Source organism: Streptomyces sp. NPDC098789, from assembly GCF_044759975.1.
Taxonomy (GTDB): domain Bacteria; phylum Actinomycetota; class Actinomycetes; order Streptomycetales; family Streptomycetaceae; genus Streptomyces.
This window is the reverse complement of the sequence record NZ_JBIWAJ010000023.1, coordinates 113284-157855: the sequence shown is the minus strand read 5'-3', so window position 1 is coordinate 157855 and position 44572 is coordinate 113284. Positions and strand designations below refer to the sequence as shown.

General features: G+C 73.4%; 40 protein-coding genes, 1 rRNA gene and 1 pseudogene (1 of these 42 cut by a window edge). 32 read left to right on the top strand and 10 right to left on the bottom strand.

Features of this window, described 5'->3' with window-relative positions; all coding sequences use genetic code 11:
* From rrf to ACIQWR_RS34875, 3 genes and pseudogenes are all read left to right on the top strand, one after another.
* Positions 1–92 (top strand): 5S ribosomal RNA (gene rrf, locus ACIQWR_RS34885); the annotation flags it as partial.
* 66 nt (positions 93–158) lie between these two features.
* Positions 159–1082, top strand: a pseudogene (locus ACIQWR_RS34880) (hypothetical protein); the annotation flags it as partial.
* Positions 1083–1943: 861 nt separating this feature from the next.
* Positions 1944–2819, top strand: coding sequence for a tetratricopeptide repeat protein (locus ACIQWR_RS34875; RefSeq protein ID WP_404018118.1), 876 nt, complete (start codon positions 1944–1946; stop codon positions 2817–2819).
* A gap of 67 nt (positions 2820–2886) precedes the next feature.
* Here ACIQWR_RS34875 and ACIQWR_RS34870 read toward each other — a convergent pair whose 3' ends face one another.
* The gene (locus ACIQWR_RS34870) at positions 2887–4185 is read right to left on the bottom strand and encodes a DUF1015 family protein (RefSeq protein WP_404018083.1); all 1299 of its coding nucleotides are present in this window, start codon (positions 4183–4185) and stop codon (positions 2887–2889) included.
* Positions 4186–4269: 84 nt separating this feature from the next.
* Here ACIQWR_RS34870 and ACIQWR_RS34865 point away from each other — a divergent pair, with 84 nt between their 5' ends.
* The 4 genes from ACIQWR_RS34865 (at position 4270) to ACIQWR_RS34850 (ending at position 8531) form a co-directional block, all read left to right on the top strand.
* Positions 4270–5334, top strand: a complete 1065-nt coding sequence (locus ACIQWR_RS34865; protein WP_404018115.1) for an HAD hydrolase-like protein — start codon at positions 4270–4272, stop codon at positions 5332–5334.
* A gap of 136 nt (positions 5335–5470) precedes the next feature.
* A complete protein-coding gene (locus ACIQWR_RS34860) occupies positions 5471–6517 on the top strand; it encodes a FecCD family ABC transporter permease (protein ID WP_404018080.1) in 1047 nt (348 codons plus the stop codon).
* Between the two features lie 20 nt (positions 6518–6537).
* Complete coding sequence (locus ACIQWR_RS34855) at positions 6538–7626, top strand: FecCD family ABC transporter permease (protein ID WP_404018113.1); 1089 nt, start codon at positions 6538–6540, stop codon at positions 7624–7626.
* Positions 7627–7706: 80 nt separating this feature from the next.
* Positions 7707–8531: an ABC transporter ATP-binding protein gene (locus ACIQWR_RS34850; RefSeq protein WP_404018077.1), complete on the top strand. Its 825-nt coding sequence runs from the start codon at positions 7707–7709 to the stop codon at positions 8529–8531.
* Here ACIQWR_RS34850 and ACIQWR_RS34845 read toward each other — a convergent pair.
* Complete coding sequence (locus tag ACIQWR_RS34845; protein ID WP_404018110.1) at positions 8528–8881, bottom strand: SCP2 sterol-binding domain-containing protein; 354 nt, start codon at positions 8879–8881, stop codon at positions 8528–8530. The two genes, ACIQWR_RS34850 and ACIQWR_RS34845, sit on opposite strands and share 4 nt — an antisense overlap.
* A 64-nt stretch (positions 8882–8945) precedes the next feature.
* On the opposite strand from ACIQWR_RS34845, the gene ACIQWR_RS34840 reads away from it, so the two are divergent.
* From ACIQWR_RS34840 to ACIQWR_RS34815, 6 genes are all read left to right on the top strand, one after another.
* The gene (locus ACIQWR_RS34840) at positions 8946–9215 is read left to right on the top strand and encodes a hypothetical protein (RefSeq protein WP_404018074.1); all 270 of its coding nucleotides are present in this window, start codon (positions 8946–8948) and stop codon (positions 9213–9215) included.
* A 7-nt stretch (positions 9216–9222) separates the two neighbouring features.
* A complete protein-coding gene (locus ACIQWR_RS34835; protein WP_404018072.1) occupies positions 9223–10038 on the top strand; it encodes a TlyA family RNA methyltransferase in 816 nt (271 codons plus the stop codon).
* Entirely contained in the window at positions 10035–10955 is a 921-nt protein-coding gene (locus tag ACIQWR_RS34830; protein WP_385779331.1) for an NAD kinase, read from the top strand. The genes ACIQWR_RS34835 and ACIQWR_RS34830 overlap by 4 nt, the downstream gene beginning before the upstream one ends.
* A gap of 89 nt (positions 10956–11044) precedes the next feature.
* Positions 11045–12811: a DNA repair protein RecN gene (recN, locus tag ACIQWR_RS34825; RefSeq protein WP_404018107.1), complete on the top strand. Its 1767-nt coding sequence runs from the start codon at positions 11045–11047 to the stop codon at positions 12809–12811.
* A gap of 90 nt (positions 12812–12901) precedes the next feature.
* Entirely contained in the window at positions 12902–13633 is a 732-nt protein-coding gene (locus ACIQWR_RS34820; RefSeq protein ID WP_404018069.1) for a hypothetical protein, read from the top strand.
* A 565-nt stretch (positions 13634–14198) separates the two neighbouring features.
* Positions 14199–15302, top strand: a complete 1104-nt coding sequence (locus ACIQWR_RS34815; protein ID WP_404018066.1) for a glycosyltransferase family 4 protein — start codon at positions 14199–14201, stop codon at positions 15300–15302.
* A 246-nt stretch (positions 15303–15548) separates the two neighbouring features.
* On the opposite strand, the gene ACIQWR_RS34810 is transcribed toward ACIQWR_RS34815, so the two are convergent.
* From ACIQWR_RS34810 to ACIQWR_RS34800, 3 genes are all read right to left on the bottom strand, one after another.
* Entirely contained in the window at positions 15549–17168 is a 1620-nt protein-coding gene (locus tag ACIQWR_RS34810) for a PucR family transcriptional regulator (protein ID WP_404018064.1), read from the bottom strand.
* Between the two features lie 71 nt (positions 17169–17239).
* A complete protein-coding gene (locus ACIQWR_RS34805; RefSeq protein ID WP_404018061.1) occupies positions 17240–18622 on the bottom strand; it encodes an FAD-binding oxidoreductase in 1383 nt (460 codons plus the stop codon).
* Between the two features lie 266 nt (positions 18623–18888).
* Positions 18889–20694, bottom strand: a complete 1806-nt coding sequence (locus ACIQWR_RS34800) for a glycoside hydrolase family 15 protein (RefSeq protein WP_404018059.1) — start codon at positions 20692–20694, stop codon at positions 18889–18891.
* Positions 20695–21130: 436 nt separating this feature from the next.
* Between ACIQWR_RS34800 and ACIQWR_RS34795 the strand changes: the two genes are divergently transcribed.
* From ACIQWR_RS34795 to ACIQWR_RS34730, 14 genes are all read left to right on the top strand, one after another.
* Positions 21131–22765 (top strand): CTP synthase, encoded by a 1635-nt coding sequence (locus tag ACIQWR_RS34795; RefSeq protein WP_385779321.1) that lies wholly within the window; start codon positions 21131–21133, stop codon positions 22763–22765.
* A gap of 79 nt (positions 22766–22844) precedes the next feature.
* Complete coding sequence (locus tag ACIQWR_RS34790) at positions 22845–23471, top strand: NUDIX domain-containing protein (RefSeq protein WP_404018056.1); 627 nt, start codon at positions 22845–22847, stop codon at positions 23469–23471.
* 308 nt (positions 23472–23779) lie between these two features.
* Complete coding sequence (locus ACIQWR_RS34785) at positions 23780–25744, top strand: tetratricopeptide repeat protein (RefSeq protein WP_404018053.1); 1965 nt, start codon at positions 23780–23782, stop codon at positions 25742–25744.
* Between the two features lie 152 nt (positions 25745–25896).
* Positions 25897–27012, top strand: coding sequence for an alanine dehydrogenase (gene ald / locus ACIQWR_RS34780; protein ID WP_404018050.1), 1116 nt, complete (start codon positions 25897–25899; stop codon positions 27010–27012).
* A 401-nt stretch (positions 27013–27413) separates the two neighbouring features.
* Positions 27414–28532, top strand: coding sequence for a ParA family protein (locus ACIQWR_RS34775; RefSeq protein WP_330329685.1), 1119 nt, complete (start codon positions 27414–27416; stop codon positions 28530–28532).
* Positions 28517–29038 (top strand): hypothetical protein, encoded by a 522-nt coding sequence (locus ACIQWR_RS34770; RefSeq protein ID WP_404018047.1) that lies wholly within the window; start codon positions 28517–28519, stop codon positions 29036–29038. Before ACIQWR_RS34775 ends, ACIQWR_RS34770 begins: the two co-directional genes overlap by 16 nt.
* A gap of 96 nt (positions 29039–29134) precedes the next feature.
* Positions 29135–30265 carry a segregation and condensation protein A gene (locus tag ACIQWR_RS34765; RefSeq protein WP_404018044.1) on the top strand — a complete coding sequence of 377 codons (1131 nt, stop codon included), beginning with the start codon at positions 29135–29137 and terminating at the stop codon, positions 30263–30265.
* Positions 30258–30887, top strand: coding sequence for an SMC-Scp complex subunit ScpB (gene scpB / locus ACIQWR_RS34760; RefSeq protein WP_404018040.1), 630 nt, complete (start codon positions 30258–30260; stop codon positions 30885–30887). Before ACIQWR_RS34765 ends, scpB begins: the two co-directional genes overlap by 8 nt.
* The gene (locus ACIQWR_RS34755) at positions 30887–32533 is read left to right on the top strand and encodes a pseudouridine synthase (protein WP_404018037.1); all 1647 of its coding nucleotides are present in this window, start codon (positions 30887–30889) and stop codon (positions 32531–32533) included. Before scpB ends, ACIQWR_RS34755 begins: the two co-directional genes overlap by 1 nt.
* A gap of 141 nt (positions 32534–32674) precedes the next feature.
* Positions 32675–33277: a nicotinamide riboside transporter PnuC gene (pnuC, locus tag ACIQWR_RS34750; protein ID WP_404018034.1), complete on the top strand. Its 603-nt coding sequence runs from the start codon at positions 32675–32677 to the stop codon at positions 33275–33277.
* On the top strand, positions 33274–34386 hold the full coding sequence (locus ACIQWR_RS34745; protein ID WP_404018031.1) for an AAA family ATPase: 1113 nt from the start codon (positions 33274–33276) through the stop codon (positions 34384–34386). Before pnuC ends, ACIQWR_RS34745 begins: the two co-directional genes overlap by 4 nt.
* Positions 34383–35150: an NUDIX hydrolase gene (locus tag ACIQWR_RS34740; RefSeq protein ID WP_404018028.1), complete on the top strand. Its 768-nt coding sequence runs from the start codon at positions 34383–34385 to the stop codon at positions 35148–35150. Before ACIQWR_RS34745 ends, ACIQWR_RS34740 begins: the two co-directional genes overlap by 4 nt.
* Positions 35147–36166 carry an ADP-ribosylglycohydrolase family protein gene (locus tag ACIQWR_RS34735; RefSeq protein ID WP_404018025.1) on the top strand — a complete coding sequence of 340 codons (1020 nt, stop codon included), beginning with the start codon at positions 35147–35149 and terminating at the stop codon, positions 36164–36166. The genes ACIQWR_RS34740 and ACIQWR_RS34735 overlap by 4 nt, the downstream gene beginning before the upstream one ends.
* 3 nt (positions 36167–36169) lie before the next feature.
* Positions 36170–36940 (top strand): DNA polymerase beta superfamily protein, encoded by a 771-nt coding sequence (locus ACIQWR_RS34730; RefSeq protein ID WP_404018022.1) that lies wholly within the window; start codon positions 36170–36172, stop codon positions 36938–36940.
* Here the strand turns inward: ACIQWR_RS34730 and ACIQWR_RS34725 are convergent.
* The 3 genes from ACIQWR_RS34725 to ACIQWR_RS34715 form a co-directional block, all read right to left on the bottom strand.
* On the bottom strand, positions 36929–37624 hold the full coding sequence (locus ACIQWR_RS34725; RefSeq protein ID WP_404018019.1) for a DNA polymerase beta superfamily protein: 696 nt from the start codon (positions 37622–37624) through the stop codon (positions 36929–36931). The genes ACIQWR_RS34730 and ACIQWR_RS34725 overlap by 12 nt on opposite strands.
* Positions 37625–37673: 49 nt before the next feature.
* Complete coding sequence (locus tag ACIQWR_RS34720; RefSeq protein ID WP_404018016.1) at positions 37674–38180, bottom strand: Rieske (2Fe-2S) protein; 507 nt, start codon at positions 38178–38180, stop codon at positions 37674–37676.
* A gap of 108 nt (positions 38181–38288) precedes the next feature.
* A complete protein-coding gene (locus ACIQWR_RS34715) occupies positions 38289–38630 on the bottom strand; it encodes a DUF952 domain-containing protein (RefSeq protein WP_399266711.1) in 342 nt (113 codons plus the stop codon).
* Positions 38631–38773: 143 nt separating this feature from the next.
* Between ACIQWR_RS34715 and ACIQWR_RS34710 the strand changes: the two genes are divergently transcribed.
* From ACIQWR_RS34710 to der, 5 genes are all read left to right on the top strand, one after another.
* Positions 38774–39220, top strand: a complete 447-nt coding sequence (locus ACIQWR_RS34710) for a YidB family protein (RefSeq protein ID WP_404018014.1) — start codon at positions 38774–38776, stop codon at positions 39218–39220.
* A gap of 161 nt (positions 39221–39381) precedes the next feature.
* Positions 39382–40467, top strand: coding sequence for a prephenate dehydrogenase (locus ACIQWR_RS34705; RefSeq protein ID WP_404018012.1), 1086 nt, complete (start codon positions 39382–39384; stop codon positions 40465–40467).
* 150 nt (positions 40468–40617) lie between these two features.
* Complete coding sequence (gene cmk / locus ACIQWR_RS34700; protein WP_404018009.1) at positions 40618–41325, top strand: (d)CMP kinase; 708 nt, start codon at positions 40618–40620, stop codon at positions 41323–41325.
* A gap of 56 nt (positions 41326–41381) precedes the next feature.
* Positions 41382–41969, top strand: a complete 588-nt coding sequence (locus tag ACIQWR_RS34695; protein ID WP_404018105.1) for a lysophospholipid acyltransferase family protein — start codon at positions 41382–41384, stop codon at positions 41967–41969.
* 76 nt (positions 41970–42045) lie between these two features.
* A complete protein-coding gene (der, locus tag ACIQWR_RS34690) occupies positions 42046–43515 on the top strand; it encodes a ribosome biogenesis GTPase Der (RefSeq protein WP_404018006.1) in 1470 nt (489 codons plus the stop codon).
* A gap of 24 nt (positions 43516–43539) precedes the next feature.
* Here the strand turns inward: der and ACIQWR_RS34685 are convergent, their stop codons facing one another.
* Both ACIQWR_RS34685 and ACIQWR_RS34680 read right to left on the bottom strand, forming a co-directional pair.
* Entirely contained in the window at positions 43540–43992 is a 453-nt protein-coding gene (locus ACIQWR_RS34685; RefSeq protein ID WP_404018003.1) for a hypothetical protein, read from the bottom strand.
* A 232-nt stretch (positions 43993–44224) separates the two neighbouring features.
* Positions 44225–44572, bottom strand: partial view of a hypothetical protein gene (locus ACIQWR_RS34680; protein WP_404018102.1) — the 3' end only. 459 nt of this gene lie beyond the right edge of the window; 348 of the gene's 807 nt are visible here — the last part of the coding sequence; its start codon lies off the right edge, out of view; the stop codon is at positions 44225–44227.

Here is a 44572-nt window from a genome sequence, read left to right as displayed (position 1 = left end):
CGCCCGGTTACATTTCGAACCCGGAAGCTAAGCCTTTCAGCGCCGATGGTACTGCAGGGGGGACCCTGTGGGAGAGTAGGACGCCGCCGAACAATCTTTCAAAGGACCCTTGGTCCAGCGTTCAACGCTGGACCAAGGGTCCTTTTTGTTTTTATTCGATTTGCGCCGAAGCGCGGCCATGGGTTGGTTGCGCGAGAATGACTAGCGGTACCCCGAAGACAGGAGTCACACCCATGTCCAACTCTCCCGACGATCGTCCGGAGCGCGAGCCTCGTCGTAACGACGGCGGTGACAGGGGCGGCTACCGCGGGGGCCGTGACGACCGCGGTGGTGACCGCGGTGGTTTCCGTCGTGATGACCGTGGTGGCGACCGTCCCCAGGGTGGTGGCGACCGTCCCAGCTTCCCGCGCCGTGATGACCGTGGTGGCGACCGCCCGCAGGGCGGCGGCTTCCGCGGTGGCGACCGCCCGAGCTTCCCGCGTCGTGATGACCGTGGTGGCGACCGTCCGCAGGGCGGCGGCGGCGGTTTCCGTCGTGACGACCGTGGTGGCGACCGCCCGAGCTTCCCGCGTCGCGATGACCGCGGTGACCGCCCCCAGGGTGGTGGCGGTGGTTTCCGTCGTGACGACCGTGGTGGCGACCGTCCCAGCTTCCCGCGCCGTGATGACCGTGGTGACCGTCCGCAGGGCGGCGGCTTCCGCGGTGGCGACCGCCCGAGCTTCCCGCGTCGTGATGACCGTGGTGACCGTCCGCAGGGCGGCGGCGGCGGTTTCCGTCGTGACGACCGTGGTGGCGACCGCCCGAGCTTCCCGCGCCGTGATGACCGCGGTGACCGCCCCCAGGGCGGTGGCGGCGGTGGTTTCCGTCGCGATGACCGTGGTGGCGACCGCCCGAGCTTCCCGCGCCGTGATGACCGTGGTGGCGACCGCCCGAGCTTCCCGCGTCGTGATGACCGTGGTGACCGTCCGCAGGGTGGTGGCGGTGGTTTCCGTCGCGATGACCGTGGTGGCGACCGCCCGAGCTCCCCGCGTCGCGATGACCGTGGTGGCGACCGCCCGAGCTTCCCGCGTCGTGATGACCGTGGTGACCGTCCGCAGGGTGGTGGCGGCGGTGGTTTCCGTCGCGATGACCGTGGTGGCGACCGTCCGAGCTTCCCGCGTCGTGATGACGACCGCGGTGGGCGTCCCCAGGGTGGTGGCGGTGGTTTCCGTCGTGACGACCGCGGCGGCGACCGTCCGAGCTTCCCCCGCCGTGATGACCGTGGTGACCGTCCGCAGGGTGGTGGCGGCGGTGGTTTCCGTCGCGACGACCGTGGTGGCGACCGTCCCAGCTTCCCGCGTCGTGATGACCGTGGTGGCGACCGTCCGCAGGGCGGCGGCTTCCGCGGCCGTGACGACCGTGGCGGCGACCGTCCCAGCTACCCCCGTCGCGATGACGACCGCGGGAGCCGTCCGAGCTTCCCCCGTCGTGATGACGACCGTGGTGGGTTCCGTGGCGGTCGTGACGACCGTGGTGGCGACCGTCCGAGCTACCCGCGCCGTGACGACCGTGGTGGCGACCGTCCGAGCTACCCGCGTCGTGATGACGACCGTGGTGGGTTCCGTGGCGGTCGTGACGACCGCGGCGGTGACCGTCCCAGCTACCCGCGCCGTGACGACCGTGGTGGCGACCGTCCGCAGGGCGGCGGCTTCCGCGGCCGTGACGACCGTGGCGGCGACCGTCCCAGCTACCCCCGTCGCGACGACCGGGGTGACCGTGGCGGCGACCGCGGTGGGTTCCGTGGCGGTCGTGACGACCGCGACAGCGACTACCGCGACCGCGAGCCGATCAAGCGCCTTCCGATCGACGACGACGTCACGGGTCACGAGATCGACGCGGACGTTCGCCAGGAGCTGCTGAGCCTGCCGAAGGGTCTCGCCGAGGAGGTCTCGCGCAACCTGGTCATGGTGGCCCGGCTGATCGACGAGGACCCGGAGCAGTCCTACGCCTACGCCCGCATCGCACTGCGGCTCGCCTCGCGCGTCGCCGCCGTCCGTGAGGCCGCCGGCTTCGCGGCGTACGCCACGCAGAAGTACAGCGAGGCGCTCGCCGAGTTCCGTGCCGCGAAGCGGATGACCGGTTCGGTCGAGCTGTGGCCCGTCATGGCCGACTGCGAGCGCGGCCTCGGCCGTCCGGAGCGGGCGCTGGCGATGGCCGGCGAGCCCGAGGTGCAGAAGCTGGACAAGGCCGGCCAGGTCGAGATGCGTCTCGTCGCGGCCGGTGCCCGGCGGGACATGGGGCAGCTCGACGCCGCCATCGTGACCCTGCAGAGCCCCGAGCTGGCCTCCGCCACCGTGCACCCGTGGACCGCCCGTCTGCGGTACGCCTACGCCGACGCCCTGCTGGCCAACGGCCGCGAGGACGAGGCGCGCGAGTGGTTCGCCAAGACGATCGAGTCCGACAAGGACGGCTCGACCGACGCGTCCGACCGGCTCGCCGAGCTGGACGGCGTCGAGTTCGTCGACGCGATGGACGACGACGATGACGACGACGACCGCGCCGCGCTCAGCGACGAGGACCGTCGGGTCCAGGACTCGGACGACAAGGGCGTCGTCGAGTACTACGACGAGGACGACGACGAGTACGAGCCGTCCGACGCCCGTCAGGACGACGAGGACGACGCGTACGAGTCGGCCGAGGCCCGCGAGGTCGACGACGATGACGACGAGGACGAGCTGATCGCCCGCGCCGAAGCGGACGCCGACGTCGCCGACGAGATCCTCGTCGAGGACGAAGAGCTCGACCGCGCCGCCGAGGACAAGGGCCGCGACAACGCCTGACGCACGGCGTGAAGCATGAAGAAGGGCGGTACCCCATCGGGGGTACCGCCCTTTTTCATGTCCGGGGTCAGTTCAGGCTGCGCAGGACCAGCCCGGTCGCCGGCTTCGGGCCGAAGGAGGTGGACTTGCGGGGCATCGTGACGCCCTGGCGCGCCAGCTCCCGGACCACGTCCTCGCGTACCGGGTGGAGCAGGACCGCCGTGCCGCCGTTGCGCTCGGCCATGTCGACCGTCGCCTCGGTGTCGTGGATGTACATGATGTGATCGGCGGAGTCGGGGACCTGCCACAGGGCGTCCAGCAGGGTCGCGTGCAGGACGGTCGCGTCGAGCCGGCGCCAGGCCTCGGGGCGGTCGTGCCGGACCGTGCGGTCGATCAGCTCCGGGTCGGGGTCGCTGACCAGGTGGAAGGCGCCGTCGCCGGTGAGCAGGAAGGCGTTGCCGGCCTCGGAGGCCGCGCCGAGGGCGGTCAGCGCTTCGTCCAGCGTGCCCTCGATCCGGCGGACGCGGAACGAGCCCTCCAGTGCGGCCAGCGCGTCGGCGACCGGCAGCTGGCGCAGCAACCGGTGGATCGCGCGGACCTGGAGCGGGTAGCGGGCCGTGTCCACGAGCAGGACCAGGCCGAAGTCCCACGGGGTGGGGCTGAGGTGCTCCTCCTGGAGGCGCAGGTACGTCGCCCAGCGGTGGTGACCGTCTGCGATGAGGGCCTGGCGGTGCCCGAGGTCGGCGGTGACGGCGGCCAGTTCGGCGGGGTCGGTTATGGCCCACAGCCGATGGCAGAAGCCGTCCTCGGTGGTGGTGGACAGCAGCGGGGGACGCCCGGCGGTGGCCTCGACCACGTCGGCCGCCCCGACCGTTCCGGTGGCGCCGCCGCCGTCGTCGCTGCGGTAGGTCAGCAGCAGCGGTTCCAGGTTGGCGGAGGTGGCGCGCATCAGACCGGCGCGGTCGGTGACCACGTGCGGCATGACGTCCTCGTGCGGCAGCACGATCCCGGCGTCGGCCGTGGACAGGGCGAGCGCGCCGATGACCCCGCGCTGGAGCATGTCGCCCCTGCGCTGCTCGTACACGTACAGAGCCGGCTCCGGATCGGCGCTGAGGATGCCCTCGGCGAGCCAGTCGTGCAGGGTCCGGGCGGCCTGTTCGTTGCGCGCGGAGGGGGTGTCGGCCTGCGGCAGGATGAGACGGACGATGTTGTGGGGATCCGCTGACTCGAGGTGATGGAGTCCGTCAGGTCGGACGACCACGTCGTAGGGGGGTGAGGTGACGGCGGCGAGGCTGCCAACGCGCTCCGGGACGTAACGCAGCCCGTGGAATGGCATCAGGCGCAGCCCGTCGTGCATTCCGTGTTCCTCGGTACCAAGTGTGGTCATTGGTGCATGGTAAGTCCCGTCTCAAGGTGCGGGATGATCAGAACGAGCACGGAACTGGCCAGATGGGACGAAGGGACGGTCACGATGACCCGGCAGAGCAGGACCAGGCCCGCGGGCAGCGAGCGCGGTCTGCACCAGGCGTACGACACGGCCCTGCTGGACCTCGACGGGGTGGTGTACGCGGGGGGCGAGGCGATCGCGCACGCCGTGGAATCGCTGCTGGCGGCCCGGTCCGAGGGGATGCACCTCGCCTACGTCACCAACAACGCCCTGCGGACCCCCGACACGGTCGCCGCGCACCTGACCGAGCTGGGCATCCCCTCCGCGGCGGCCGAGGTGATCACCTCGGCGCAGGCGGTGGCCCGACTGATCGCGGATCAGGTGCCCGCCGGATCGAAGGTCCTGGTCATCGGTGGTGAGGGGCTGCGGGTCGCGCTGCGCGAGCGCGGGCTCGTGCCGGTGGAATCGGCGGACGAGGAGGATCTGGCGGCGGTGGTCCAGGGCTTCGGCGGGCCGGACATGCCGTGGGGGCGCTTCGCGGAGGCCTCGTACGCGATCGCGCGCGGGGTGCCGTGGTTCGCGTCCAACACCGACCTGACGATCCCGAGCGCGCGGGGCATCGCGCCGGGTAACGGCGCCGCGGTGGAGGTCGTACGGATCGCCACGGGTGCGGAGCCGCAGGTGGCGGGGAAGCCGCTGCCCCCGATGCACCGCGAAACGATCCTGCGGACCGGCGCCGAGCGGCCGCTGGTGGTCGGGGACCGGCTGGACACCGACATCGAGGGCGCCTTCCACGGGGAGGTGGACTCGCTGCTCGTGTTGACCGGGGTGACGGACGGGGCGCAGCTGCTGCGGGCGGAGCCGAAGTACCGGCCGACGTACGTGGACCGGGACCTGCGGGGGCTGCTGACCGGGCAGCCCGAGGTGGTCGCGGCCGGGGACGGCTTCCGCTGCGGGGCGTGGACCGCGGTCGCACGGGACGGCGTACTGGAGCTGCGCGCGGCCGACGACGAGGGGGCGGAAGCGGGGGGCGGTCCGCTCGATCCGCTGGACGGGCTGCGGGCGCTGTGCGCGGCGGCCTGGACGCACGCGGGGGAGGGCTCCTGCACGCTGGACGCCGGCAAGGTGCTGGCCCGGCTGGGCCTGTAGGCCCGCCGCTCGCGGACGCGGGTCCGCTCCTCGTGGACGCGCCGGGCCCCGGCCCGGCGCGTCCGGGACCACTGACCTGCGCAAGGGGCCGTTCGGGCGACTTGGGCGAGGCGGAGGGTAGGCTAACCTAACCTCCGTGTTGGTCGAATGTCCCCCCGAACAGAGCGCGGCCGTGCCGGCCGCCCCCCGCCCGCGCCAGGCGGCGCGCGCCGCCGGTCTGCTGGCCGCCCTCGCGGCGCTGGTGCTGATCGCGCTGGCGAGCATCGCCGTGGGCGCCAAGCAGATGCCGCTCGACCAGGTCTGGCACGGCCTGTTCCACTACACGGGCACGCCCGCGGACGTGGTGGTCAAGGATCTCCGGGTGCCCCGGACCCTCCTCGGCCTGATGGTCGGCCTCGGCCTCGGTCTCTCCGGCGCGGTGATGCAGGCGCTGACCCGCAACCCGCTCGCCGAACCGGGCATCCTCGGCGTCAACGCGGGCGCCGCGGCGGCCGTGGTCTCCGCCATCAGCTTCTTCGGGGCGTCCAGCCTGAGCGAGTTCGTCTGGTGGGCCTTCCTCGGCGCCGCCGTCGTCTCCGTGGTCGTCTACGTGCTGGGCGGCAGCCGCGGCGCCACGCCGGTCCGGCTCGCCCTCGCCGGTACGGCGGCCAGCGCCGCGCTCGTCGGCTACATCAACGCCGTGCAGCTCATGGACAGCAAGGCGCTGGAGAAGCTGCGCTTCTGGACCGTCGGCTCGCTGGCCTCGGCCAACATGGAGACCGTGCGCCAGGTGGCGCCGTTCCTCCTGGTGGGCGCGGCCCTCGCGCTCTGCCTGGGGCGGCCGCTCAACGCCATGGCGATGGGTGACGACACCGCGCGGGCACTCGGCGCGAACCTGACCCTGACCCGGATCACCGCCATGGTGGCGATCACCCTGCTCTGCGGTGCGGCGACCGCCGCCTGCGGGCCCATCGTCTTCATCGGGCTGATGATCCCGCACCTGGTGCGCTTCTTCACCGGACCGGACATGCGCTGGGTGCTCGTCTACTCCGCGGTGCTCTCGCCGGCCCTGCTGCTCGGCGCGGACGTCGTCGGCCGGGTCGTCACCCGTCCGGCGGAGCTGCAGGTCGGCATCGTCACCGCGCTCATCGGCGGGCCGGTCTTCATCTACCTCGTCCGGCGCAAGAGGATGGCCCAGCTGTGAACGCGAAGACCGGTCCCGCCGTGAAGGGCGCGAAGGCGCTCAAGGGGTCGACGGGGTCGAAGGGGTCGAAGGGGCCGAAGTCCCGGGGGGTGCGCACGCCCGGCGGGATCTCCCTGCGCGTGGAGCCGCGCGCCGTGGCCGTCGGCCTGCTGTTGCTGGTCGCCGCGCTGGTGCTGGCCGTGCTGCTCATCGGGACCGGCGACTTCGAGATCGCCCCGCTGGACGTCGTCAGGACGCTGGCCGGCAACGGCACCCCCGCCCACGACTTCGTCATCAACGACCTGCGGCTGCCGCGGGTGATCGTCGCCCTGCTCGTCGGCGCCGCCCTCGGAATGGCCGGCGGCATCTTCCAGTCGGTGTCCCGCAACCCGCTGGGCTCCCCGGACCTGCTCGGCTTCGGCTACGGATCCGCGGTCGGCGCGCTCGTCGTGATCATCCTGTTCAAGGGCGACGCGAGCGCGGTGGCCACCGGCGCGATCGTCGGCGGCGTGCTGACCGGCGCGGTCGTCTACCTGCTGGCCTACAAGCAGGGCATCCAGGGCTACCGTCTCGTCCTCGTCGGCATCGGCGCCTCCGCGATGCTCGTCGCCGTCATCCAGTACCTGCTGACGAAGGCCCAACTGGTCGAGGCCTCCCGGGCGATGGTGTGGCTGACCGGATCACTGGCCGGGCGGGACTGGGCCCAGGTGTGGCCGCTGCTCGTGACCTGCCTGGTGGTCTTCCCACTGGTGCTGGGCCAGGGCCGGGCGCTGCGCATGATGGAGATGGGCGACGACGCCGCGTACGCGCTGGGCGTGCGGGTGGAGCGCACCCGGATCCTGCTGATGCTCGCGGCGATCGTCCTGACCACGGCCGCGAGCGCCGCCGCCGGCCCGATCAGCTTCGTCGCGCTCGCCGCGCCCCAACTGGCGCGCCGGCTGACCCGTTCGCCCGGCTCGAACCTGCTCTCCGGCGCGCTCATGGGCGCCGTACTGCTGCTGCTGTCCGACTGGGCCTCGCAGCGCGCCTTCGGCTCCGATCAGCTCCCGGTCGGCGTGGTGACGGGCCTCGTCGGCGGCGTCTACCTGCTGTGGCTGCTCGTCACGGAACGCAAGGCGGGCCGGATATGAGCGGCCGGCTCGTGAACCAGCCCGTGAACCAGCCCGTGACTGGGCCCGCGACCCGGGCCGGAAACCAAGGAGTACCCCAAGTGCAGCGGCTGACCGCGCAGAACGTCACCCTCGGATACGACCAGCGGGTCATCGCCGAGAACCTGTCGGTGGAGATCCCCGACAACTCCTTCACGGTGATCGTCGGTCCCAACGCCTGCGGCAAGTCCACCCTGCTGCGCGCCCTGTCGCGGATGCTGAAGCCCGCGGCCGGGCAGGTGCTGCTGGACGGGCACGCGATCGGCTCGATGCCCGCGAAGAAGGTGGCCAGGACGCTCGGCCTGCTCCCGCAGTCCTCGATCGCCCCGGACGGCATCACGGTCGCCGACCTGGTCTCGCGCGGCCGCTACCCGCACCAGGGCCTGCTGCGCCAGTGGTCGCCGCAGGACGAGCGGATCGTCGAGGAGTCGATGGCCTCGACCGGGGTCGCCGAACTGGCCGACCGGGCCGTGGACGAACTCTCCGGCGGGCAGCGCCAGCGGGTGTGGATCGCGATGGCCCTGGCCCAGCAGACCCCGCTGTTGCTGCTGGACGAGCCGACGACGTACCTGGACATCCAGCACCAGATCGACGTGCTCGACCTGTGCGCGGAGCTCCACGAGGAGCAGGGGCGGACGCTGGTCGCCGTGCTGCACGACCTCAACCACGCCGCCCGCTACGCCACGCACCTGATCGCGATGCGCGACGGCGAGGTCGTCGCCGAGGGGCCGCCCGCCGAGGTGGTCACCGCCGAGCTGGTGGAGCGGGTCTTCGGGCTGCGCTGCCAGATCATCGACGACCCGGAGACGGGGACGCCGCTGGTGATCCCGGCCGCGCGCAGGGTTCGTACGAAGACCCCCGCGGCAGCGGCCGCCGCGACCGCCTAGAGCAGGCTGCGCAGCCGCAGCAGGTCGCGGAAGCCGGCCTCCAGCCCGATCCGGCCGGAGGCCCAGGCCTTCGCGAACCTCAGCTCGCCCGCCACCATCGCCAGGAGGTCGTCGCCGCTCATCGAGAGACGGATCTCCGCTTTGGCGCGGGGCGGTCCGGGGTGCGGCGAGGCCGCGTCCACCCGGATCCGGCCGCCGTCGAGGCGGCCCGTGAACGTCTGGTCCAGATCGGTGATGTGGCAGCTCAGGGAGCGGTCGAGCGCGACCGCACCCCGCACGTCCCCGTCGGATCCGGCCAGGTTGTCGGAGAGTTTGTCGAGTGCTCCGCGGCACTCTTCGATCGTCGCCATGGTGATCCCGACCGTACCGCAGAGCCGTGCGTGGCCGCGGCCCGCTTCGAGGTAGCGTCGGAGCATGACCGACGAAGCGCCCGAGGCCGTGCCCCAGGCCGTGCCCGAGGCCGTGCCCGAGCCGGGCGGCCCCGCGCCGCTGGGCCTCGTACGCACCCCCACCGGCCACGACCCGGTGGACGCGGGACTCGAACGGTTGGCCGACGCCGACCACCTCCCGGCGGACGGGCACGTCGCCGTGTACGAGGATGTACACCGGGCACTGCGCGACGAGCTGACCGCGCTCGACGCGCCGCCGCCCGCACCGACAACGCCGTACGACCTCAGGAGCTGAACCGAACGTGGCAGGAGTGGCACGCCGCCGCCTGGACGCCGAACTGGTGCGCCGCAACATGGCCCGCTCGCGCGAGCACGCCGCGCAGCTGATCGCCGCGGGCCGGGTCACCGTGGGCGGGGCGACCGCGACCAAGGCCGCCACCCAGGTCGAGACCGCCGCGGCGCTCGTGGTCCGCAAGGACGACGACGACCCCGACTACGTCTCGCGCGGCGGCCACAAGCTGGCCGGCGCGCTGGACGCCTTCCGACCCCACGGGCTGGTCGTCGAGGGCCGCCGGGCGCTGGACGCCGGCGCCTCCACCGGCGGGTTCACCGACGTGCTGCTGCGCTCCGGCATCGCGCACGTCGTCGCCGTCGACGTCGGCTACGGGCAGCTCGCCTGGTCGCTGCAGAGCGACGACCGGGTCACGGTGAAGGACCGGACGAACGTCCGCGAGCTGACGCTGGAGCAGATCGACGGGATCCCCGCCGACCTGGTCGTGAGCGACCTCTCCTTCATCTCCATCGGCCTGGTGCTGCCCGCGCTGGTGCGCTGCACGGCGCCGGACGCCGACCTCGTGCTCATGGTCAAGCCGCAGTTCGAGGTCGGCAAGGACCGGCTCGGCAGCGGCGGCGTCGTCCGCAGCGGCGAACTGCGGGCGGAGGCCGTGCGCGAGGTCGCCCGGCAGGCGGGGAAGCTGGGACTGGGTGTGTTGGGAGTCACCGCGAGTCCCCTTCCGGGTCCGTCCGGCAACGTCGAGTATTTTCTGTGGCTGCGGGCGGGGGCACCGGCACTCGACCCGGCGGATGTTGACCGTGCAGTGGCGGAGGGGCCGCAGTGACAGATTCAGCAACGGGTGGGGCAGCAACACGCACCGTCTTCCTGCTCGCGCACACCGGGCGGCCCGCGGCCATCCGCAGCGCCGAGCTGGTCGTCCAGGGACTGCTGCGCTGCGGACTGGGCGTGCGGGTGCTGCGGCACGAGGCGGCGGACCTGCCGCTGCCGCCCGAGGTGGAACTCGTCACCGAGTCCACCCCCGGCGTCCTCGACGGCTGCGAGCTGCTCATCGTGCTGGGCGGTGACGGCACGCTGCTGCGCGGCGCGGAGTTCGCGCGCGGCTCCGGGGTGCCCATGCTGGGCGTCAACCTGGGCCGGGTGGGCTTCCTCGCCGAGGCCGAGCGGGACGACCTGGACAAGGTCGTGGACCGGGTGGTCACCAAGGCGTACGAGGTCGAGGAGCGGATGACCCTCGACGTGGCCGTCCACAACAACGGCGACGTCGTGCACCGGGACTGGGCGCTCAACGAGGCGGCCGTCCAGAAGGTGTCCCCGGAGCGGATGCTCGAAGTGGTCCTGGAGATCGACGGGCGGCCGGTGACCGGCTTCGGCTGCGACGGGATCGTGTGCGCCACCCCGACCGGTTCCACGGCCTACGCCTTCTCCGCGGGCGGACCGGTGGTCTGGCCGGAGGTCGAGGCCCTGCTGATGGTCCCGATCAGCGCGCACGCGCTCTTCGCTAAGCCGCTGGTCACCTCGCCGGACTCGGTGCTCGCGGTGGAGGTCCAGCCCGGCACCCCGCACGGGGTCCTGTGGTGCGACGGCCGCCGCACGCTGGAGCTGCCCGCCGGGGCCCGTGTGGAGGTCCGCCGGGGCGCCGTCCCGGTCCGGCTCGCCCGGCTGCACCACGCGTCCTTCACGGACCGCCTCGTCGCGAAGTTCGCCCTCCCGGTGTCGGGCTGGCGCGGGGCTCCCCACTAGCTCGCCCTCGTTCGCCCTCGTTCGCCCTCGCTCGCCCGATCGAGGGCGGTCGCCGCGGGGACGGCGCATGGCGCGCGGGAAACCTCGGTATCGTCTGGGGCGTGCTTGAGGAGATGCGGATACGGTCGCTCGGAGTCATCGACGACGCGGTGGTCGAGCTGTCGCCCGGTTTCACCGCGGTGACGGGCGAGACCGGTGCGGGCAAGACGATGGTCGTCACGAGCCTCGGGCTGTTGCTCGGCGGACGGGCCGACCCGGCACTCGTACGGATCGGGGCCAAGGCCGCGATCGTCGAGGGCCGGATCGTGCTGCGCCCGGGCGCGCCCGCCGCGCTGCGGGCCGAGGAGGCCGGGGCCGAGCTGGACGACGGCGCCCTGCTGATCAGCCGCACGGTGTCCGCGGAGGGACGTTCCCGCGCCCACGTGGGCGGCCGCTCGGTGCCCGTCGGCCTGCTCGGCGAACTGGCGGACGACCTGGTCGCCGTCCACGGGCAGACCGACCAGCAGGGCCTGATGCGCCCCGCGCGCCAGCGCCAGGCCCTCGACCGGTACGCCGGTGACGCGGTCGCGGTCCCGCTGGAGAAGTACGCCGCCGCCCACCGGCGGCTGCGGGCGGTGGCCGGCGAACTGGACGCGATCACCACCCGGGCCCGGGAACGGGCCCAGGAGGCGGACCTGCTGCGCTTCGGCCTGGAGGAGATCGCGGCGGTGGAGCCGCTGTCCGGCGAGGACGTCGAGCTGGCCGCCGAGGCGGAGCGGCTCGGCCACGCCGAATCCCTGGCCTCCGCGGCGGCCGTCGCGCACGCCGCGCTCGCCGGCAATCCGGAGGACCCCGAGGGCGTCGACGCGAACACCATGGTCGCGGGCGCGCACCGCGCACTGGAGTCCGTGCGCGCCCACGACCCGGCGCTCGGCGTGCTCGCCGAACGGATCGGGGAGCTGGGGATCCTGCTCGCCGACGTGGCGGGCGAGCTGGCCGGTTACGCCGACGGGCTCGACGCGGATCCGCTGCGGCTGGCGGCGGTCGAGGAGCGGCGCGCCGCGCTCACCCAGCTGACCCGCAAGTACGGGCACGGCGGTGCCGGCGGCGCCTCCGTGCACTCCGTCCTGGAGTGGGCCGAGCAGGGCTCCGTACGCCTGCTGGAACTCGACGGGGACGACGACCGGATCGAGGAGCTGACCGCCGAGCGCGATGCGCTCCGCTCCGAACTGTCCGGCCTGGCGCAGGCGTTGACCGACGCACGGACGGAGGCGGCCACGCGCTTCGGCTCCGCCGTCACGGCCGAACTGGCCTCGCTGGCCATGCCGCACGCCCGCGTGAGCATCGACATCCGGCAGACCGAGGACCCCTCGGGCGAGGGCGTCGAGGTCGGCGGTCGCGTGGTGACCTACGGGCCCTCGGGCGTCGACGAGGTGGAGCTGCTGCTGGCCCCGCACCCGGGCGCGCAGCCGCGGCCGATCGCCAAGGGCGCCTCCGGCGGTGAGCTCTCCCGGGTGATGCTGGCGGTCGAGGTGGTCTTCGCGGGCTCGGACCCGGTGCCGACGTACCTCTTCGACGAGGTCGACGCGGGCGTCGGCGGCAAGGCGGCGGTCGAGGTCGGCCGGCGCCTCGCGAAGCTGGCGAAGACCGCGCAGGTCGTCGTCGTCACGCACCTCCCGCAGGTGGCGGCCTTCGCGGACCGGCAGCTGCTGGTGGAGAAGACCGTCGACGGGTCCGTCACCCGCAGCGGCGTCACCGTCCTGGAGGGCGAGGAACGGATCCGCGAGCTGTCGCGGATGCTGGCCGGCCAGGAGGACTCGGAGACGGCCCGGGCGCACGCGGAGGAACTGCTGGAGACCGCGCGCGCCGACGGGTAGCGCGGTGACCGGAAAGGCTCGACCGGGTGGCCCGGTCAGGCCGGAATTTAATCGGATGTGCTTGCGGCGCAAGGTTGTTAGGTTCGCCGTGTGCCGAAGCTGAATCAGATCATCGCAGTCGAAAAGGGCGTCAAGTCCAAGGCCCTCCAGGAGCTCACCCAGGCTCACCAGGACGTGCAGAAGCCCGCCCTGCTCGCCGGCATCTCCCGGACCTACCAGCCCAAGGACGAGGAGGGCGAGCAGCTGCCGCCCGAGTCCACGCGGGTGCAGATCAAGGCCGAGGACGCCCTGCGGGCGACCGCGGGGACCCTGACGCGGCTCTTCGACGTGACCGCGACGAAGGACTGGGCGAACCGGTCCGCCGTCGCGGACGTGGTGGTCGACGCCGCGGTGCTGCTGCCCCAGGTGCCCGTGCCCTACCTGCTGTTCCTGGAGAAGCAACTCACCGACCTGCACACCTTCGTGCGCAAGCTGCCGGTGCTCGACGCCTCCGAGTCGTGGAACCTGGACCCCTCGACGGACTCGTGGAAGACGGACGCGGTGCGGACCATCCGCACGAAGAAGGTTCCGCGCAACCACGTGAAGGCCGAGGCCACGGAGAAGCACCCGGCGCAGGTCGAGGTGTACTACGAGGACGTACCGGTCGGTTACTGGACCACGGTGAAGTTCTCCGGCGCGCTGCCCGCCCGACGGGTCAACGAGCTCCTCGACCGCGTCGAGAAGCTCCAGCAGGCCGTCAAGTTCGCCCGCGAGGAGGCGAACAACACCGAGGTCACCGACCAGCGGATCGGCGACGCGGTATTCGGCTACCTCTTCAGGTAGCCCCACACACGCCCCCCGTCGCGAGCGGGGGGTGCGCGATGAGCGCAAGCTGAAACTGATGTTGAAGCTGAAGAAGGGGTGTCAGTTGGGGGTTCGAATCCCTCCCCCCGCACCACGTGCGGGGGTGGCCCAAGCCCGGCAGAGGCGGCCCCGTCAATCTCAGATTCTCGCTCCAGTCTCAGTATTCGCCGCCGAACACCGGATCGACCGAGCGCGGGCGAACATCGACGGATGGGGGTTCAAGTCCCCCCGGCGCCTCTCTCGTGGCGCTGTAGTTCAAAGGCAGAACACGTCGATCTCAACATGACCCGCGGTTCTTAAACGCCGCCGGTGTGCGCAAATGGGTGGCAAGCTGGAGCCCGGGAGCTGGACATGCTCCCGGGCTCCGTCACGTTCCGGCCCGCCCTCGCGGCACCGGACGCGCCCCGACATCACCTATGTGGGTGATAGCCGGGGCCATGTGACGGGCTCCCGCACGGGATCCGCACCCGTATGGTCCCGGAACGCGCGTGCGGGCTGGCATCCTGGGCGACGTCCCTGACTCCCTCCTCCAGGAGCCCGGCCCGTGAGCAGCTCCGCGGTACCAGTCCCGGTCCAGCCGTACGGGCGACCTCCCCTGCGCACCGTCCAAGTCCTCGGCGGCGCCGGCGCGGGCAGCAGCGCCCACGTGCGCTCGCTCGCCACCGGGCTCGCCGCCCGCGGGCTGCGGGTGACGGTGTGCGCGCCCGCCGAAGCGGAGGGGGAGTACGACTTCACCGGCGCCGGGGCGCAGTTCGCCCCCGACGCGGTGAGCGCGCTGCGGGCCGCGTGCGCCGGCGCCGACGTGGTCCACGCGCACGGGGTGCAGGCCGGAATGCGGGCCGCGCTGGCCCTGCGCGGGCGCCGGGTGCCCCTGGTGGTGACCTGGCACGGCGGTGGACCCGGGGCCAAGGGTGCGCTCGGGCGGCTCGCCCGGCTGATGGAACGCCGGGTGGCGCGGGCGGCCGCGGTGGTCCTGGGGACCTCTTCGGACCAGGTGGACCTGGCCCGGCTGCGCGGGGCCCGCGACGCGCGACTGGCCCCGGTGACGGTTCCGGGGGCGCGGGCCCGGTGCGACCTCGACAAGGTCCGGGCGGAACTGGGCGTCGTGGAACGGCCGTTGCTGATCGCCGTCGGCAGCCTGGTGGCGCACCGCGGGTACGGGGTGCTGCTGGACGCGGCGCGGGCATGGCGGACGCTGGACCCCGTACCGCTGTTGGTGATCGCGGGGGAGGGGCCGCTGCGGCCCGAGTTGACGCGCCGGATCGTGGACGAGGACCTGCCCGTGCGGCTGCTCGGGCGGCGCCCGGACGCGGCCGAGCTGCTGGCCGCGGCCGACGTGGCGGTCCTGCCGAGCCGCTGGGAAGCCCGCTCGCTGCTGGCCCAGGAGGCCCTGCGGGCCGGGGTGGCGCTGGTGGCGACCGAGGTCGGGGGCGTGCCGGAACTGGTCGGCGAGGCGGCGGTGCTGGTCCCGTACGGGGACGCGGAGGCCCTGGCCACCGGGGTGAGCGGCCTGCTGTCGTCCCCCACCCGGCGGGCCGTGCTGGCGGAGGCCGGGCGGGCCCAGGCCGCGACGTGGCCGTCGGAGGACGACACGGTGGCCCAGGTGCTGTCCGTCTACGACGAGCTGATGGAGCGCTGGGGACGCTGACCGGCCCGGCGACCCGAGGGCTCCGCCCGGGTCCCGCGCCTCAATCGCCGGCGGGGCCGGGTGGGGCGGGCGCAGGGGTGCCGCCCGGGCAAGCGCATCCGGCCCGGGTTTCCTACGGCCGGGTCGGCTCCCGGCGGACGGAGTCCGACGCAGCGGCCCGAAGCCCGCGAGGCGCCCTGGCGCCGAGTGGTGCGAGGGGCGCGTCGGGGAGGGGTCGCCCTGGCGCCGAGCGGTGCGAGGGGCGCGTCAAGAGGAAACGTGCCGGCGGGCGCGTAGGGCCAGGCTCAGGGACAGGACCGTTTCGGGGTCGTCCAGGTCCGTGCCCAGCAGCTCCGCGATGCGGGCCAGCCGGTTGTAGAGGGTCTGGCGGTTCAGGTGCAGCTCCCGCGCCGTCTCCGCCTTGCGGCCCGCGTGGGCCAGGTACGTCTCCAGGGTGGGCAGCAGCGGCGGCTTCGAGGTCAGGTCGTGGGTGCGCAGCGCGCCGATCGCCCGCTCCACGAAGGCGGCCAGGTCCGGCTGTTCGCGCAGCCGCCACAGCAGCAGGTCGATGTCCAGGCGGCGCGCGTCGTACCAGGGCCGGGCGGGCAGGCCCTGCGCGGCCGTCGCGGTCTCGGCCGCGTGCCGCAGGCCCGCGGAGGCCGCCGCCCAGCCGCCCGCCACCCCGACGACCACCGCGGGCGGTGCGCCCGCCCGGTCCAGGCCGGCCCGCTCCACCCCGGCCCGCAGCGCCGCCGCGACCCGGTCGGCGACCGACGTGCGCTCCGACTCGGCCCGCAGGGACACCAGCAGCGGCACCCGCCCCTCCACGGGCCGCACGCCCAGCAGCACCGGTACGCCGACCGCCGCGAGCTCCTCCAGCACGGCCCGCGCGAGCACCGCCCAGTTCCCGGAGGGGCCCAGGTCGGAGGCGAGCCGCATCACGATCGGGAGCAGCGGCCCGGCGCCCGGCTTGAAGCCGAGGACGCGCGCCTGCGCCGGGGCGTCGTCGGCGCTGATCCGACCCTCCGCGAGGTCGGTCAGGAAGTCCCCGCGCCCGCGCGCCGCCAGCTCGTCCTCCTGGCGGGCCTGCATCAGCACCACCGCCAGCACCCCCGCGGTCCGCTCCGCCGCCATCCGGTGCACCGGCAGCAGCGGGGCCGAGACCCCGAGCAGGACCAGCCGCGCCCGGACCGAACCGGTGCCGGGCCCGCCGCCCGGTACGTCGACCACCACGGCGTGTGCCGACGGCTCGGCCTCGCGCTGGCCGCGCAGGCCCTCCCAGACCTGGAGCGGGTCGGCCGCGGCCTCGCCCGCCGCGCTGGCGGCCGCGAACAGCAGCTGCCCGTCGGGGGTCTCCAGGAACACCGGGTTGGCGGTGAAGTCCGCGAGGATGCGCAGCACCTGGGGGATGCCGCCGCCGCCCAGCAGCGCCTCCGTACAGCGCCGGTGGACCTCCTCGGCGCGCTGGAGCAGGGCGTAGTGGCCGTTGACGATCTCGGTGTGGACCTCCTCCGTCACCGTGACGAAGGGCACCTCGCGGTGCAGTTGGACCAGCGGCAGCCCGGCGGCGCGCGCCGTCTCCACGATCGTGGCGGGCAGCTTGGTGAAGCGCGGGCCCAGCTCGACGACGAGCGCGGCGATCCCCCGGTCGGCGAGCCGGCGCACGAACGCCCGCTGCTCGCTCGGCCGGGTGCCCAGCCCGAGCCCCGTGGTCAGGAGCAGTTCGCCGCCCTTGAGCAGGGAGGCGATGTTGGGGACCTCGCCGGCGTGCACCCACCGCACGGTGCGGCCCAGCCGGTCCGCGCCCGCCATGACCTCCGGCAGCCCGCTGCGCAGTCCCGGCAGCTCCAGTGCCCGCTGAACGGTGATCCCGCCCTGGTTGTCCATATCTCGGGACGCTATCAGGGGCCCGCGCGTCCTGATCCGGCTGGTGATCGGGCCGGTGATCAGGCTGTTGATCAGGCCGGTCGGATGTTGTGGTTGAAGCGGAAGACGTTGTCGGGGTCGTACCGGGCCTTCACCCCGGCCAGCCGGCGCAGGTTCTCCGCACCGAGCCCGGCCGCGACCCGCTCGGGTCCCTCGTCACCGGTGAAGTTGAGGTACACGGCGCCCGTGCTCCACGGCGCGGCGTCCGCCCGTACGTCCTTGACCCACTGGCGGCAGCGCTCGTCGTCGGCCGGGTCCTCCCAGGCCGCGAAGGGGTGCATGGCCCAGGGGGAATCCCGGTACGGCACCGGGTAGTCCGTCGGGCCGTCGGCGATCGCACCGCCCAGCGGGAAGAGGACGTGCTGGGTGGCGGTGGGGACCGGCATCGAGGAGGCGCGGGCGCAGAAGACGTCGAGCAGCGCGTCCGGCGCCCCCGTCAGGTACTCAGCCGACCAGTAGTTGCGCAGGCCCGGCGGGTCGTCGAGCATGCACTGGAAGTCGGCGTAGGGGATGGCCGTGACCAGCTCCGCCACGTGCGGGAGGGCCAGCAGCGGCCGCGCCACCCCGCGCATCTCCTCCTCGGTGCCGGCGTACGTCACCAGCGCGCCGCACAGCAGGGTGCCGACCCGCTCGGGGGGTACGAAGGGGGCGGGCGGACCGGTCATGAAGATCACGCCACCGCCGGCCCGGGGCGGGGCCGCCTCCAGCAGGTCGCGGTAGAGGCGGGCCACCTCGGGCCCGGACTCCGGCTCGTAGAGCACCAGCGCGACCGCGAAGGCGGGCAGCGGGTGGGCGCGCAGGGTCAGGGAGGTCGCGACGCCGAAGTTGCCGCCGCCGCCGTGCAGGGCCCAGAAGAGTTCGGTGTTGTCCTCGGCCGTCGCGGTCAGGGTCTCGCCGTCCGCGGTGACCAGGTCCACGCCGAGGAGGTTGTCCACGGCGAGACCGAAGGCACGGTCCAGCCATCCGGAACCGCCGCCGAGCACGAGCCCGCCGACGCCGGTGGTGGAGACGCGGCCGCCGGTGGTGGCGAGGGCGTGCGGGGCGCAGGCCCGGTCGAGGTCGCCCATGAGGGCGCCGCCGCCGACCCGGATCGCGCGGGCGGCGGGGTGGACCGTCACCTCGTTCATCCGGCGCAGGTCGACGACGAGGGCGCCGTCGCCCAGGGCGTTGCCCGCGACGCTGTGGCCGCCGCCGCGGACCGCGACGGGCAGGTCCAGCTCGCGGGCGAAGCGGATCGCGGTGACGACGTCGGCCTCGCTCTCGCACTGGGCGATGGCGGCGGGGCGGCGGTCGACCATGCCGTTGAACACGGTGCGGGCGTCGTCGTATCCGGGATCGTCCGGGGCGAACACTTCGCCGGACAGGTCCTCGCGGAGCGCGGTGAGGGCCGCGCCCGCCTTCGAGAGGGGCGCCATGGCAGCCCCCTTCAGCGTGAGGGGCACTGGACCTCTCCAGCCTAGGTCGCGGGCCGGGGGTCCGCCTTCCGGGTCCTGCCGGGTCCTGCCGGGGCGGGCGGGGGTTCGGTGTGGCGGGGGCCGGTGGGCTGCCGCCGGGCCCGTTGTGCCTCCGGCGGCGCCTCAAACGCCGGCGGGGCTGGAATGGCGGGCCCGGTCCCGTCGGTGGGGCTGGGTTGGGCGGGTCCGGTCCCGTCGGGGGGACCGGACCGGACCGTGCGGGTGGGTCAGCCGCCGTAGGCGCCGCTGGCTGTGAGGCGGAGGGCGGTGTCGATCAGGGGGACGTGGCTGAAGGCCTGGGGGAAGTTGCCCACCTGGCGCTGGAGGCGCGGGTCCCACTCCTCCGCCAGCAGCCCGAGGTCGTTGCGCAGCGCCAGCAGTCGCTCGAAGAGGCGGCGCGCCTCGTCCACGCGGCCGATCATCGCGAGGTCGTCGGCCATCCAGAACGAGCACGCCAGGAACGCGCCCTCGTCACCCTCCAGGCCGTCCACGCCCGCCTCGTCGCCGGCCGTCGGGTAGCGCAGGATGAAGCCGTCCGGGGTGGACAGCTCGCGCTGGATCGCCTCGATGGTGCCGATGACCCGCTTGTCGTCCGGCGGCAGGAAGCCCATCTGCGGGATGAGCAGCAAGGAGGCGTCCAGCTCCTTCGACCCGTACGACTGGGTGAAGGTGTTGCGCTCCTTGTCGTAGCCCTTCTCGCACACGTCCTGGTGGATCTCGTCGCGCAGCTCGCGCCAGCGCTCCAGCGGGCCGTCCGCGTCCCCGCTCTCGATCAGCTTGATCGTGCGGTCCACGGCCACCCACGCCATCACCTTCGAGTGCACGAAGTGGCGGCGCGGGCCGCGCACCTCCCAGATGCCCTCGTCCGGCTCGTTCCAGTGGGTCTCCAGGTAGCGGATCAGCTTGAGCTGGAGCAGCGACGCGTAGTCGTTGCGGGCCAGGCCCGTCATGTGGCCCAGGTGCAGGGCCTCGGTGACCTCGCCGTACACGTCGAGCTGGAGCTGGTGCGCCGCGCCGTTGCCCACGCGCACGGGCCTGGAGTTCTCGTATCCGGGCAGCCAGTCCAGCTCGGTCTCGCCCAGCTCCCGTTCGCCCGCGATCCCGTACATGATCTGTAGGTTCTCCGGGTCGCCCGCCACCGCCCGCAGCAGCCACTCGCGCCAGGCGGCGGCTTCCGCGCGGTAGCCGGTGCGCAGCAGCGAGGAGAGGGTGATCGCGGCGTCGCGCAGCCAGGTGTAGCGGTAGTCCCAGTTCCGGACGCCGCCGATCTCCTCCGGCAGGGAGGTGGTCGGCGCGGCCACGATGCCGCCGGTGGGGCCGTACGTCAGGGCCTTGAGGGTGATCAGGGAGCGGACCACGGCCTCCCGGTAGGGGCCGTGGTAGGTGCACTGCTCGACCCACTCGCGCCAGAACCCGGTGGTGGCCTCCAGCGCGGCCTCGGCGTCGGGCGCCTCCGGCGGCTCCTTGTGCGAGGGCTGCCAGCTGATGCAGAAGGCGACCCGCTCGCCGGGCGCCACCGTGAAGTCGGAGTACGTCGTGAGGTCCTTGCCGTAGGTCTCCGCGTCCGTGTCCAGCCAGACCGAGTCCGGGCCGGCGACGGCGACCGTACGGGAGTCCACCTTGTGCACCCACGGGACCACCCGGCCGTAGCTGAAGCGCATCCGCAGCGCGGAGCGCATCGGCACCCGGCCGCTGACGCCCTCGACGATCCGGATCAGCTGCGGGGCGTGGTCCTCGCGCGGCGGCATGAAGTCGGTCACACGCACCGTGCCGCGCGGGGTGTCCCACTCGGACTCCAGCACCAGCGAGTCGCCGTCGTAGCGGCGGCGGTCGGCCCGCGGCGCCGCGGTGCCCGGGGCGAAGGCCGGGCCGATGCGCCAGAAGCCGTGGTCCTCGGTCCCCAGGAGAGCCGCGAAGACGGCATGGGAATCGAAACGTGGCAGACACAACCAGTCCACCGAGCCGTCCCGGCAGACCAGTGCTGCGGTCTGCATGTCCCCGATCAGTGCGTAATCCTCGATGCGCCCGGACACGTTGGATCTCCAGTCGAACGGCCACGTCCGCCCCGAAGGGCGCTTGCGTTGTGCGATTCCCGCTGAGTGATATCCGAGCAGGATATGACGGCACCCTAGTGATCTCCTTAAGTCTTGGAAGAATATGCCTGAGCCAAACGGGTGACGGGTGTTGGCGTTGCCAACGGGCACGGGGGTGGCGGGCGGGGATCGTGGTGCGGACCCGCCCGGCGTGCGGCGCGCGCGTGGCCGGAGGCGGACTGTCCGGGTCGCTGATAGGCTGGTACCCCGTGGACCGGTGGTCTGCCTGTGCAAATCAGGAACCCCGAAACCGCAGCTCCGACGCCCCTGGACCCTCCCTCGCGGGACCCGGGGAAGGCGTCGGACTCACTCACCTCGCGACCACGGGAGCCCCCTCTTGGCGACGCCGCCCGCTGCTTTTCGAAACAGCACAGCCATGACGACCAAGCACATCTTCGTCACCGGGGGTGTCGCTTCGTCCCTCGGCAAGGGTCTGACGGCCTCCAGCCTGGGTGCGCTGCTGAAGGCGCGGGGCCTGCGGGTCACGATGCAGAAGCTCGACCCCTACCTGAACGTCGACCCGGGCACGATGAACCCGTTCCAGCACGGCGAGGTGTTCGTCACCAACGACGGCGCCGAGACCGACCTGGACATCGGCCACTACGAGCGCTTCCTCGACGTGGACCTCGACGGCTCGGCCAACGTCACGACCGGCCAGGTCTACTCGCAGGTGATCGCCAAGGAGCGGCGCGGCGAGTACCTCGGCGACACCGTGCAGGTCATCCCGCACATCACCAACGAGATCAAGCACCGCATCCGGCGGATGGCGACCGACGACGTCGACGTCGTCATCACCGAGGTCGGCGGCACGGTCGGCGACATCGAGTCGCTGCCGTTCCTGGAGACCGTCCGCCAGGTCCGCCACGAGGTCGGCCGCGACAACGTCTTCGTCGTGCACATCTCGCTGCTGCCCTACATCGGCCCCTCCGGCGAGCTGAAGACCAAGCCGACCCAGCACTCGGTCGCGGCCCTGCGCAACATCGGCATCCAGCCCGACGCGATCGTGCTGCGCGCCGACCGCGAGGTCCCGACCTCGATCAAGCGCAAGATCTCGCTGATGTGCGACGTCGACGAGGCCGCGGTCGTCGCCGCGATCGACGCCAAGTCGATCTACGACATCCCCAAGGTGCTGCACACCGAGGGCCTGGACGCCTACGTCGTGCGCAAGCTCGACCTGCCGTTCCGCGACGTGGACTGGAGGGTCTGGGAGGACCTGCTGGACCGGGTCCACAACCCCGACCACGAGGTCAAGGTCGCGCTCGTCGGCAAGTACATCGACCTGCCCGACGCCTACCTGTCGGTGACCGAGGCGCTGCGCGCCGGCGGTTTCGCCAACAAGGCCCGCGTCCAGATCAAGTGGGTCACCTCCGACGACTGCAAGACCCCGGCGGGCGCCGCCGCCCAGCTGTCCGACGTGGACGCGATCTGCGTGCCCGGCGGCTTCGGCGACCGCGGTGTCAACGGCAAGGTCGGCGCGATCACCTACGCCCGCGAGAACAAGATCCCGCTGCTCGGCCTGTGCCTGGGCCTGCAGTGCGTGGTCATCGAGGCCGCGCGCAACCTGGCCGGCATCGAGGACGCGAACTCCACCGAGTTCGACGCCTCGACCCCGAACCCGGTGATCTCCACGATGGAGGAGCAGCTGGCCTTCGTCGAGGGCGCGGGCGACCTGGGCGGCACCATGCGCCTGGGCATGTACCCGGCGAAGCTCGCCGAGGGCTCGATCGTGCGCGAGGTCTACGCCGACCAGCCGTACGTCGAGGAGCGCCACCGCCACCGCTACGAGGTGAACAACGCCTACCGCGGCGAGCTGGAGAAGAAGGCGGGCATCGTCTTCTCGGGCACCTCCCCGGACAACAAGCTCGTCGAGTACGTCGAGTACCCGCGCGAGGTGCACCCCTACCTGGTGGCCACCCAGGCCCACCCGGAGCTGCGCTCGCGCCCGACCCGCCCGCACCCGCTCTTCGCGGGCCTGGTCAAGGCCGCCGTGGCGCGCCAGCAGGGCAAGTAGCCGGTCTAGACGCAATACCGTAGGCGGCCGGGGCACGGGATCGTGCCCCGGCTGTCGCGTTTCCCGGGAGGGTATGGCCATGGGCATCACGGACACGGCGGAGTCGTGGGAGGTCGTCGACGCGCGCACCCCGTTCGAGGGCGCGAAGACGGCGGTCCGGTCGGACCGGGTCCGGATGCCGGACGGGACCGTCGCGGGGCGCGACTACCAGGTGCACCCGGGATCGGTGTGCGTGCTGGCGCTGGACGAGGAGGACCGGGTGCTGGTGCTGAAGCAGTACCGGCACCCCGTGCGGCACCGGCTGTGGGAGCTGCCGGCCGGGCTGCTCGACGTGGTCGGGGAGAACCCGCTGCACGCGGCGCAGCGGGAGCTGTACGAGGAGACCCACGTCAAGGCCGGGTCCTGGTGGGTGCTGGCCGACTTCTTCGCCTCGCCCGGGGGGTCCGACGAGGCGATCCGGATCTTCCTGGCGCGGGACCTCGCGGAGGCGGACGGGGAGCGGTACGCCGTCTCCGACGAGGAGGCGGACATGAAGCTGGCGCGGGTGCCGGTGGGGGAGCTGGTGCGGGGGGTGTTGGCGGGGGAGTTGGCCAATCCCGGGCTGGTGACGGGGGTGCTGGCGCTGTCGGCCGCGCTCGCGGGGGGTGGCGTGGCCTCGCTGCGTCCGGCCGACGCGCCGTGGCCGGCCCGGCCGTACGGGGCGTGACCCCGCGGGGGGCGGGTGCGGGGTGCCGTGCCGGCTGCCGGGTGCGGGCAGCGTGTGCCCTTCCTGCCTCCGGCGGCGCCTCAAACGCCGGCGGGGCTGGATGTGGCCGGCCCTTGAGGCGCCGCCGGAGGCCCCAGCGGCCATGGGACGGCCACGGCTCCGCGCCGGCCGCATCCAGCCCCTCCGGGAAGCGACGGTGTGACCATCCGCTGATCCGATCGGGCGATTTGTCCGCCGCGCTCCACCCGGGTCGTCGCTCTGTGTGAACTACTCTCGGGATCCCCGAGGGCAGGGAGAGGAGCGGATCCGTGACGGATTTCGTCGGGCGGAGGCGCGAGCTCAAGGAGCTGCGCGAAGACATCGCCAGGACCGGGCTCGACACCCTCTCCGGCCGCAAGGCCAAGGCGCCGCGGGCGCGGGTGCTGCTCGTGGCGGGGCGCCCCGGAAGCGGCCGCAGCGCCCTCGCCGAGGCGTTCGTGCGCGAGGTGGCCGACGAGTACCCCGACGGGGTGCTCCGGACCCGGCTCACCGCACCCGGCGGAGAGGTCGTCGCCACGGAACGCGCCGTCAGGGGCCTGCTGGAGGCGCTCGGTCGGGCCACCCCGCCCGGCGCCGCCGAGGACGAGCTGAGCTCGGCGCTGCGCGAGGCGCTCGCCGACCGGCGGGCGATCCTCCTGGTCGACGACGCCGCCGACCCGCACCAGGTGGACGCGCTGCTGCCGGACACCCCCGAGTGCCTGGTCGTGGTGACCGCCGAGGGCCCCCTCACCGGGATCCCGGACGTCCGCCCCTGCACCCTCGGCGGCCTCGACACCCCCTCCGCCGTGGAACTGCTCGCCCAGCGCATGGGCGCCACCCGCGTCACCGCCGACCCCCGCGCCGCCGAGGCGCTCGCCGAGGCCTGCGGGGGCCAGCCGGCCGCGCTCGCCCTGGCCGGGGGCTACCTGGCGACCCACCCCAAGGCCGCCGTCGCCGATGTGGCCAAGCAGCTCCACGACATGCCCGCCGGCACCGCGGGACCGCTGGCCCGCGCCTTCCGGCTGGTCTACGAATCCCTTCCGCAGCCTGCCCAGCGCAGCCTGCGGCTGCTGCCGCTCGCCCCGGCCGGGGTGGTCGACTCGCACATCGCCTCGGCCCTCGCCGGCTGCTCCGTCGCGGCGGCCCAGTCCACGCTGGAGGACTTCGCCGGGCTGGCGCTGCTGCGCCCCGAGGCCGACGGCCAGTACCTGCTGCCCGGCTGCCTCGCCCCGCTGCTCCAGGCGCTCCTGGAGGCCAAGGAGCGCGCGGCCGAGGTCCAGCTGGCCCGGGCCCGGATGCTGGAGCGCACGGTCCGGCTGCTGCACTCCTGCCGGGCCATGGCCGAGGAGGACGAGGACGTCGTACGCGAGATGCTCGACGGGCTGCCGCGCACCCTGCGCTTCCCGGACCGCAGGGCCGCCGCCCGCTGGCTGGACGGCAGGCTGCCCGCGCTGACCGCGGCCGCCGCGCTGGCGGTCGCGGACGGCGAGCTGGACACCCTGGCCCGCCGCCTGGTCGCGGCCCTCGTCCGGGCGCTGGCCGAGCACCGGGGCACCGCGGAGGCGGCGCCGGAGCTCTACGGGCTGCACCGGCTCGTACTGGACGTCGCCGAGCGCCGCGGGCTGCACCGCGAGCAGGCCGCGGCCCTGCTGAACCTGGCCGACCTGGACGCCGAGACCGGACGTACGCACGAGGCCCTGGAGCGCTACCGGGCCGCGCTGGACGCGGGACGGGCGGCGAACGACCCCTACGCGACCGGCCGCGCGATGGAATCCGTAGGCGGTGCCTACCAGGAGCTGGGGGACTGGCACCGGGCCGCCGACTGGTTCGGTCGAGCGCTGTCCCAGGCCCTCGCGAGGGGGGAGCGAGCGGACGAGGCGAGGCTGTACGGGCGGCTCGGCAACGTGCACACCTACGCGGGCCGCTACGGGGACGCGCTGCGCAGTTGGCGGGCGGCCTCGGCGGGCTACCGCAAGCTGGCCGATGTCCCGGGCCAGGCAAAGGCGTTGAGCGAAATGGCACGGGTGCGCGAGTACGCCGGGCGGCCGGAGGAATCGCTGCACACCTGCCGGGAGGCGGTCGAGCTGGCGCGCAAGGCCGGTGATCTGCGGTTGCAGGCCGCGCTGCAGGTGCGGCTCGCCGACACGCTCGACCGCCTCGGCGACCCCGCGGCCGCCCGATTGCACCGGGCCACGGCCGACAGATTGCTGGGAGATGACCCCGCAGCCTGCGAAATCCGTAGTGGTTCCGACTGAGATTATTCGTTTGCAAGGCTAGACAGCGACTCATCCTTCATTAGACTGGGTTCACCGCGGCAGCCCGTGGTGCATCCCGTTGCGCGTTCTTGTGGGCGGGTATGTATGGAAGTACCCAGTAATTTCCCCTGAGCCAAGGACCGTGATCGACGATGAAGGTCGGCATCCCCCGCGAGGTCAAGAACAACGAGTTCCGGGTCGCCATCACGCCCGCCGGCGTGCATGAGCTGGTCCGCAGCGGCCACCAGGTCTTCGTCGAGCAGAACGCCGGTGTCGGCTCCTCGATCACGGACGCCGAGTACGTCTCGGCCGGCGCCGAGATCCTCGGCACCGCCGACGAGGTCTGGGCCACCGCCGACCTGCTGCTGAAGGTCAAGGAGCCCATCGCGGAGGAGTACCACCGCCTCCGCAAGGACCAGACCCTCTTCACGTACCTGCACCTCGCGGCCTCCCGCGAGTGCACCGACGCGCTGCTGGAGTCCGGCACCACCGCCATCGCGTACGAGACGGTCGAGCTGGCCAACCGCGCGCTCCCGCTGCTCGCCCCGATGTCCGAGGTCGCGGGCCGCCTGGCCCCGCAGGTCGGCGCCTACCACCTGATGCGCTCGGTCGGCGGCCGCGGCATCCTGCCCGGCGGCGTCCCCGGCACCCAGGCCGCGAAGGCCGTCGTCATCGGCGGCGGCGTCTCCGGCTGGAACGCCGCGCAGATCGCCATCGGCATGGGCTTCCACGTGACCCTGCTCGACCGCGACATCAACAAGCTGCGCGAGGCCGACAAGATCTTCGGCACGAAGATCCAGACGATCGTCTCCAACGCCTTCGAGCTGGAGAAGGCGGTCCTGGAGGCCGACCTCGTCATCGGTGCGGTGCTCATCCCGGGTGCGAAGGCCCCGAAGCTGGTCACCAACGAGCTGGTCTCCCGGATGAAGCCCGGAAGTGTCCTTGTCGACATTGCGATCGACCAGGGCGGCTGCTTCGAGGACTCCCGTCCGACCACTCACGCCGAGCCGACCTTCGAGGTCCACAACTCGGTCTTCTACTGCGTCGCCAACATGCCGGGCGCGGTGCCGAACACCTCCACCTACGCCCTCACCAACGCCACGCTGCCCTACATCGTGTCGCTGGCGAACAACGGCTGGGTCGAGGCGCTGCGTCGCGACGCCGCCCTCGCGCTGGGTCTCAACACCCATGACGGACAGGTCGTTTACGGCCCGGTCGCCGAGGCCCACGGCCTGCCGACCCTGGAGCTGAGCTCGCTCCTCGGCTGATCCGACACGCGCGGTCGACATCGGTCGACGGCTTCCCGTCAACGACTGACGTCAATCTCACGTATCCGGCCGGACCTTGTCAGCAAGGTCCGGCCGGAGGTGTTTCGAGGCCCGCGGCGACCCCGCTCAACTCGCCTCGAACGTAACCCTTTAACCGATTCGCGCACCCGTGAAACTTCGCAGTGACAGCTCGCACGCCCTTGACAGAGTGGTGTTCGGTTGCCGACACAACGCGGCGGGTCCGGCGGATTGTGTTGCTGCGGAGCGGTGACACGCCATAGAGTCGCCAACCGTCGGCATGGTGCCACGCTGACCTATCGATAAGTGTCCTGGTCACGTCCAAGGAGGTAAGACGACTTGTGAATGAGTCGACATTTGCTCCTGGAGGTGGCCAAGCAGGGATGCCTGCGCGGGGCCAGGGTCCTGTGGGACTCGAGGCGGTCGGCTCCGTCGCGGTACGCACCTTCGCAAACCACCAGCACCTGACGACGCCCCAAAAGAGCATGGACGGCCTAGACGTGAACTCCAGGGCCGGCGACCTGAGCGGCGAAAAGCCCACTGGTTTCGCCGACTATGACGTGGTGCCCGAAGGGCACTTCTACGACCCCGACGCCGAGTACGAGCCCGACCCCGAGTACGCGGCCACCCTCGCGCCCGACGCTGCCCGCCAGCGCCGGGAGCGGATCGGCCCGACCGGACGGCCGTTGCCGTACTTCCCGATCCCGGGTCCGCTGACCGACCACGGTCCGGCGAAGATCATCGCGATGTGCAACCAGAAGGGCGGCGTGGGCAAGACCACGTCGACCATCAACCTGGGTGCCGCCCTCGCCGAGTACGGGCGCCGCGTGCTGCTCGTCGACTTCGACCCGCAGGGCGCGCTGTCCGTGGGCCTCGGCGTGAATCCGATGGAACTCGACCTGACGGTCTACAACCTGCTCATGGAGCGGGGGATGTCGGCCGACGAGGTGCTGCTGAAGACGGCGGTCCCGAACATGGACCTGCTGCCCAGCAACATCGACCTCTCCGCCGCCGAAGTGCAGTTGGTCAGCGAGGTCGCGCGCGAGTCGACGCTCCAGCGGGCCCTGAAGCCGCTGATGGCCGACTACGACTACATCGTGATCGACTGTCAGCCCTCGCTCGGTCTGCTGACCGTGAACGCCCTGACGGCGGCTCACAAGGTCATCGTCCCGCTGGAGTGCGAGTTCTTCGCGCTGCGCGGCGTGGCGCTGCTGACCGAGACCATCGAGAAGGTGCAGGAGCGGCTCAACCCCGAGTTGGAGCTCGACGGCATCCTCGCCACGATGTACGACTCCCGTACGGTGCACAGCCGCGAGGTGCTGGCGCGGGTCGTCGAGGCCTTCGACGACCACGTCTACCACACCGTCATCGGCCGCACGGTGCGCTTCCCGGAGACCACGGTCGCCGGTGAGCCGATCACCACGTACGCCTCCAACTCCGTCGGCGCCGCCGCCTACCGCCAGTTGGCCAGGGAGGTGCTCGCCCGGTGTCCCGCCGAGTGAGTCTGCCCGGAGCCGACGAACTGTTCCGCACGACGGGGGGCACCGCCCTCCAGTCGTCCTCGCCGCGACGCGCGGCCGAGGACGCGGGCGGTGCGTCGGTCCGGACGGAGCACACCGCCACCGCGCAGGACGCGGGGGCGGAGGGGCGCGGCCGGGAGGCGGACCCCGCCATGGGCGCCGCGGGCGCCGTGGGCCAGCAGCGCAGGCCGCAGGAAGGTTCTGTCAGCTCCGCGGGCGGGGCCGGCGGCGGCGAGCAGCGGCGCGGCCAGGGCCGCGGTGCGAACCGGCGGCCCAGCGGGCGCGAGCGGCACGACGAGAAGATCACGGTCTACGTCTCCGCCGAAGAGCTGATGGACCTGGAGCACGCGCGGCTGGTGCTGCGCGGCGAGCACGGGCTCGCGGTGGACCGCGGGCGGATCGTGCGCGAGGCCGTCGCGGTGGTCCTGGCCGATCTGGAGTCCCGCGGGGACGCGAGCATCCTGGTCCGCCGCCTGCGCGGGCGCTGACCCGCCGCGCGGACGCCGCGTCCCGCCCCGCCGGGGCGGAGGCGGCAGCATGGGAGCCGAAACGACCGTTCCGCCTCCCGCACTCCCTGGACCGCGATGCCTCCCTCGACCGCCGATCCCGGCCGTCCCGCCCGCCGCAGCCTGGGCCGCGGCCCCGGCCGGGTCGCTCCCGAACCGCCGGAGGACGCCCTGGAGGGCGCCGCGGAGCCCGTACGGCCCCCGCCGGCCGCGGGGGGCCCGGGGCCCGCGCAAGGGCCTCAGGGGCCCGCTGAGGGCGTTCGTGACGGGTCCGGGGCGCAGGGTGCGCACGCCGCGGAGCCCGACGGGCCGCGGGCGGAGCCCGGGGAGCCGACGGGAGCGCCCGACGGCGCGCCCGGGGATCCGGCCGCGCCGGATCCGGGGGCCGTGGCGGGCGACGGCCGCTTCAGGCTGCGGCTGGCGAACTTCGAGGGTCCCTTCGACCTGCTGCTCCAGCTGATCTCGCGGCAGAAGCTCGACGTCACGGAGGTCGCCCTCTCCCGGGTCACCGACGAGTTCATGGCGCACATCCGGGCCATGGGGCCCGACTGGGACCTCGACCAGACCACCGAGTTCCTCGTCGTCGCCGCCACCCTCCTCGACCTCAAGGCCGCCCGGCTGCTGCCGGTCGCCGAGGTGGAGGACGAGGCGGACCTGGCGCTGCTGGAGGCGCGGGACCTGCTCTTCGCCCGGCTGCTCCAGTACCGCGCGTACAAACGCATCGCCACGATCTTCGAGCAGCGCGCCGAGGACGAGGGCCGGCGCCACCCCCGCACCGTCGGGCTGGAGCCGCACCACGCCGAACTGCTGCCGGAGGTGGTCATCAGCATCGGCCCCGAGGGCTTCGCGCGGCTCGCCGTCAACGCCATGCAGCCCCGGGCCCGGCCCGAGGTGTACGTCGACCACATCCACGCGCCGCTCGTCAGCGTCCGGGAGCAGGCGGAGGTCGTCGTGCGGATCCTGCGGGCCCGCGGCGAGGCCACCTTCCAGGAGCTGACCGAGGACACCGGCGACACCCTGACGGTGGTGGCGCGGTTCCTGGCGCTGCTGGAGCTGTACCGGGAGAAGGTGGTCGTCCTGGAGCAGGAGGAGGCCCTGCGGACGCTCACCGTCCGCTGGACCGGCGCGGCGGGCGCGGACGGCGCCCAGGCCCCGCTGACCGTGAGTGACGAGTTCGACCGGACCGGGGAAGGCGCGCGGGATGAGTGACGTGGGAGAGCTGGCGCTGGGGCCCGCGCTGGAGGCCGTACTGATGGTGATCGACGAGCCCGCGACCGAGGCCCACCTGGCCAAGGTGCTGGAGCGCACGCCCCGGGAGGTGGCGCTCGCCCTGCGGGAGCTGGCCGACGAGTACACCCGCCAGGGCCGCGGCTTCGAGCTGCGGCTGATCGCCGGGGGCTGGCGGTTCTACAGCCGACCGCAGTACGCGGCGGCCGTGGAGGGCTTCGTCCTGGACGGTCAGCAGGCCCGGCTCACGCAGGCCGCGCTGGAGACGCTGGCGGTGGTCGCCTACCGCCAGCCGGTGAGCCGCTCGCGGGTCTCGGCGGTGCGCGGAGTCAACTGCGACGGGGTCATGCGGACCCTCCTGCAGCGCGGTCTGGTGGCCGAGGCGGGGACGGAACCCGAAACAGGTGCGATCCTGTACAGGACGACGAACTACTTTCTGGAGCGGATGGGCCTGCGCGGCCTGGACGAGCTCCCGGAGCTCGCGCCCTTCCTCCCCGAGGCGGGCGCGATCGAAGCCGAGACGCTGGAGGGTGTGCCGTCGTTCGATCCGGACGCGGCGTACGCCCCGGACGATTCTGAAGACGACAAGACGACGGAACTTTGATGCGAAGCAGCGGCAACGGCAACGGCGGCGGCAACAGGAACAGCGGCGGCGGTGGTGGCGGACGCGGAGGCAACTCCCGCGGCGGCTCCTCCTCCGGCGGTGGCGGCAACTACCGCGGCGGCGGCTCCTCCGGCGGTGGTGGCTCCCGCGGCGGTTCCTCCTCCGGCGGCTCCTCCTCCCGCGGTGGCGGCTACCAGGGCGGCGGCTCCGGCTCCTCCCGCGGTGGCTCGTCCTCCGGTGGTTACCAGGGCGGTGGCTCCCGCGGTGGTTCGTCCTCCGGTGGTGGCTACCAGGGTGGCGGCTCCGGCGGCTACCAGGGCGGTGGCTCCCGCGGTGGTTCGTCCTCCGGCGGCGGCTACCAGGGCGGCGGCTCCGGCGGCTCGCGCGGTGGCTCGTCCTCCGGCGGCTACCAGGGTGGCGGCTCGCGCGGTGGTTCGTCCTCCGGTGGTGGCTACCAGGGTGGCGGCTCCGGCGGCTACCAGGGCGGCTCCTCCCGCGGTGGTTCGTCCTCCGGCGGTTACCAGGGTGGCGGCTACCAGGGCGGCTCCGACGCGCGCGACCGCGACCAGGCCCCGGCGCCGCGGATCCGCAACCCCCGCCCCGAGGAGCGGCGCTACGACGTCGGCCCCGAGGGCGAGCGCAACGGTCGCGGCGGTGCCAAGGCGGGCGGCGGCGGTGCCCGCGGCGCGGCCGACGGCAACCGTGGCGGCGCGCGCGGCGCGGCGGCGCGCGGTGGCGCCAAGGGCGGCCCCAAGACCTCCAGGACCCCCGGCATCGGCGGCGCCGGCGGCCCGCGGATCGGCCCCGGCAGCCGCAGCGGCAAGGCCAAGCCGCGCGAGCTGGAGGCGCGGATCGAAGAGCGCGTGCGTGACCGCTACGCCGACAAGCCCGAGATCAAGACCCCGAAGACCTTCCCGGGCGCCGAGGAGGAGGGGGAGCGCCTGCAGAAGGTGCTCGCCCGTGCGGGCATGGGTTCGCGCCGTGCGTGCGAGGAGCTGATCCAGCAGTCGCGCGTCGAGGTCAACGGCGAGATCGTGCTGGAGCAGGGCAAGCGCGTCCAGCCGTCGGACGAGATCAAGGTGGACGGCCTGACCGTCGCCACCCAGTCGTACCTGTTCTTCGCGCTGAACAAGCCCGCCGGCGTCGTCTCCACGATGGAGGACCCGGACGGCCGCCAGTGCCTCGGCGACTACGTCACCAACCGCGAGACGCGCCTGTTCCACGTCGGCCGGCTCGACACGGAGACCGAGGGCATCATCCTGCTCACCAACCACGGTGAGCTGGCCCACCGCCTGACGCACCCGAAGTACGGCGTGAAGAAGACGTACGTCGCCGCCATCACCGGCCCGCTGCCGCGTGACATCGGCAAGCGCCTCAAGGACGGCATCGAGCTGGAGGACGGCTACGCCCGCGCCGACCACTTCCGCGTCGTCGACCAGCTCGGCAAGAACTACCTGGTCGAGGTGACCCTCCACGAGGGCCGCAAGCACATCGTCCGCCGCATGCTGGCCGAGGCCGGCTTCCCGGTCGAGAAGCTCGTGCGGACCGCCTTCGGGCCGATCGAGCTCGGTGACCAGAAGTCGGGCTGGCTGCGCCGCCTGACCAACACCGAGGTCGGCATGCTGATGCGCGAGGTCGGCCTCTAGTCAGGCCGGGTCACCACCCCGCACCACCGCACCACCCGGGAGAGCCCGCGGCGCCACAGGCGCCGCGGGCTCTTCCCTTGCCCGGCGCCCCCGCCACGTTTTATAGTCACAGTGACTATTAAAGAAATGGGGGGGGCGGTCATGAGCTGGACCGAGGTACTCGGCTTCGCCACCGGCGCCCTGTGCGTCTGGCTGGTGGCGCGTCAGCACGTCGCCAACTGGCCGATCGGCATCGCCAACAACGTCTTCTTCATCGTGCTCTTCGCCCAGGCCGGCCTCTACGCCGACGCCGGGCTGCAGATCGTCTTCATCGCCCTCGCCGCGTACGGCTGGTGGTCCTGGACCCACGGGGGTGGACCGGGAACGGCCGAGGCCCTGCCGGTGCGCGCCACCACGCGCACCGAATGGATCTGGCTGGCCGCGGCGGGGGCGGTGGGGGTCCTCGCCCTCACCCTGCTCCTCGGCCGGGTCAGCGACTCCACCGTGCCCTTCTGGGACGCGCTCACCACCGGGCTCTCGCTCGCGGCCACCTACGGGCAGTGCCGCAAGCTCGTCGAGTCCTGGTGGCTGTGGATCGCGGCCGACCTCGTGTACATCCCGCTGTACGCCTACAAGGGCCTCTACCTGACCTCCGTGCTCTACGCCGGCTTCCTCGTCCTGTGCCTGATCGGGCTGCGCAACTGGCGGCGCGAGCTGCACACCGCGCCGGGCGTCGCTACCGCGGCCCTGGGAGCGGGCGCGTGAGCGCGCACGGGCGGCGCCACGGGCACGGGCTGGTGCTCGGGAAGTTCTACCCGCCGCACGCCGGCCACCACCACCTGGTGCGGACCGCCCAGGACCAGTGCGAGCGGCTGACCGTCCTGGTCTGCGCGGCCTCCGTGGAGTCGGTGCCGCTCGCCGACCGGGTCGCCTGGATGCGGGAGGCGCACCCGGGGGCGCGGGTCGTCGGCGCGGTGGACGACATCCCGGTCGACCTCCTCGACCCGCGGGTGTGGGAGGCCCACATGGCGGTCTTCCGCGGCGCCGTCGGGGAGCCGGTGGACGCCGTCTTCACCTCCGAGGAGTACGGGGCCGAGCTGGCCCGGCGCTTCGGCGCCGAGGAGGTCCGCGTCGACCCCGCCCGCTCCCTCTTCCCGGTCTCCGGGACGGCGGTGCGCGCGGACCCCGTGGGCACCTGGGAGTTCCTCGGCCCGGGCGTACGGGCCGCGCTCGCCCGGCGGGTCGTCGTCCTCGGCGCCGAGTCCACCGGCACCACCACCCTCTCCCGGGCGCTGGCCGCGCACTACCGGCGCCGGGGCGGGGTCTGGGCGAAGACCGGCTGGGTCGCCGAGTACGGGCGCCGCTACAGCGAGGAGAAGCTGGCGGCCCTGCGCGCCGTGGACCCGGCGGCGGACTGGGCCGATGCCGCCTTCGCCTCCGCCGAGTTCCCGGTGATCGCGCGCCGCCAGGACGCGGACGAGGACGCGGCGGCCCGGCTCGGCTCCCCGGTGCTCTTCTGCGACACCGACTCCTTCGCCACCGGCATCTGGCACGAGCGCTACCTCGGCGCCCGCAGCGCGGAGGTGGAGGAGATCGCCCGCTCCGGGCCCCGACGGGACCTGTACCTGCTCACCGACCACGAGGGCGTCCCCTTCGAGGACGACGGGCTGCGCGACGGGCCGCAGCTGCGCCCCTGGATGACCGGCCGGTTCCACGAGGAACTCACCCGCACCGGCAGGCGTTTCCTCGTCATCGGCGGGGACCGCGAGGAGCGGCTGGAGACGGCCGTCGCGGCGGTCGACGGGCTGCTCGCGCAGGGCTGGTACTTCGCCGACCCGCTCCCCGAGGACGTACGGCCCCTGGAGCACCGGTGAGCGCCCCGCCCCGCGCCCCGCGCCCCGCCGGGTACGACCCGGCCGCCTTCGAGCCGTTCGCCGTCGCCGTCGACCTCGCCGTCTTCACCGTGCGCGACGGTCGGCTGCACGTCCTGCTGATCCGGCGCGGCCAGGAACCGTACGCCGGTGCCTGGGCGCTGCCCGGCGGCTTCGTGCTGCCCCGGGAGTCCGCCGAGGCCGCCGCCCGCCGCGAGCTGGCCGAGGAGAGCGGGCTGCCCGGGTCGGTGGTCGCCGACCTCCACCTGGAACAGCTGCGGACCTACAGCGAACCCGACCGGGACCCCCGGATGCGGGTCGTCTCGGTCGCCTTCACCGCGCTGGTCCCCGACATGCCCGAACCGGCCGCGGCGGGCGGCGGCGACGCCGAGCACGCGCGCTGGATGCCGCTGGGGGAGGCCCGCGGGCCGGCCCCCGAACTGGCCTTCGACCACGCGGTGATCCTGGCCGACGCGCGCGAGCGGATCGGCGCGAAGCTGGAGTACACCTGCCTGGCCACCGCCTTCTGCCCGCCCGAGTTCACCCTCGGGGAGCTCCAGGGCGTCTACGAGACCGTCTGGGACACCGCCCTGGACCGGCCCAACTTCCGCCGCAAGGTGCTCGCCACCCCCGGCTTCGTCGACCCCGTGCCGGGCGCCGCCCGGCTGACCGGCGGGCGCGGCAAACCGGCCGCCCTCTACCGGGCCGGCCGCGCGAGCGCCCTCCACCCGCCCCTGCTCCGCCCTTCGGAAGGACCCACACGATGACCACGACCACCAAGCGGGCGGCGACGGGCGCGCTGACCGGGCTGGCCCTGGGCGACGCCCTCGGCTTCCCGACGGAGTTCAACGACGTCCCCTCGATCCTCGCCAAGACCGGCCCCTGGCGGCGGATGGCGCTGCCGCGCCCGGCGATCGTCACCGACGACACCCAGATGACCCTGGCCCTCGCCCGCGGCATACGGACCGCCGCCGAGCGCGGTCCGCTCGCCCCGCTGCGGCTGACCCGCCCGGTCCGCGAGGAGTTCGTCGAGTGGTACCGCTCGCCCGAGAACAACCGCGCCCCGGGCCGCACCTGCATGGTCGCCTGTTCCCTGCTGGCGCAGCCGGACCGTGACTGGCGCGACGCCAGCCAGGTCGGCTCGAAGGGCTGCGGGGCGAACATGCGGGTGGTCCCGGTGGGGCTCGTACCGGGCTGGACCGAGGAGGAGCGGGCCGGCGCCGCCCAGCTCCAGTCGGCCCTCACCCACGGGCACCCGACCGCGCTCGCGGCCAGCGACCTCACCGCGCGGGCCGTGTACCTGCTGGCGCGGGGCACCGAGGTGACGGGGCTGATCGGGCTGCTGCGCTCGTACGCCCTCGACAACCGCACCCGCTACCACGAGCGCTGGCTCGGCGACCTGTGGCGGCGCGCCACGGCCGACGCCACGCCCGAGTCGTACATGGCCCGCGGCTGGGACGAATGCCTGGCCGTCCTGGACCGGCTGTCGGCCGCCCTGCGCGACCCCTCCCCGGAGACGGACCCCTGCCTGACCACCGGCGACGGCTGGATCGCCGAGGAGGCCCTGGCCACGGCCCTGCACTGCTTCCTGCTCTTCCCCGAGGACCCGCTGACCGCGCTGCGCCGGGCCGCCTGCACGGCGGGCGACTCGGACTCCATCGCCTGCCTCACGGGCGCCTTCGCGGGCGCCCACCTCGGCGCGGACGTCTGGCCCCGCGACTGGGAGGGCCGCATCGAGTACCGCGACGAACTCCTGGCCTTCGGCACCCTCTGGGACGCGTGAGCCGTGCTGGACACGTCGAACGCCGACCTCGCGCCCGTCGTGGCCGAGCAGCCCGACCCGCTGCTCTTCGCCACGGTCTCGGGCGCCCACCTGTACGGATTCCCCTCCCGCGACTCGGACGTCGACCTGCGCGGCGTCCACCTGCTGGCGCCCGAGGCGCTCTTCGGGCTCGGCGCGCCGGAGGAGACCCGGACCCGGATGTGGGACCGCGACGGGACCGAGATGGACCTGGTCACCCACGACCTGCGCAAGTTCGTCCGGCTGATGCTGCGGCCCAACGGGTACGTGCTGGAACAGCTGCTCTCGCCCCTGGTGGTCCACACGACGCCCGCCCACGAGGAGCTGGTCTCCCTCGCGCCGGGCGTGCTGACCTCCCACCACGCCCACCACTACCGCGGCTTCGCCACCACGCAGTGGCGGCTCTTCGAGAAGAACGGGGAGCTCAAGCCGCTGCTCTACGCCTTCCGGGCGCTGCTGACCGGCATCGCCCTGATGCGCGGCGGCGGGGTGCAGGCGAACCTGCCGGTGCTCGTGGCCGAGGTGGCCGGGGCGCCCGGGTACCTGCCGGACCTGATCGCGGCCAAGGTCGCGGCCGAACACGGGCCGTACGCGGGAGCGGACCGGGCGATCCTGCTCGGCGACTTCACGGCGCTGCACGGCGTGCTGGACGAGGCGCAGGCGGCCAGTGCGCTGCCGACGGAGCCGGTCGCCTACGAGGCGCTGGACGACTTCGTGGTGCGTACGCGCACCGGGTTCCCGGGGTCAGCCGGCTGAGGCGCGGCGGGTGCGGACGAGGAAGTCCTCGATGCGGGGGAGGTCCGGGTCGGCGGGGAGCGGGGAGGTGGCGAGGGCCGCGTCGGACTCCGCCTCCAGGCGGGACATCCGGGCCTCGACCTCGGCCCACGGGACCTCGCCGCGCTTGACGGCGAGCAGGCCCTCCCGCCGCTCGCCGACGTCGATCGACAGCTCGCCGGTGCGCAGCAGGTCCCGGCAGGACTCCAGCAGGCGCAGCAGGTGCATCGCGTGCTTCCAGCGCGGGGCGCCGTGCACGCGCACGTCCGTCCGCAGCTTGGCGCGCTGCGAGGCCGCATAGCGGCTGAAGGTGGTGTGGGCGTGCCGGGACAGGAACGCCCCGCGGAGCGAGAGGAGTTCCTCGCCCACCGGGGTCAGCCGTTCCACCAGCGGGGAGTGCAGGCACTCCAGGATGTTGGGGTTGGCGCGCAGGGCCAGGGCGCAGAAGCGCTCCAGCTCCCAGGAGAACTCCTCCTCCCGGGGCCCCTCCACATGCGTCGGCGGCTTCTCGAACCGCCAGTACAGCGGGGTCGGGGCGAGGTAGACACCGCGCCGGTCGGTGTCGCTCGCGCCCGTCGCCAGACCGAACGCCCGCGACCCCATCACGCAGGCGTAGACCGTGTGCTCGCGCACCAGCGTCAGCGCCCCCTCGTCGTGCTCGTCCATCGACGCAGCGTAGGCGGGTGGCGGCCCGCCCCGCGAAGGGATATCGCCGTCAGGCGAGGGAGATCTCGCCCGCCGCGGACACCACGATCTTCTTCTCCGCCAGCGGGCGGGTGGCCGGACCGTGGGCCACGGCCCCGTCCGCGACCTGGAACTTGCTGCCGTGGCACGGGCAGTCGATGGTGCCGTTCTCCACCTTGGACACGATGCAGCCCTGGTGGGTGCAGACGGCCGTGAAGCAGCGGTAGGAGCCGGCCGTGGGCTGGGTGACCACGAGCTTCTCGTCCTTGAGGACCGTGCCCCCGCCCACCGGTACCGCCGCGGCCTTCAGCAGGGCCTTGCCGGTCGCCCCGCCCTCGGCCGGGGACGACGCGGGGGCCGGGGGCGCCGCCGAGGCACCGTCGGGCTGGCTGGGGGCGGCGGAGGGCGGCGTGGCGGCGCCGGCGCCGTTGGTCTGCTTCTCGTCACCGCCGCCGCACGCCGTGAGCGCGCCGCCCGCCAGGGCCACCGCCCCTGCCGCCAGTACCGTGCGCCGGGCGGTGCGCGTGGGCTCGCTCATGACATCTCCTTGCTGGGGTGGTCGGTGGGGCAGCAGCATCCTGGCGCGTCGCGGGCTCCGTGAGAAGCCTGCCGCGCCGCCGTCCGCCGCCCCGCCGCACCGGCCCCGTCAGTGGCCGGGCGCCGGCGGAGCCAGTTCCGCCGGGCGCCCCGGTGTCCGTACGACCTCCCACACGCGGACCACCGCGTCCCGGTTCAACGGGCCGTGGACGTGCGGGTAGCGGCCGCCGGATTCACCCTCCCGGCGGACCGGCGAGGTCAGGGCCGCCTCGTCGAGTTCGAGCGCGAGCAGCGGCCCGGGCACGGCCGCGTAGTGCGCGTCCGCGATGGCGAGCGCGGTGGCGGCGTCACCCGAACAGTGCACGAAGCCCTCCGAGTCGAGCGAGGGCGGGGCGTACGGGCGCTCGGGCGCGGCGGACCAGTCGGCGAGGGCGACGATGTGGAAGATCATGCCGCTCGTTCTACCGCAGGACGCGGGGCCGGACGCCGCCCAGTGGCGGGCCCGTCCGGTTCGGGTGACATTGGCCGTGTTCTCGATGCTGCCGGGCGGGCCCAGTGCCGTGCGCCCCGGCTCCCTCTTCGAAAGGCATGACGATGGCGGGTAACGACCTCGGCTCCCTGCTCGGCGGTCTCCTCGGCGGCGGTGGCGGGAGCGGCGGCCAGGGCGGCGGCGCGGGCAACATCCTCGGCGCCCTGCTCAGCGCGCTCGGCGGCGCCGGCGGCGGTGGCGGCGCCCAGGCGGCCGGCGGCGGCAACAACCCGCTCGGCGGGCTGCTGGACATGCTGACCAAGTCCGGCCTCGTCGACCAGGCCCAGTCCTGGGTCGGTACGGGCGACAACCAGGCGGTCAGCGGCGCCCAGATCGCCGAGGCCCTGCCGGACGAGGCCCTGCAGCAGGCCGCCCAGCAGGCCGGCGTCAGCCCGCAGGAGGCGGCCGACCAGATCGCCCAGGCGCTGCCCCAGGCCGTCGACAAGCTGAGCCCGCAGGGCACCCTGCCCACCGGCTCGCTGGAGGACATCATCAAGCAGCAGAACCTCTGAGCCACTGAGCCACTGAGCCACTGATCCACCGGCCGCCGCGGCCGGGGCCCGGCGGACCGTCCTTCGGGACGGACCGCCGGGCCCCCGCGCGTACCGGCTGACTACGCTGGGACCGCGCGGCGCACCGCCCGCCCGATCGTGATCCATTCGAGGAGCCCCCAGTGAGAACCGCCGCCGTCATCGGAACCGGACTGATCGGCACCTCCGCGGCCCTCGCCCTGACCGCCCGCGGGATCACCGTCCACCTCAGCGACCACGACCCGGCCCAGGCCCGCACCGCCGCCTCCTTCGGTGCCGGCACGGACGAACCCGCCGAGGGCAGGGTCGACCTCGTGATCGTCGCCGTACCGCCCGCGCACGTGGCCGCGACCGTGGCCGACGCGATCCGGCGCGGGCTGGGACGGGCCTACGTGGACGTGGCCAGCGTCAAGGGCGGGCCGAGGCGCGAGCTGGAGGCCCTGGGCGCCGACCTGAGCGCGTACATCGGCACGCACCCGATGGCCGGGAAGGAGCGCTCCGGACCGCTCGCCGGCACGGCCGACCTGTTCGAGGGACGGCCCTGGGTGCTGACGCCGACCCGGGACACCGACCACGAGGTGCTGAACCTGGCGCTGGAGCTGGTCGCGCTCTGCCGGGCCGTGCCCGTCGTGATGGACGCCGACGCCCACGACCGGGCCGTCGCGCTGGTCTCGCACACCCCGCAGCTGGTCTCCAGCATGGTCGCGGCCCGGCTGGAGCAGGCCGACGAGAGCGCCGTGCGGCTGTGCGGGCAGGGCATCCGCGACGTCACCCGGATCGCCGCCTCCGACCCGCGGATGTGGGTGGAGATCCTCTCCGCCAACCCCGGGCCGGTCGCCGACGTGCTCACCGGGATCGCCGCCGACCTGGAGGAGACCGTGCAGGCGCTGCGCGGACTCCAGTCCGCGGACGAGGAGAAGCGGCGCGGCGGCGCGGACGACATCGAGGACGTGCTGCGCCGCGGGAACGCGGGCCGGGTGCGCGTCCCGGGCAAGCACGGCTCCGCACCGACCGTGTACGAGACCGTGACCGTGCTGATCAGCGACCAGCCGGGCGAGCTGGCCCGGATCTTCGCCGACGCCGGTCGGGCCGGGGTCAACATCGAGGACGTACGGATCGAGCACGCCAACGGGCAGCAGGCGGGCCTGGTCCAGCTCAGCGTGGACCCCCGGGCCGCCGCGGGACTCACGGCCGAGCTGCGCGAGCGGGGCTGGGCCCTGCGCCAGTAGGGCGCCCGGCGGCCTCCCGGCCCTCCCGGCGCCCCTTCCGGCGGCCCCCGGAACCGACCGGCGCCGGGTACCCCGCCGAGTCGGTAACCTTAAGGAGGGGCGTTTTCGCGCGCCCGGACACGTACGCGCAACCAGGAAGGTGCTCGCCCCGTGGAAACCGCCGCTCAGTCCGCCGTGATCGTCGCCATCGACGGTCCCTCCGGCACGGGCAAGTCCAGCACCTCCAAGGCCGTCGCCGCCAAGCTCGGGCTGCGGTACCTGGACACCGGTGCGCAGTACCGGGCCATCACCTGGTGGATGATCACCAACGGCATCGACCTCGACGACCCGCAGGCCATCGCGCTCGCCGCCGGCAAGCCCGCCATCGTCTCCGGTACGGACCCCGCCGCGCCCACCATCAGCGTGGACGGCCTCGACGCCGCCGGGCCGATCCGCACCCAGGAGGTCACCTCCAAGGTCAGTGCGGTCAGCGCGGTGCCCGAGGTGCGCACCCTGATCACCGACCTCCAGCGCGTCATCGCCGCCGAAGCGGCGCGGACGGCCGCCGGGATCGTCGTCGAAGGCCGGGACATCGGCACCACCGTCCTGCCCGACGCCGACCTCAAGGTCTTCCTCACCGCGTCGGCCGAGGCGCGCGCCGCCCGCCGCAGCGGTGAGCTGAAGGGCGCCCACGCCCAGAACCTCGCGGCCACGAAGGCGGCGCTGATCAAGCGCGACGCGGCCGACTCCGGCCGCAAGACCTCCCCGCTGGCCAAGGCCGCGGACGCGGTCGAGGTCGACACCACGGAACTCACCCTCGACCAGGTCATCGAGTGCGTCGTGACCCTCGTGGAGGACAAGAGGGCGGCCGGCCAGTGAGCGAAACGCCCTCCCTCAAGGGTGCGGCGGTCGGCCGGCGGATCGGGATCGGGCTCATGTACGGGCTCTGGAAGCCCCGTGTGCTCGGCGCGTGGAAGGTACCGGCCTCCGGGCCGCTCATCCTGGCCGTCAACCACTCCCACAACGTCGACGGGCCCATGGTCATGGGCACCGCGCCGCGGCCCGTGCACTTCCTGATCAAGAAGGAAGCGTTCATCGGCCCGCTCGGCCCCTTCCTGGAAGGGATCGGGCAGGTCAAGGTCGACCGCTCCGGTGTCGACCGGGAGGCCGTCACCCGCGCCCTGGGCGTCCTCGGTGACGGCGGGGTCCTCGGAATCTTCCCCGAGGGCACCCGAGGCGAAGGCGACTTCGCCTCGCTGCGCGCCGGCCTCGCCTACTTCGCGGTCCGCGGCGGAGCGCCCATAGTGCCCGTCGCGGTGCTCGGCAGCACCGAGCGCCGTGGCAGGCTGGTCAAGGGACTGCCGCCCTTCAAGGGTCGGGTCGACGTCGTCTTCGGCGACGCCTTCGACGCGGGCGACGGCAGTGGCCGCCGCACCCGCACGGCGCTCGACGCGGCCACCGTACGCATCCAGGACCGGCTGACCCGCCACCTGGCCGACGCCAAGCGGCTCACCGGCCGCTAGGCGAGACTTGAACTCAGTAGTGGACCCGCGCGCTGCGGGTGCCACCGATCACCACGAACGACGAGGAACGGACTTCATGAACGACCAGCACGACCACGGAGCACTCGGAGACGCCGAGTACGCGGAGTTCATGGAGCTCGCCGCGGAAGAAGGCTTCGACATCGAGGACGTCGAAGGCGCGATCGAGGAGGCGGGCGCGGGCCCGCTCCCCGTCCTCGCCGTCGTCGGCCGCCCGAACGTCGGCAAGTCGACCCTGGTGAACCGCATCATCGGCCGCCGCGAAGCGGTGGTCGAGGACAAGCCGGGCGTCACCCGCGACCGCGTCTCGTACGACGCCGAATGGGCCGGCCGCCGGTTCAAGGTCATGGACACCGGCGGCTGGGAGCAGGACGTCCTCGGCATCGACGCGTCCGTCGCCGCCCAGGCCGAGTACGCGATCGAGACCGCCGACGCGGTCGTCTTCGTCGTGGACGCCAAGGTCGGCGCCACCGACACCGACGAGGCCGTCGTCCGGCTGCTGCGCAAGGCGGGCAAGCCCGTCGTGCTCTGCGCCAACAAGGTGGACGGCCAGAGCGGCGAAGCCGACGCGACCGCGCTGTGGTCGCTCGGCCTCGGCATGCCGCACCCGGTCTCCTCGCTGCACGGCCGCGGTACGGGCGACATGCTCGACGCCGTCCTGGAGGCCCTGCCCGAGGCCCCGCCGCAGACCTTCGGCGCCGCGGCCCCCGGCGGCCCGCGCCGGATCGCCCTCATCGGCCGTCCGAACGTCGGCAAGTCCTCGCTCCTGAACAAGGTCGCGAAGGAGGACCGGGTCGTCGTCAACGAGATGGCCGGCACCACCCGCGACCCGGTCGACGAGCTGATCGTGCTCGGCGGCATCACCTGGAAGTTCGTGGACACCGCGGGCATCCGCAAGAAGGTGCACCTCCAGCAGGGCGCCGACTACTACGCCTCCCTGCGCACGGCCGCCGCCGTCGAGAAGGCCGAGGTCGCGGTCATCCTGATCGACACGACCGAGAACATCAGCGTCCAGGACCAGCGCATCATCACCATGGCCGTCGAGGCCGGGCGCGCCATCGTCATCGCCTACAACAAGTGGGACGAGCTGGACGAGGAGCGCCGCTACTACCTGGAGCGCGAGATCGAGACCGAGATGCAGCAGGTCTCCTGGGCCCCGCGCGTCAACGTCTCCGCCCTCACCGGCCGCCACATGGACAAGCTGGTCCCGGCGATCGAGACCGCCCTGGAGGGCTGGGAGACGCGCGTCCCGACGGGCCGCCTGAACGCGTTCCTCGGCGAGATCGTCGCCGCCCACCCGCACCCGGTGCGCGGCGGCAAGCAGCCCCGCATCCTCTTCGGCACCCAGGCGGGCACCAAGCCGCCGCGCTTCGTCCTCTTCGCCTCGGGCTTCCTGGAGGCCGGCTACCGGCGCTTCATCGAGCGCCGCCTGCGCGAGGAGTTCGGCTTCGAGGGCACCCCGATCCACCTCTCGGTGCGGGTGCGCGAGAAGCGCGGCTTCAACAAGAGCAAGAGCAACAAGCAGTAGTCGCACCCAGCGGGTGCACCGGGGTCAGTAGCCCCGGCGCGGAGCGGGCGGCAGGGCCGCCGGGATGTGCTGCATCCCGGTCTGGTGCTGCCGCCCGTTGCCGTATCCGGGGGCGGTGCCCGCGGTGGCGTAGCCCTGGGTGCCCTGGCCGGCGTAGGAGGGCTGGGGGACGTAGGAGGGTTGGGGCGCGTACGAGGGCTGCCACGGGTCGGTCTGCCACGCGGAACCGTTCCAGCCGCTCGTGCTGGTCTGACCGCTGCTGTACGCGCCCGGGTACCCGGTGGTGGCCAGCGCGCCGCCGGGAGCGGCCGGGGCCGTGCCGAAGGCCGTGAAACCGAGATCCTCCTCGCCGCTGCGGTCGCCGGGCAGGGCCCGGAAGGAGCGCAGGTACTCCGAGTACAGGGCGTCGAAGATCGGGGTGGGCGAGGGGGTGTGCGGCGCGGCGTGCGCCCCCTCCCGCGTCCATGCGGGGCGCATCGGGGGGATGGGGCTCGAATAGGACGGGGCGCGGGAGGGATCGTATGAATGCACGTATCTGCCAACGAAACCGGCGCCCTGCGGATGCGGGGCGCCGGGGAGAAATCGCAGATCGCCGGGGGTGTGCGGGACGGACCGCGCACCCCCGGCGCACGCCATCGCCCGGCCCCCGCCCCGGACGGGTCCGGGGCCGGGACCGGACGAGGGCAGTCCGGTGGGGGTGGGGCGGGGCTCAGGTGCCCGCGAGCGGCATGGAGGCCGCCACGAGCTTGCCGCCCGCCGCGGCCTTGTCGAGCGCGTCGCGCAGCAGGTCCTCGCGGGGCTGCTGGCCGATCGAGCCGACGGGGGCGGCGTAGACGAGCACGCGCTGGGTCTTGTTGACGGCGGCGCGCCAGCCGTCGGTGACCGAGAGCGCCTTGTGGGCCTGCCACCAGGAGGTGGGGGCGCCGCCGTCGATGCCGGGCTGGAGCACGGCGTGCAGCAGGCCCGCGGCGAGCAGCACCGACCAGCCGGACAGCTGCGAGGGCAGCGTGGAGGTGTCGGTGACCGGGATGAAGCCCTGCTCGATGAGGAGGGGCAG

Bases quoted from the DNA above. Each gene is read 5' to 3' on its own strand.
- ACIQWR_RS34875 (WP_404018118.1), top strand. From the start codon at position 1,944: ATGGTGGCCCGGCTGATCGACGAGGACCCGGAGCAGTCCTACGCCTAC.
- ACIQWR_RS34870 (WP_404018083.1), bottom strand. From the start codon at position 4,185: ATGACCACACTTGGTACCGAGGAACACGGAATGCACGACGGGCTGCGC.
- ACIQWR_RS34865 (WP_404018115.1), top strand. From the start codon at position 4,270: ATGACCCGGCAGAGCAGGACCAGGCCCGCGGGCAGCGAGCGCGGTCTG.
- ACIQWR_RS34845 (WP_404018110.1), bottom strand. From the start codon at position 8,881: ATGGCGACGATCGAAGAGTGCCGCGGAGCACTCGACAAACTCTCCGAC.
- ACIQWR_RS34840 (WP_404018074.1), top strand. From the start codon at position 8,946: ATGACCGACGAAGCGCCCGAGGCCGTGCCCCAGGCCGTGCCCGAGGCC.
- ACIQWR_RS34810 (WP_404018064.1), bottom strand. From the start codon at position 17,168: ATGGACAACCAGGGCGGGATCACCGTTCAGCGGGCACTGGAGCTGCCG.
- ACIQWR_RS34805 (WP_404018061.1), bottom strand. From the start codon at position 18,622: ATGGCGCCCCTCTCGAAGGCGGGCGCGGCCCTCACCGCGCTCCGCGAG.
- ACIQWR_RS34795 (WP_385779321.1), top strand. From the start codon at position 21,131: ATGACGACCAAGCACATCTTCGTCACCGGGGGTGTCGCTTCGTCCCTC.
- ACIQWR_RS34790 (WP_404018056.1), top strand. From the start codon at position 22,845: ATGGGCATCACGGACACGGCGGAGTCGTGGGAGGTCGTCGACGCGCGC.
- ald (WP_404018050.1), top strand. From the start codon at position 25,897: ATGAAGGTCGGCATCCCCCGCGAGGTCAAGAACAACGAGTTCCGGGTC.
- ACIQWR_RS34775 (WP_330329685.1), top strand. From the start codon at position 27,414: ATGCCTGCGCGGGGCCAGGGTCCTGTGGGACTCGAGGCGGTCGGCTCC.
- ACIQWR_RS34765 (WP_404018044.1), top strand. From the start codon at position 29,135: ATGCCTCCCTCGACCGCCGATCCCGGCCGTCCCGCCCGCCGCAGCCTG.
- scpB (WP_404018040.1), top strand. From the start codon at position 30,258: ATGAGTGACGTGGGAGAGCTGGCGCTGGGGCCCGCGCTGGAGGCCGTA.
- ACIQWR_RS34755 (WP_404018037.1), top strand. From the start codon at position 30,887: ATGCGAAGCAGCGGCAACGGCAACGGCGGCGGCAACAGGAACAGCGGC.
- pnuC (WP_404018034.1), top strand. From the start codon at position 32,675: ATGAGCTGGACCGAGGTACTCGGCTTCGCCACCGGCGCCCTGTGCGTC.
- ACIQWR_RS34735 (WP_404018025.1), top strand. From the start codon at position 35,147: ATGACCACGACCACCAAGCGGGCGGCGACGGGCGCGCTGACCGGGCTG.
- ACIQWR_RS34725 (WP_404018019.1), bottom strand. From the start codon at position 37,624: ATGGACGAGCACGACGAGGGGGCGCTGACGCTGGTGCGCGAGCACACG.
- ACIQWR_RS34720 (WP_404018016.1), bottom strand. From the start codon at position 38,180: ATGAGCGAGCCCACGCGCACCGCCCGGCGCACGGTACTGGCGGCAGGG.
- ACIQWR_RS34715 (WP_399266711.1), bottom strand. From the start codon at position 38,630: ATGATCTTCCACATCGTCGCCCTCGCCGACTGGTCCGCCGCGCCCGAG.
- ACIQWR_RS34710 (WP_404018014.1), top strand. From the start codon at position 38,774: ATGGCGGGTAACGACCTCGGCTCCCTGCTCGGCGGTCTCCTCGGCGGC.
- ACIQWR_RS34695 (WP_404018105.1), top strand. From the start codon at position 41,382: ATGTACGGGCTCTGGAAGCCCCGTGTGCTCGGCGCGTGGAAGGTACCG.
- der (WP_404018006.1), top strand. From the start codon at position 42,046: ATGAACGACCAGCACGACCACGGAGCACTCGGAGACGCCGAGTACGCG.
- ACIQWR_RS34685 (WP_404018003.1), bottom strand. From the start codon at position 43,992: ATGCGCCCCGCATGGACGCGGGAGGGGGCGCACGCCGCGCCGCACACC.